Annotated in this window: 38 protein-coding genes and 2 rRNA genes (1 of these 40 running past the window's edge); 19 read left to right on the plus strand and 21 right to left on the minus strand. The window is 73.8% G+C overall.

Features of this window, described 5'->3' with window-relative positions; genetic code table 11:
• Positions 1 to 74, plus strand: a 23S ribosomal RNA gene (locus B086_RS0105880); the annotation flags it as partial.
• 84 nt (positions 75 to 158) lie between these two features.
• Positions 159 to 275: ribosomal RNA gene (gene rrf, locus B086_RS0105885) — 5S ribosomal RNA — on the plus strand.
• 113 nt (positions 276 to 388) lie between these two features.
• On the opposite strand, the gene B086_RS0105890 is transcribed toward rrf, so the two are convergent.
• From B086_RS0105890 to B086_RS0105910, 5 genes are read right to left on the minus strand one after another with little or no spacing between them, the layout of a single operon-like run.
• Positions 389 to 1,699 carry a DUF58 domain-containing protein gene (locus B086_RS0105890; protein ID WP_018565478.1) on the minus strand — a complete coding sequence of 437 codons (1,311 nt, stop codon included), beginning with the start codon at positions 1,697 to 1,699 and terminating at the stop codon, positions 389 to 391.
• Entirely contained in the window at positions 1,699 to 2,688 is a 990-nt protein-coding gene (locus B086_RS0105895) for an AAA family ATPase (protein ID WP_018565479.1), read from the minus strand. Before B086_RS0105895 ends, B086_RS0105890 begins: the two co-directional genes overlap by 1 nt.
• Positions 2,688 to 3,890 (minus strand): DUF4350 domain-containing protein, encoded by a 1,203-nt coding sequence (locus B086_RS0105900; protein ID WP_018565480.1) that lies wholly within the window; start codon positions 3,888 to 3,890, stop codon positions 2,688 to 2,690. Before B086_RS0105900 ends, B086_RS0105895 begins: the two co-directional genes overlap by 1 nt.
• Positions 3,887 to 4,678, minus strand: coding sequence for a DUF4129 domain-containing protein (locus tag B086_RS0105905; RefSeq protein WP_018565481.1), 792 nt, complete (start codon positions 4,676 to 4,678; stop codon positions 3,887 to 3,889). The genes B086_RS0105900 and B086_RS0105905 overlap by 4 nt, the downstream gene beginning before the upstream one ends.
• Before the next feature lie 4 nt (positions 4,679 to 4,682).
• Complete coding sequence (locus B086_RS0105910) at positions 4,683 to 6,107, minus strand: glycerophosphoryl diester phosphodiesterase membrane domain-containing protein (RefSeq protein WP_018565482.1); 1,425 nt, start codon at positions 6,105 to 6,107, stop codon at positions 4,683 to 4,685.
• 140 nt (positions 6,108 to 6,247) lie between these two features.
• Here B086_RS0105910 and mtnA point away from each other — a divergent pair, with 140 nt between their 5' ends.
• The 7 genes from mtnA (at position 6,248) to B086_RS0105945 (ending at position 15,218) form a co-directional block, all read left to right on the plus strand.
• A complete protein-coding gene (mtnA, locus tag B086_RS0105915) occupies positions 6,248 to 7,402 on the plus strand; it encodes an S-methyl-5-thioribose-1-phosphate isomerase (protein WP_018565483.1) in 1,155 nt (384 codons plus the stop codon).
• Positions 7,403 to 7,546: 144 nt separating this feature from the next.
• Positions 7,547 to 8,236, plus strand: a complete 690-nt coding sequence (mtrA, locus tag B086_RS0105920; RefSeq protein ID WP_009188938.1) for a two-component system response regulator MtrA — start codon at positions 7,547 to 7,549, stop codon at positions 8,234 to 8,236.
• A gap of 1 nt (position 8,237) precedes the next feature.
• Positions 8,238 to 10,352, plus strand: a complete 2,115-nt coding sequence (gene mtrB / locus B086_RS0105925; protein ID WP_018565485.1) for an MtrAB system histidine kinase MtrB — start codon at positions 8,238 to 8,240, stop codon at positions 10,350 to 10,352.
• Positions 10,342 to 12,183 (plus strand): LpqB family beta-propeller domain-containing protein, encoded by a 1,842-nt coding sequence (locus B086_RS0105930; RefSeq protein ID WP_018565486.1) that lies wholly within the window; start codon positions 10,342 to 10,344, stop codon positions 12,181 to 12,183. Before mtrB ends, B086_RS0105930 begins: the two co-directional genes overlap by 11 nt.
• Positions 12,184 to 12,393: 210 nt before the next feature.
• Positions 12,394 to 13,293, plus strand: coding sequence for a ComF family protein (locus B086_RS39255; RefSeq protein ID WP_078530995.1), 900 nt, complete (start codon positions 12,394 to 12,396; stop codon positions 13,291 to 13,293).
• Between the two features lie 256 nt (positions 13,294 to 13,549).
• Complete coding sequence (gene hpf / locus B086_RS0105940) at positions 13,550 to 14,242, plus strand: ribosome hibernation-promoting factor, HPF/YfiA family (RefSeq protein WP_018565488.1); 693 nt, start codon at positions 13,550 to 13,552, stop codon at positions 14,240 to 14,242.
• A 229-nt stretch (positions 14,243 to 14,471) separates the two neighbouring features.
• Complete coding sequence (locus B086_RS0105945; RefSeq protein WP_018565489.1) at positions 14,472 to 15,218, plus strand: response regulator; 747 nt, start codon at positions 14,472 to 14,474, stop codon at positions 15,216 to 15,218.
• Positions 15,219 to 15,350: 132 nt separating this feature from the next.
• Here the strand turns inward: B086_RS0105945 and B086_RS0105950 are convergent, their stop codons facing one another.
• Both B086_RS0105950 and B086_RS0105955 read right to left on the minus strand, forming a co-directional pair.
• Positions 15,351 to 16,538 (minus strand): winged helix-turn-helix domain-containing protein, encoded by a 1,188-nt coding sequence (locus B086_RS0105950; protein ID WP_018565490.1) that lies wholly within the window; start codon positions 16,536 to 16,538, stop codon positions 15,351 to 15,353.
• Positions 16,539 to 16,586: 48 nt separating this feature from the next.
• Positions 16,587 to 17,177 (minus strand): GNAT family N-acetyltransferase, encoded by a 591-nt coding sequence (locus B086_RS0105955; RefSeq protein ID WP_026252145.1) that lies wholly within the window; start codon positions 17,175 to 17,177, stop codon positions 16,587 to 16,589.
• 273 nt (positions 17,178 to 17,450) lie between these two features.
• Here B086_RS0105955 and secA point away from each other — a divergent pair, with 273 nt between their 5' ends.
• Positions 17,451 to 20,267: a preprotein translocase subunit SecA gene (secA, locus tag B086_RS0105960; RefSeq protein WP_018565492.1), complete on the plus strand. Its 2,817-nt coding sequence runs from the start codon at positions 17,451 to 17,453 to the stop codon at positions 20,265 to 20,267.
• Between the two features lie 425 nt (positions 20,268 to 20,692).
• Here secA and B086_RS0105965 read toward each other — a convergent pair whose 3' ends face one another.
• On the minus strand, positions 20,693 to 21,382 hold the full coding sequence (locus tag B086_RS0105965; RefSeq protein ID WP_018565493.1) for an Rv3235 family protein: 690 nt from the start codon (positions 21,380 to 21,382) through the stop codon (positions 20,693 to 20,695).
• Positions 21,383 to 21,763: 381 nt separating this feature from the next.
• On the opposite strand from B086_RS0105965, the gene B086_RS0105970 reads away from it, so the two are divergent.
• The 4 genes from B086_RS0105970 to B086_RS0105985 all read left to right on the plus strand — a co-directional run bounded on the left by B086_RS0105970 (position 21,764) and on the right by B086_RS0105985 (position 30,264).
• A complete protein-coding gene (locus B086_RS0105970) occupies positions 21,764 to 22,267 on the plus strand; it encodes a DUF6912 family protein (protein WP_018565494.1) in 504 nt (167 codons plus the stop codon).
• 132 nt (positions 22,268 to 22,399) lie between these two features.
• Positions 22,400 to 23,068 (plus strand): HAD family hydrolase, encoded by a 669-nt coding sequence (locus B086_RS0105975; protein ID WP_018565495.1) that lies wholly within the window; start codon positions 22,400 to 22,402, stop codon positions 23,066 to 23,068.
• Between the two features lie 507 nt (positions 23,069 to 23,575).
• Positions 23,576 to 28,510: an NAD-glutamate dehydrogenase gene (locus tag B086_RS0105980; protein WP_026252146.1), complete on the plus strand. Its 4,935-nt coding sequence runs from the start codon at positions 23,576 to 23,578 to the stop codon at positions 28,508 to 28,510.
• A gap of 236 nt (positions 28,511 to 28,746) precedes the next feature.
• Positions 28,747 to 30,264: a hypothetical protein gene (locus B086_RS0105985; RefSeq protein WP_234029262.1), complete on the plus strand. Its 1,518-nt coding sequence runs from the start codon at positions 28,747 to 28,749 to the stop codon at positions 30,262 to 30,264.
• 51 nt (positions 30,265 to 30,315) lie between these two features.
• Here the strand turns inward: B086_RS0105985 and B086_RS0105990 are convergent, their stop codons facing one another.
• Together B086_RS0105990 and B086_RS0105995 are read right to left on the minus strand one after the other, a co-directional pair.
• Positions 30,316 to 31,101, minus strand: coding sequence for an ABC transporter ATP-binding protein (locus B086_RS0105990; protein WP_018565498.1), 786 nt, complete (start codon positions 31,099 to 31,101; stop codon positions 30,316 to 30,318).
• Complete coding sequence (locus B086_RS0105995; RefSeq protein ID WP_018565499.1) at positions 31,094 to 32,008, minus strand: ABC transporter permease; 915 nt, start codon at positions 32,006 to 32,008, stop codon at positions 31,094 to 31,096. Before B086_RS0105995 ends, B086_RS0105990 begins: the two co-directional genes overlap by 8 nt.
• Before the next feature lie 182 nt (positions 32,009 to 32,190).
• Between B086_RS0105995 and B086_RS0106000 the strand changes: the two genes are divergently transcribed.
• Positions 32,191 to 32,817 carry a TetR/AcrR family transcriptional regulator gene (locus tag B086_RS0106000; RefSeq protein WP_078510188.1) on the plus strand — a complete coding sequence of 209 codons (627 nt, stop codon included), beginning with the start codon at positions 32,191 to 32,193 and terminating at the stop codon, positions 32,815 to 32,817.
• Between the two features lie 210 nt (positions 32,818 to 33,027).
• On the opposite strand, the gene galE is transcribed toward B086_RS0106000, so the two are convergent.
• From galE to B086_RS0106020, 4 genes are all read right to left on the minus strand, one after another.
• On the minus strand, positions 33,028 to 34,008 hold the full coding sequence (galE, locus tag B086_RS0106005; protein ID WP_018565501.1) for a UDP-glucose 4-epimerase GalE: 981 nt from the start codon (positions 34,006 to 34,008) through the stop codon (positions 33,028 to 33,030).
• Positions 34,009 to 34,070: 62 nt separating this feature from the next.
• Positions 34,071 to 35,681 carry a glycosyltransferase family 2 protein gene (locus B086_RS0106010; RefSeq protein ID WP_026252147.1) on the minus strand — a complete coding sequence of 537 codons (1,611 nt, stop codon included), beginning with the start codon at positions 35,679 to 35,681 and terminating at the stop codon, positions 34,071 to 34,073.
• A 43-nt stretch (positions 35,682 to 35,724) separates the two neighbouring features.
• Positions 35,725 to 37,011 (minus strand): glycosyltransferase 87 family protein, encoded by a 1,287-nt coding sequence (locus tag B086_RS0106015; RefSeq protein WP_018565503.1) that lies wholly within the window; start codon positions 37,009 to 37,011, stop codon positions 35,725 to 35,727.
• A 147-nt stretch (positions 37,012 to 37,158) separates the two neighbouring features.
• On the minus strand, positions 37,159 to 37,686 hold the full coding sequence (locus B086_RS0106020) for a MarR family winged helix-turn-helix transcriptional regulator (RefSeq protein WP_018565504.1): 528 nt from the start codon (positions 37,684 to 37,686) through the stop codon (positions 37,159 to 37,161).
• A gap of 134 nt (positions 37,687 to 37,820) precedes the next feature.
• Here B086_RS0106020 and B086_RS0106025 point away from each other — a divergent pair, with 134 nt between their 5' ends.
• Entirely contained in the window at positions 37,821 to 38,234 is a 414-nt protein-coding gene (locus B086_RS0106025; RefSeq protein ID WP_018565505.1) for an organic hydroperoxide resistance protein, read from the plus strand.
• 30 nt (positions 38,235 to 38,264) lie between these two features.
• Here B086_RS0106025 and B086_RS0106030 read toward each other — a convergent pair whose 3' ends face one another.
• From B086_RS0106030 to B086_RS0106065, 7 genes are all read right to left on the minus strand, one after another.
• On the minus strand, positions 38,265 to 40,532 hold the full coding sequence (locus B086_RS0106030) for a bifunctional glycosyltransferase/CDP-glycerol:glycerophosphate glycerophosphotransferase (RefSeq protein ID WP_018565506.1): 2,268 nt from the start codon (positions 40,530 to 40,532) through the stop codon (positions 38,265 to 38,267).
• Positions 40,533 to 40,540: 8 nt separating this feature from the next.
• Positions 40,541 to 42,784 carry a bifunctional glycosyltransferase family 2 protein/CDP-glycerol:glycerophosphate glycerophosphotransferase gene (locus B086_RS0106035; protein ID WP_018565507.1) on the minus strand — a complete coding sequence of 748 codons (2,244 nt, stop codon included), beginning with the start codon at positions 42,782 to 42,784 and terminating at the stop codon, positions 40,541 to 40,543.
• Between the two features lie 33 nt (positions 42,785 to 42,817).
• Positions 42,818 to 45,127 carry a bifunctional glycosyltransferase/CDP-glycerol:glycerophosphate glycerophosphotransferase gene (locus tag B086_RS0106040; RefSeq protein WP_018565508.1) on the minus strand — a complete coding sequence of 770 codons (2,310 nt, stop codon included), beginning with the start codon at positions 45,125 to 45,127 and terminating at the stop codon, positions 42,818 to 42,820.
• Between the two features lie 166 nt (positions 45,128 to 45,293).
• Positions 45,294 to 46,205, minus strand: a complete 912-nt coding sequence (locus B086_RS0106045; RefSeq protein ID WP_018565509.1) for a carbohydrate ABC transporter permease — start codon at positions 46,203 to 46,205, stop codon at positions 45,294 to 45,296.
• A gap of 88 nt (positions 46,206 to 46,293) precedes the next feature.
• On the minus strand, positions 46,294 to 47,574 hold the full coding sequence (locus B086_RS0106050; protein ID WP_026252148.1) for a carbohydrate ABC transporter permease: 1,281 nt from the start codon (positions 47,572 to 47,574) through the stop codon (positions 46,294 to 46,296).
• Between the two features lie 82 nt (positions 47,575 to 47,656).
• Positions 47,657 to 49,138, minus strand: coding sequence for an ABC transporter substrate-binding protein (locus B086_RS0106055; RefSeq protein WP_018565511.1), 1,482 nt, complete (start codon positions 49,136 to 49,138; stop codon positions 47,657 to 47,659).
• Between the two features lie 210 nt (positions 49,139 to 49,348).
• Positions 49,349 to 52,909 carry an FHA domain-containing protein gene (locus tag B086_RS0106065; protein WP_026252149.1) on the minus strand — a complete coding sequence of 1,187 codons (3,561 nt, stop codon included), beginning with the start codon at positions 52,907 to 52,909 and terminating at the stop codon, positions 49,349 to 49,351.
• Positions 52,910 to 53,411: 502 nt separating this feature from the next.
• Between B086_RS0106065 and B086_RS0106070 the strand changes: the two genes are divergently transcribed.
• From B086_RS0106070 to prfB, 3 genes are all read left to right on the plus strand, one after another.
• Positions 53,412 to 55,181 (plus strand): serine/threonine-protein kinase, encoded by a 1,770-nt coding sequence (locus B086_RS0106070; protein WP_018565514.1) that lies wholly within the window; start codon positions 53,412 to 53,414, stop codon positions 55,179 to 55,181.
• Between the two features lie 141 nt (positions 55,182 to 55,322).
• Entirely contained in the window at positions 55,323 to 56,567 is a 1,245-nt protein-coding gene (locus B086_RS0106075) for a serine/threonine-protein kinase (RefSeq protein ID WP_018565515.1), read from the plus strand.
• Between the two features lie 126 nt (positions 56,568 to 56,693).
• Positions 56,694 to 57,671, plus strand: partial view of a peptide chain release factor 2 gene (prfB, locus tag B086_RS0106080; RefSeq protein ID WP_018565516.1) — the 5' portion only. Its footprint extends 138 nt past the window's final position; 978 of the gene's 1,116 nt are visible here — the first part of the coding sequence; the start codon lies at positions 56,694 to 56,696; its stop codon lies beyond the right edge, outside the window.

The following is a 57,671-nucleotide window of genomic DNA, read 5'->3' on the forward strand; positions in this document are numbered from 1 at the left end:
GGTTGATAGGCCGGATCTGGAAGCACGGTAACGTGTGGAGGTGACCGGTACTAATAGGCCGAGGGCTTGTCCTCAGTTGCTCGCGTCCACTGTGTTGGTTCTGAAACCACGAACAACCCCATGTGCCACACATGGTGCGGTTGATTGTTTCATAGTGTTTCGGTGGTCATAGCGTGAGGGAAACGCCCGGTTACATTCCGAACCCGGAAGCTAAGCCTTACAGCGCCGATGGTACTGCAGGGGGGACCCTGTGGGAGAGTAGGACACCGCCGAACAAATTTTAGGGAAAACCCCGCACCTCACGGTGCGGGGTTTTTCTGCGTTCAGGGGCTTTTCAGGGTGTTCTTTCCGTCCCCTTTCCGTTTCTGGAGCGGAAAGGGTCCGTGTTTCAGAGCCGGCCCGCTGCTTTCAATGCCAGGTAGGCGTCCGCGAGTGCGGGAGCCAGGTTGTCCGGAGTCGCGTCGACGACGGTGACTCCCTGACGGCGCAGTTGTTCCGCGGTGCGCTGGCGTTCGCCCTGGGCCTGGGCCGCCGCAGCGGCTTCGTACACCGCGTCCGTGCTGCCTCGGGCGGCGGCCATGCGGGCCACGTACGGATCCGCGACCGAGGCGACCAGTACGGTGTGCCGTTGTGTGAGCTGAGGGAGGACTGGGAGCAGCCCCTCTTCCACGGGGGCCGGGTCCAGGCTGGTGAGCAGGACGAGCAGGGAGCGGCGGGGCGCCGTGCGCAGTGCGGTCGCCGCGAGGCCCCGGGCGTCCGTCTCGACGAGTTCGGCTTCCAGCGTCGCCATGGCGTTGACCAGGGACGGGAGGAGCATTCCCGCGGCGCGGCCCTGGACGAGGGCCCGTACCCGGCGGTCGTAGGCGAGGAGGTCGACGCGGTCCCCGGCCCGGGAGGCGAGGGCGGCCAGGAGCAGGGCGGCGTCCATGGCGGCGTCCAGGCGGGGCGCGTCCGCGACCCGGCCGGCCGAGGTGCGGCCCGTGTCGAGGACGAGCAGGATGTGGCGGTCGCGTTCGGGGCGCCAGGTGCGGACGGCGACCGCGGACTGGCGGGCGGTGGCGCGCCAGTCGATGGAGCGGGTGTCGTCGCCGGGCACGTAGTCGCGCAGGCTGTCGAACTCGGTGCCCTCTCCGCGGGTGAGGACGCTGGTACGGCCGTCGAGTTCGCGGAGCCGGGCCAGTTTGGACGGCAGGTGCTTGCGGCTGGTGAACGGGGGCAGGACCCGTACCGTCCAGGGGACCTGGTGGGTGCCCTGGCGGGAGAAGAGGCCGAGCGGGCCGTAGGAGCGGACGGTGACACGGTCGGCCCGGCGGTCGCCGCGGCGGGTGGGGCGCAGCCGCGTCGTCAGCCGGCGGCGTTCACCGGCGGGGACGGTCAGGCGGTGGCGTGAGGCGTCGGTCTCCGTGCCGGGCTGCCAGCTGCTGGGCGGCCAGGCGTCGCGGATCCGGGCCCGCAGGGGGCGGCCGGACGGGTTGGTGACGGTGAGCGTGACATCGGCGGTGTCGCCCAGGCGTACGGAGGTGTCGCCGGAGCGGCTCAGGCCGAGGCGGCGTACGGGCGCGGCCAGGGCGTAGTCGCAGGCGCAGGCGACGGCCAGGGGCGCGTTGACGGCGAGGACGCCGGTCCAGCCGGCGTCCAAGAGGCCGACGGGGACGGAACCGAGGGCCGCGAGGAGTGCGGCGCGTCCGGTGAGGGCCATCAGCGGGGGACCGGGACGTGGGTGAGGACCGCGGTGATCACCGAGTCGGCGGTGACACCCTCCATCTCCGCTTCCGGGCGCAGCTGTACGCGGTGGCGCAGGGTGGGCAGGGCGAGGGCTTTGACGTCGTCGGGGATGACGTAGTCGCTGCCGGTCAGCCAGGCCCAGGCACGTGCGGTGGACAGCAGGGCGGTGGCGCCGCGCGGGGAGACGCCAAGGGAGAGGGACGGGGATGCGCGGGTGGCGCGGCAGATGTCGACGACGTAGGCGGCGATCTCGGGGGAGACGGTGGTCGCGGCGATCGCGGTGCGGGCGGCTTGCAGGTCGGCGGGGCCCGCCACGGGGCGTACGCCGGCGCTGTGCAGGTCACGCGGGTCGAAGCCGGCGGCGTGCCGGGTGAGGACGTCGATCTCGTCGTCCCGGGAGGGCAGGGGGATGGTCAGCTTGAGGAGGAAGCGGTCCAGCTGGGCCTCGGGCAGCGGGTAGGTGCCCTCGTACTCGACCGGGTTCTGGGTGGCGATGACCAGGAAGGGGTCGGGGAGCGGGCGCGGTGTGCCGTCGACGGTGACCTGGCGTTCCTCCATGGCCTCCAGCAGCGAGGACTGGGTCTTCGGCGGGGTGCGGTTGATCTCGTCGGCGAGGAGGAGGTTCGTGAAGACCGGGCCGGGCTGGAAGGAGAACCGGGTGGTGCGCGCGTCGTAGACGAGGGAGCCGGTGACGTCGCTGGGCATCAGGTCGGGGGTGAACTGGACGCGTTTGGTGTCGAGTTCGAGTGCGGCGGCGAGGGTGCGCACGAGGAGGGTCTTGGCGACTCCGGGGACGCCTTCGAGCAGGACGTGGCCGCGGCAGAGCAGGGCGACGACGAGACCGGTCACGGCGGGGTCCTGGCCGACCACGGCCTTGGCGATCTCGGCCCGCAGGGCCTCCAGGGAGGACCGGGCGGCGGTCGCGTCCCCGGTGTGCCCGGCGTTGTCAGTGGTCGGGTCCATCATGGACGGCGTACCTCTCTTTCGAGGGCGTCGAGTCGGTCGGCGAGGGAGACGAGGGCCGCGTCGTCGCCGGGCGGCGGGCCGAAGAGCAGGTCGTGCAGGGGCTGTGCGCCGCCGTCCAGGCGGGCGGACAGGGCGGGGAGGAGTGCCTCGGGCGTGTGCGCCTGGGAGGTGGGGATGCCGACGAGGGGAGCGAGGCGGGTGCGGGTGGCGGAGCGAAGAGCGGCGGCGGCGCGGTCGCGGGCGTTCACCTTGCGGTAGAGGCGGGCGCGGCCCTCGGTGGTTTCGGAGGCGCGGATCGCGACGGGGAGTTTCTCGGGCACGAGGGGGCCGAAGCGGAGTGCCCGCCACAGGGCCGCCAGTGCGGCGGCGATGAAGAGCTGGAGGGTGCCCCAGAGCCAGCCGGAGGGCAGCAGGTCGAAGAAGCCGCGCTCGCCGCTGTCGGGGGCGGAGGCGTCGTCGAGCGAGGGGAGGTACCAGACGAGATGAGGGCGCGAGCCGAGGAGTTGGAGGGCGAGCGAGGCGTTGCCCTGCTGGTCGAGGCGGTTGTTGAAGAGGATGTCGGGCGCGCCGAGGACGACGGTGTCGCCGTGCGCGGCCTGCGGGATGCGCAGCAGGGTGGGCAGGCCGTCGCTCGGGTAGCAGGAGTCGGCGCGCACGGTGGTCGAGTAGCGGATGCCGTCGCCGAGTTCGGCGGGTCCGGCGCGGCGGGCGGCGGGCAGGGTGCAGCCGGGTGCGAGCACGGTGTCGAAGCCGGGTGCGGTGTCGACGGTGACGCCGGGGGCCAGGCGGTCGAGGGAGGGAGTGCCGGGGGCGACGAGGACGGTGCGTCCGCCGGTGCCGGCGGTGGCGGCGCGCAGCCGGGACTGCTGGTCGTGCGTCAGCAGGTCGGGGACGGCGACGAGCAGGGTGGTGTCGGGTCCTGCCGCGGCGCGTGCCGCGTCGAGGCCGGTGACGACGCGGCTGCTGACGTGCCGGTCGGTGAGGAGAGCGGCGACGGCGCGGCTGCCGTGCGGGTCGGCGGAGCGCGGGTCGAGGCGGCCGTGCCGGTCCCCGGAGCGCAGTGCGGCCAGGACGAGGCCCGCGGCGAGCAGGATCAGCAGCGCGAGCAGGATGCCGCGCGCGCGGGTCCAGGTCTGCCGGGCGGTGGGCGAGGTCGAGGTGGCCGGGGGCGGGGCCGTGGTGGTTGCCTCGGTGGTCATCCGGCGGCTCCCCGGTGGGTGGTGCCGGTCGTGCTCGTCGTGCTCGCGGTCAGCTGGGGCCGGGTGTGCTCCAGGTCGCGGTCGAGTGCGGCGATGTGGCGGTACGTCTGCTCGGTGGCGCGGCGGCCGCCGTATGTGACGCCGTCGAAGTCGCGGGCGGCGGTGTGCAGCCGGTCGGCGTGGGCGGGCAGGGTGCGGCCCGCTTCGGCCGCGGCCTCGTCGGCGGTGCGGCCGGGGCGGGTGTCGAGGAGGGCGCGTTCCTCCAGGGAGCGGACGAGGGCGCGCATGCGTTCCTGGACGGCGGGGTTCCAGTGGCCCTGGGCGGCGTGTGCCTCGGCGGCGGCGCGGTGTTCGGCGGCGCTGCGGGGGCGGTCGTCGAACAGGGCGGGGGCGGAGGCGGGTTCGCGGTGCGGTGTGCCCAGGCGCCACCACAGGGCGCCCAGTACGGCGAGGACGGCAAGGACGATCACGACGAGTCCGGCCGTGCCGCCGGGGGTGGCCGTCGAGGCGGAGTCGAAGAGTCTGCCGACCCAGTCCCAGAAGTGGTCGAGTGCGCGTTGGAACAGGCCGGGGTCGTTCTCGTGGTACACGCGCTTGGACAGTTCGCGGCGGGCGGCCTCCCGCGCGGGGTCGCGCGGGAGGGTCACCGGTGGTGTGCCGTCGGGGTCCGGCTGGGCCAGGGCGAATGTGTGCCCGATGCGCGGCAGGGACCGCAGGATCCCGTCGGCGTGGTCCGCCGCGCGCGCGGGCGCGGTCGGCGCTGTGAGAACTCCCCCCGGCAGGCTCACGGCATCAGCTTCCGGAGGCGGCTGCGTCGGTGCCGTGGCCCTGGACGCCTGCGGCGCGGGCCAGTTCCAGGTCGAGGGCTTCGCGGCGGATGCGCTGGTCGACGTAGAGGAGCACGGTGACACCGGCCGTGATCGGAAGTTTGATCATGGAGCCGATCACCGAGCCGATGCCGGTGATGACCAGGTACGTCCAGCTGAGCTGGGTGCTGCCGTCCAGGAGGCCGGAGAACCCGCCGTCGCTGAAGGCGGAGGCGATCAGGCTGAAGGGGATGACGATGATCGCCGAGATGATGCCGACGATCAGCGCGGTCAGGAGCTGGATGCCGAAGATCCGCCACCAGGAGCCGTTGACCAGCTTGACGGAGCGGCTCATCGCCTTCTTGATGCCCTGCTTCTCCAGCATCAGCGCGGCCGGGGCGAGGGAGAAGCGGACCGCGAGCCAGATGGCGACCACACCGGCGCCCAGTGCGCCGAGGACGGCGATCGCGGTGCCTCCGACAGGGGACCCGGTCGCGGCGACGATGAGGCCGGGCACCATGCCCATGGCGAAGACGCCGAGGCAGATGACCAGCAGCACGAGGAGCAGACCGAGCAGCCTGGGCAGCTGGGGAGCGGCGTCGCGCCAGGCCTCGCGCAGGGTGACGGACCTGCCGAGCACCGCGCGGCTGGTGACCGTGGTGAGCAGGCCGGTGGCGAGGACGATACCGACGACGCCTACCAGGAAGATGATGCCGGAGCCGAGGAGGCTGTCGCCCGTGGCCCGGAGCACTTCGCGGGGCGTGGCGTCCGGGTCCTTGAGCGCGTCGTTGTCGATGACGTTGTTCAGCGCCAGGCGCTGTACCAGGATGACGACGATCTCGGTGACGACCGCGATGGCCAGCGCGATGCCGAGCACGGCCCGCCAGTGGGCGCGCATCGTGGACACGGCGCCGTCGAGGATCTCGCCCAGGCCGAGCGGGCGCAGCGGGATCACACCGGGCTTGGCCGCGGGCGGCGGCCCGCCCCAGCCGGCGCCCCAGGCGCCGTATCCGCCGGGACCGGGACCGTGGCCGCCGGGTCCGTAGCCACCTGGGCCGCCGTAGCCTCCGGGGCCTCCGGGGGCGCCGTACCCGCCGTATCCGTAGCCGCCGCCCGCGGGCGGCGGGGCGCCCCAGCCGGGGCCGGGGGGCGGCGGGGGCGGGGTCTGGCCGGGTGCCGGGGCCGCGGGACCCCCGGTGGGCGCGGACCACTGGCCGGCCGGAGGCTGCTCCTTGGACCACCTGGGGCCGGGGTTCTGCGGCTGCGCTCCGGGCTGGTCCGCGGGCCGCTCGGGCTGGGCCGGCGAGGACGGGTCGGGGCGGCCGGCGGGGTCGGCAGGGCCGGACGCGCCGGGTTCCTGCCCGTCGGACGGGGCGGATCCGGGCGAGGCCCAGCCCGGAGTGTCGTTCATCGTCGCTCCTTCACGGTGCCCGTCCGCGGTCGCGGCGGCAGGTGGGGTGCCATCGTGCCATGGGGCGGTGTCAGGGTGATCTGCCGCGGTGGCCGCTGTACGCCTTCCATTGTCCGCGGGATACGGGGAACACTGACGGCATGGCTGATCAGTACGCGCAGGCTCGCGAGGACAACCGGCCGCCGGGGATTCCCGCCCTTCGCTGGGAGGAGCCGCCCGAGGGCCCCGTCCTGGTCCTCCTGGACCAGACGAGGCTGCCCGCCCAGGAGGTCGAGCTGGTGTGCACGGACGCGCCCGCGCTGGTGGAGGCGATCCGGTCGCTCGCCGTGCGCGGGGCGCCGCTGCTGGGCATCGCCGGGGCGTACGGCGTCGCGCTCGCCGCCGCGCGCGGCTTCGACGTGGACGACGCCGCCGACGCGCTCGCGGGAGCGCGGCCGACCGCGGTGAACCTCTCGGTGGGGGTGCACCGGGCGCGGTCGGCCTATCACACCGCGCTGGCCGAGACCGGTGATCCGCTGCTGGCCGCTCCGGCGGCGCTGGCCGCGGCGCGGCAGCTGCACCGGGAGGACGCGCGGGCCAGCGCGCGCATGGCCGAGCACGGGCTCGCGCTGCTGGACGAGCTGCTGCCGGCCGGTGGGCACCGGATCCTCACGCACTGCAACACCGGGGCGCTGGTGTCGGGCGGGGAGGGCACGGCGTTCGCGGTGGCGCTGGCGGCGCACCGGGCGGGGCGGCTGCGCCGGCTGTGGGTGGACGAGACCCGGCCGCTGCTCCAGGGGGCGCGTCTGACGGCGTACGAGGCGGCGCGCAACGGTCTGGCGTACACGCTGCTCGCCGACAACGCGGCCGGTTCGCTGTTCGCCGCGGGTGAGGTGGACGCGGTGCTGATCGGCGCGGACCGCATCGCGGCGGACGGCTCGGTGGCCAACAAGGTGGGCAGCTATCCGCTGGCGGTGCTCGCCCGCTACCACCACGTGCCGTTCATCGTGGTCGCCCCGGTGACGACGGTGGACGAGCGGACTCCGGACGGGGCGTCCATCGAGGTGGAGCAGCGTCCGGGGCACGAGGTGACGGAGCTGGCGGCACCGCAGGCCCCGGGGACGGGCGCCGGTGGCGGCATCCCGGTCGCGCCGCTCGGTACGCAGGCGTACAACCCGGCGTTCGACGTGACCCCGCCGGAGCTGGTGACCGCGATCGTCACCGAACAGGGCGCCCTGTCGCCGGTGACGGCCGAGGGACTGGCCGAGCTGTGCGCGCGCTCGCGACGGGCGGCGGAGGAACACGGGAGAGGGTAGGCGGCGGGGCGGAGGAGGACACCGGCCGGGGCTCGTGCGGTGCCCGTTCCCGGGACGCGGGCAGACAGTGACGGCTCCGTACGACTATCGTCACAGGCCAGTGAGCTGTCTCACCTGGATCTTCGCCACCGTTACGAGAATGGGATGATGTCGTTTATGAAGGGACGAGTCCTTGTCGTCGACGACGACACCGCACTGGCCGAGATGCTCGGGATCGTGCTGCGTGGTGAGGGTTTCGAGCCGTCGTTCGTGGCTGACGGCGACAAGGCGCTGGCCGCTTTCCGGGAGGCCAAGCCCGATCTGGTGCTGCTCGACCTGATGCTGCCCGGCCGGGACGGCATCGAGGTCTGCCGCCTGATCAGGGCCGAGTCCGGCGTGCCGATCGTGATGCTGACCGCCAAGAGCGACACCGTCGATGTCGTCGTGGGCCTGGAGTCCGGGGCCGACGACTACATCGTCAAGCCGTTCAAGCCGAAGGAGCTGGTCGCCCGGATCCGGGCGCGGCTGCGCCGTTCGGAGGAGCCCGCTCCCGAGCAGCTCGCCATCGGTGACCTGGTCATCGATGTGGCCGGGCACTCCGTGAAGCGGGACGGGCAGTCGATCGCGCTGACCCCGCTGGAGTTCGACCTGCTGGTCGCGCTCGCCCGCAAGCCGTGGCAGGTGTTCACCCGCGAGGTGCTCCTGGAGCAGGTGTGGGGCTACCGCCACGCGGCGGACACCCGCCTGGTGAACGTGCATGTCCAGCGGCTGCGTTCCAAGGTCGAGAAGGACCCGGAGAAGCCGGAGATCGTGGTGACCGTCCGTGGTGTCGGCTACAAGGCCGGACCGAGCTGACATGTCCGGGGACAGTGCCGCTTCGGCGCCCGGACGGACCGGGACCCGCGCGGAGCGGCCTGTCGGCCGGAAGGGCGCGGGTTCCCGCTGGCGACGCCTCCTGGAGGGCGGGCTGCTGCACGGCGGTGTGCAGGGCAGCCCGGTGCTGCGGCTGCTGATGCGCTGGGTGCGCAGGCCGCTGCTGCCCGTCATGCGCCTGTGGCGGCGCAACATCCAGCTCAAGGTCGTCGCCACCACCCTGCTGATGTCGCTGGGTGTCGTGCTGCTGCTGGGCTTCGTCGTCATCGGCCAGGTCCGCAACGGTCTGCTCGACGCCAAGGTCAAGGCGTCGCAGAGCCAGGCGACGGGCGGGTTCGCGGTCGCCAAGCAGCGGGCCGACGAGGCCGCGAGCGGCGCCGGGGACGATGCCGCCGGCACACCCGCTGACGGGCACGCCTCGCAGAACGTCATCTCCTGGATGAGTGAACTGGTCTCCTCGCTCTCCAGCGGCGGCCAGGGCGCCTTCGACGTGGTGACGCTGCCCGCGGGCGAGGAGAGCGTCGGCGGGCGCGGTCCGCGCGCCTCCGGCCAGGTGGATCCGACCGTGAGCGTCCCGGAGGACCTGCGCGCCCGGATCAACGGCAGCATGACCGCCGCACAGAGCTACACGCGCATCGTCTACAAGGACGCCGACAAGGTGCCCCAGCCCGCCCTGGTCATCGGCAAGCAGGTCAACGACCCCAACGGCGACCCGTACCAGCTGTACTACCTCTTCCCGCTCACCCAGGAGGAGAAGTCGCTCGGCCTGGTCAAGGGGACGCTGGCCACGGCCGGGCTCTTCGTCGTCGTCCTGCTCGGCGCGATCGCCTGGCTCGTGGTGCGCCAGGTGGTGACGCCGGTGCGCATGGCCGCCGGGATCGCCGAGCGGCTGTCGGCCGGGCGGCTCCAGGAGCGGATGAAGGTCACCGGCGAGGACGACATCGCCCGTCTGGGCGAGGCGTTCAACAAGATGGCGCAGAACCTCCAGCTGAAGATCAACCAGCTGGAGGACCTGTCCCGGATGCAGCGCCGGTTCGTCTCCGACGTCTCGCACGAACTGCGGACACCGCTGACGACCGTACGGATGGCCGCCGACGTCATCCATGAGGCGCGCGAGGACTTCGACCCGGTCACGGCGCGGTCGGCGGAGCTGCTGCTCGACCAGGTGGACCGGTTCGAGTCGCTGCTCGCCGACCTGCTGGAGATCAGCCGCTTCGACGCGGGCGCCGCGGCCCTGGAGGCGGAACCGGTCGACCTGCGCGAGGTCGTGCGGCGCGTGGTCAGCGGCGCCGAGCCGCTCGCGGACCGCAAGGGCACCTGCATACGCGTCACCGGCGACCAGCAGCCCGTCGTCGCCGAGGTCGACGCCCGGCGGGTGGAGCGCGTCCTGCGCAATCTGGTCGTCAACGCCGTCGAGCACGGCGAGGGGCGGGACGTCGTCGTCCGGCTGGGCGCCGCGGGCGGCGCGGTCGCCGTCGCGGTGCGCGACTACGGCGTCGGGCTCAAGCCGGGTGAGGCGACCCGCGTCTTCAGCCGCTTCTGGCGCGCCGACCCGGCACGCGCGCGTACCACCGGCGGTACGGGTCTGGGGCTGTCGATCGCCCTGGAGGACGCCCGGCTGCACGGCGGCTGGCTCCAGGCGTGGGGCGAGCCGGGCGGCGGTTCGCAGTTCCGGCTGACGCTGCCCAGGACGGCCGACGAGCCGCTGCGGGGTTCGCCGATACCGCTGGAGCCCAAGGACGCGCGGCGCAACAGCGGCCGCGACGCGGCCGGTGCGGGCCGCGCCGCGAAGCGGGCCACCGTGCCCGCCCAGCCGACCGCGGAGCGCTGCGCGGGACAGAGCCGGGACCCGATAGCGGCCCGGTCGCCCGTGGCGGCCCCCACCGCCGATCCGACCGCGCTGCCGGGCAACGGCGCGCGCGTGGTGCCGCGGCCCGCCTCGGGCACACGGCGGCAGGACACCACCGCGTCGGCGCCGGAGGCGGGGACGTCCGCCGTGGAGAGGCCGGCCGAGGAACGTGCGGGCGGGGTCGCGAGCCCGGAGGGCGCCGGGCCCGGGGCCGCGAAGGAGCAGGGGGAGGCATTTCGTGGGCGCTGACCGCGAGGGGGGCGCGCGGCGTCGGCGGATGCGTGCGCTGGTGTGCGCCGCCTGGGGGGTCGTCCTGCTCGCGGGGTGCGCCTCGATGCCCGACAACGGCGACCTGCGGGACGTGGAGTCCACGCCGCGCCAGGACACCGAGGTACGGGTGTTCGCCATGCCTCCCAGGGACAACGCACCGCCGTCCGAGATCGTGCAGGGCTTCCTTGAGGCGCTGACCAGCGACGACCCGCAGTACGCGACGGCCCGGCAGTATCTGACGACGACGGCCGCGCGGCAGTGGCGGCCCGAGACGTCCACGACCGTGCTCGCCGACGGATGGGACATCGAGGTCGACCGGGCCACGGCGCACGAGGACACCGGTGACTACGCGTTCACGCTCACCGGCAGCAAGGTGGCCCGGGTGGACGAGCAGCAGTCGTACGCGCCGCTGGACGGCCGCTACAGCCAGTCGGTGCACCTGACGCGCGACAGGAAGTCCGGGCAGTGGCGCATCGACACGCCGCCGCAGGGGGTCCTCATGGGCCGCTCGGACTTCCAGCGCAACTACATGCCCGTCAACAAGTACTACTTCGCCTCGAACACGCCGGGCGGCGTCCGGCGACCGGCCACGGCCGTCGCCGATCCCGTGTACGTACGGCAGCGCGTCGACGCCATGACCCAGGTGGTCCGCTCGGTGCTCACCGGCCCGACCCGCTGGCTGGACCGGGTGGTCAGGTCGAGCTTCCCGACCGGGACGGCGCTGCGCAAGGACGTCACCGGGCTGGCACCCGACGACCAGAACCGGCTGACCGTGCCGCTGAACGCCAAGGCGTCCGGGGTCGGCAGCGAACGCTGCTGGGAGATGGCCGCGCAGGTGCTGTACACGGTGCAGAACCTCACGCCGACCGTGGAGACGGTGGCGTTGCAGCGCGCCGACGGGAGCACGCTGTGCACGCTCGGCGCGGACCGGGCCCGCACTGTGGCCACCCGCGGGCCGGTGAAGCGGCCCGAGTACCTGTACTTCCTCGACGACAAGCGCCGGCTGGTGCGGATCCCCGGCGCCAGCTCCGGGACGACGGTCGAACCGGTGCCGGGCGCCCTGGGCGAGGGCGTCCAGCGGCTCGGCTCGGCGGCGGTGGCATGGGACGAGCGCAGCGCCGCCGGGGTCAGCAACGACCGCAGGGAACTGTTCGTCGGGCCGCTGGAGCAGGGCGGCGCGCTCGGTACGCCGGTGCTGCGGAGCAACGGCAAGACGGAGGACGACCGGCTGACACCGCCGAGCTGGGACGCGCGCGGCGACCTGTGGGTGGCCGACCGCGATCCGGCCCGGCCGCGGCTGATGGTGCTGGAGCAGGGCACCGGCCAGCCGGTCGAGGTGGCCGTCCCCGGTCTCGACGGACGCATCGACGCGGTGCGGGTCGCCGCCGACGGTGTGCGCATCGCCCTGCTCGTGGAGCACAAGGACCACACCAAGTCCCTGCTCATCGGGCGGATCGAACGGGACGCCAAGGCCGATGGGCGGTCCGCGGTCGCGGTGCTCGAACTGCGGTCGGCGGCCCCCGACATGGAGGACGTCACCGCCATGTCCTGGGCGGGCGACAGCCGCCTCGTGGTCGCCGGACGCGAGCAGGGCGGTGTGCAGACCATGCGGTACGTGCAGGTCGACGGCTCCACGCCGGACGTCCCCGCGCCCGCCGCGCTCACCGGGGTGCGCTCCATCGCCGCGTCCGAGGACGAGCGGCTGCCGCTGGTGGCCTACTCGGAGGCGGACGGGCTGGTGCGGATGTCGTCCGTGGCGCAGTGGCAGAAGGTGGTCAAGGAGGGGGCGGAGCCCGTCTATCCCGGGTGAGTCTCGGCTTCGAGGGGGTCTCGGCTTCGGGGTGAGTACGGCTTTCCTCCGGCCTCCGGGCCCCGACCTCGGCCCCGGTCCCTTCTTGGGCCGGGGCCTTCACTCGTGCGGGTGAAGCCCTGCCCGGCGTCGTAGGGGTTGTCCACAGGGCGTCGCGCCCCGTTGTCCACAGGGGTGGCCGACGCGGCGCCGCCTCGGCACAGTGGATGTATGCGCAGGTGGTGGCGGGACCTCACCGACCTGGTACTGCCGACCGAGTGCGGAGGCTGCGGCAGGCCGCGCACGGTGCTCTGCCCCCGGTGCCGTGCGGCTCTCGGCCGGGCCGCGCCGGGCCGGGTGCGGCCGGACCCGGCGCCGCGCGGTCTGCCGCCCGTGCACGCGGCCGCTCCGTACGCGGACGAGGTCAGGGCGGCTCTCCTCGCCCACAAGGAAAGGGGAGCGCTGTCCCTGGCCGGACCACCGGGTGCGGCGCTGGCGGGCGCCGTGCGGTCCGGGCTGCGCGCGGCCGGGAGCCGGGACCCGGTCCGGGGCGGCATCAGACCGGTGCTGCTGGTGCCGGTGCCCTCCGCGCGGGGCGCCGTGCGGGCCCGGGGGCACGATCCGGTGCGGCGGATCGCGCTGGCGGCCGCCGGTGAGCTGCGCCGTTCGGGACTGCCGGCCCGGACGCTCACCGTGCTGCGGCAGCGGCGCGCCGTGGCCGACCAGTCGGCGCTCGGCTCCCGGCAGCGGCAGGCGAACCTCGCCGGTGCGCTGCGGACGGTCCCGGGCGGTGGCCCGCTGCTCCTGGAAGGGTCCGTCGTGCTGGTCGACGACCTGATGACGACGGGTGCCTCGCTGACGGAGGCGGCGCGCGCGGTGAGGTCGGCCGTGTACACGGCGCGGGTCCGGGAAGGGATGGAGGAACGGAAGCCGGTAACACGGCGGAAGGAGGGGAACCCGTTGTACGGCACATCCGAATTGGCGGATGCCGGCGGAAGCGGTGACGTGATCTGCGCGGCCGTCGTCGCCGCTCCACCGGATTCCTTCGAAATAGACGGAACTGACAGCGGAGACGCATCGTTGCAGGTAATGACAGGGTCAATTCACCTGGATGGAGGTACACCGCGGTAGAGGGTGACGCCATCCCACCCGGCGAGATATGTTCGGGGTGTGAGGGAAAGGCGCAGGCCGTTCCCGTCATATCCGAATGCCGTGCCGCGAGTTTGCGCTTTTTCGCAATCTCCCCGTATCGGCAGGGTGGAGATCTCGCCCGCGGGGAAGGGGAGGTGGACGTCACCGAGTCCGAGGTTCCGGACCTGACCGGAACCGGGTGCGAAAGGGAGATGCTCCGCCGTCGAAGCGGAGCGATCCGGGAACGGAGTTCTGCGTGGACATCGTCGTCAAGGGCCGCAAGACAGAGGTGCCCGACCGGTTCCGCAAGCACGTGGCCGAGAAGCTGAACCTGGAGAAGATCCAGAAGCTCGACGGCAAGGTGATCAGCCTCGACGTCGAGGTGTCCAAGGAGCCCAACCCCCGGCAGGCCGACCGTTGCGACCGAGTGGAGATCACGCTCCGCTCCCGCGGTCCGGTGGTCCGGGCGGAGGCGGCGGCCAGCGACCCGTACGCGGCACTCGACCTCGCGGCGGAGAAGCTGCACGCGCTGCTGCGCAAGCAGCACGACAAGCGTTTCTCCCGGCGCGGTGCGCGGCGGATCCCGGCGTCCGAGGTCCCCGACCGCGTGCCGGGCGTGGCCGCGCTCAACGGCAGCGGGCAGACCGCCGCCGAGGAGGCCGCTGACCACGTGCCGACGAAGAGGGTGGGCTCGCTGGAGGTGCAGGGCGACGGCCCGCTCGTGGTCCGCGAGAAGACCCACCTCGCCGCTCCGATGACCCTCGACCAGGCTCTCTACGAGATGGAGCTGGTCGGGCACGACTTCTACCTGTTCGTCGACTCGGAGACCAAGGAACCGAGCGTGGTCTACCGGCGGCACGCCTACGACTACGGCGTGATCCACCTCAGGACGGACACGATGGTGGCGGTGGAGAACTCGCCCGAGGCGGGCGGCATGCTGGGCGGCTGACCACCCGCCCCGTCCCGCTCCGGCGGACACAGCCGGGCCGGTGCCCCCGGAGTGCGCGTGTGCGCCCCCGGGGGCACCGACGTGCGACCCCCTCGCGCCTCGCTCGGTCACCGCGGGGGGCGCCGAGCATGGAATCATGGCCGCAACGGCCCAACGGCTGGGCCGTTGCCTCGGGTTGGCCAGCCACGGCACCCCACACCGGGCCACAGCCTCAGGGGGAGGAACAACGATGACGGACAGCTTCGGACCGATGCGGGACGAGGACGCCGACCGCGGCGCCGTCGGCATGGGTCCGGACACGGGCCCGTCCCGTGCGGAGCCGATCAGGGTCCTGGTGGTCGACGACCACGCCCTCTTCCGCCGTGGCCTGGAGATCGTGCTCGCCGCCGAGGAGGACATCCAGGTCGTCGGCGAGGCGGGCGACGGCGCCGAGGCCGTGGACAAGGCCGCCGACCTGCTGCCCGACATCGTCCTGATGGACGTGCGGATGCCCCGGCGCGGCGGGATCGAGGCGTGCACCTCCATCAAGGAGGTCGCCCCCAGCGCGAAGATCATCATGCTGACGATCAGCGACGAGGAGGCCGACCTCTACGACGCGATCAAGGCGGGCGCGACCGGATATCTCCTCAAGGAGATCTCCACGGACGAGGTGTCCACCGCGATCCGCGCGGTGGCCGACGGGCAGTCGCAGATCAGCCCGTCCATGGCGTCCAAGCTGCTCACCGAGTTCAAGTCGATGATCCAGCGCACCGACGAGCGCCGTCTCGTGCCCGCTCCCCGGCTGACCGACCGGGAGCTCGAGGTCCTCAAGCTGGTGGCGACGGGAATGAACAACCGGGACATCGCCAAGGAGTTGTTCATCTCCGAGAACACCGTGAAGAACCACGTCCGCAACATCCTGGAGAAGCTCCAGCTGCACTCCCGGATGGAAGCGGTGGTGTACGCGATGCGGGAGAAGATCCTGGAGATCCGCTGAGCCGCCCCGCTGCCTCTCCCCGCCGCGCTGCCTCTCCCGGCCCCGCTGTCTCCCCGCCCCGGTCGTCCCGCCCGCCCGCCGCCTGCCGCCCCGTCCGGCACCGCTGTCGGCCGCCTCTCTCTGTGCAAGCGGTCAGTGCAGGGCCGCGGCCAGCGCCCGGCTCACCTCCTGGGTGAGGGGTTCGCGCAGCTCCGGGGCGTCCACCCGCTCCACGCGCACGTCCGTGATGCCCACCCAGCCCGCCGCCTCGACCAGCGCCTGGGCCACCGCGGGGACCACCTTGGGGCCGTCCAGGGTGACCTGCCTGGCCACCAGCGTGCGGCCCTCGCGGGCCGGGTCGACACGCCCGACCAGCCGGCCGCCCGCCAGCACCGGCATCGCGAAGTAGCCGTGCACCCGCTTGGGCTTGGGGACGTACGCCTCCAAGCGGTGGGTGAAGCCGAAGATCCGCTCGGTGCGCGCCCGGTCCCAGATCAGCGAGTCGAACGGGGACAGCAGAGTGGTGCGGTGCCGGCCGCGCGGCGGGGTCGCCAGGGCCTCCGGGTCCGCCCAGGCGGCCCTGCCCCAGCCCTCGACCGTGACCGGGACCAGCCCCGAGTCCGCGATCACCGCGTCGACCTGGTCGCCCTTGAGCCGGTGGTAGTCGGCGATGTCCGCGCGCGTGCCCACGCCCAGGGACCGGCCGGCCAGCCCGACCAGGCGGCGCAGGCACTCGGTGTCGTCCAGCTCGTCGTGGAGCAGGTCGGCGGGGACGGCGCGCTCGGCCAGGTCGTACACCCGCTTCCAGCCGCGGCGCTCGACGCAGACCACCTCCCCGTACATCAGGGCGCGCTCGACGGCGACCTTGGTCCCCGACCAGTCCCACCAGTCACTGGTCCGCTTGGCGCCGCCCAACTCGGTCGCCGTCAGCGGGCCTTCGGTGGTCAGCTGCTTGATCACCTGGTCGTAGGTGCCGCCGGGCAGCCGGTGGTTCCAGTGCGGGCGGCCCCGGTAGGCGCGGCGGCGGAAGGCGAAGTGCGGCCACTCCTCGATGGGCAGGACGCACGCGGCGTGCGACCAGTACTCGAAGGCGTGGGTGCCGGTCCAGTAGGCCTGCTCCACGGTGGTGCGGCCCACCGCGCCGAGCCGGGCGTAGGGGATCAGCTCGTGGGAACGGGCGAGCACCGAGATGGTGTCCAGCTGGACCGCGCCGAGATGGCGCAGCACGCCCCGCACACCGGACCTCCGGTCGGGGGCGCCGAGGAGGCCCTGGGCGCGCAGGGCGATACGGCGGGCTTCGTCGGCCGACAGATCGGCGATGGGGCGCGGGACGCTCGTCATGGACCGCACGATAGGGCCTGCCACTGACAGCCCGCCCCGGCCTGGGCGTCATCCGCCGGAGGACCGGGCAGGGGCGGGTACATAGGGAGCCGTCGCGGGCAGCCCCAGGTCGGAGGGGAGCAGGGAGCCCACCCAGCAGTCCCGCCGTACGCCCTTGTTGTCGAGCGCCGCGCGCAGGGTGCCCTCGACGGTGAAACCGGTCCGCTCGGCGACCGCGCGGGAGGCGGTGTTGCCGACCTCGGCGCGCCACTCCAGGCGGTCCACGGCCAGGTGCGCGAAGGCCCAGCGGGCGGTGGCGCGGACCGCCTCGGACACATAGCCGTTGCCGCGGTGCTCCCTGGTGCCCCAGAAGCCGACCTCGGCCGTGCCCGGGGCGCGCCGGGTGATGCCGAGCATGCCCACCAGGCCGTCGCCGGGCGCGGGCAGGAAGAGTCCGAAGGTGAACATCGAGTCGTCCGCCCAGCCGTCGGGCGCGATCCGCTCGGTGAAGCCGCGCGCGTCCTCGTACTGATAGGGGGAGGGGACCGTGGTCCAGCGCTGGATGTCCGGGTCGAGCGCGGCGGCGTACACCGCGTCGGTGTCCTTGGACCCGACGGTGCGCAGGACGAGACGGGCGGTGGTCAGGATGACGGGTTCCATCGGCCGATTCTGCTCGCGGGCCGCGGAGGGCGCCATCGCGTTTCCCGCTCGGTGAGCGGGCGGTCACGGTTCGCGCACATCCCGGGGCGGGCGCGGCACCATCCGCGGCTCCCGTCCGTTGTTCCCTGTGGAGGCGGCGCGGGGCACAGTGGAGGAGTGCCCTCGCGGCAGGCCCTCCCGGCTGGGCCGGGTCCTCGCATACGATGGCCGTTGCTCAGCCAAGCCAATGGAAACCGACCGTCCCAGGCCCGACCGGCAAGGAGACCAACCCCCGTGTCCGTCCTCTCGAAGATCATGCGTGCAGGCGAAGGCAAGATCCTGCGCAAGCTGCACCGCATCGCGGGCCAGGTCAACTCCATCGAAGAGGACTTCGTCGACCTCTCCGACGCCGAGCTGCGGGCCCTCACCGATGAGTACAAGCAGCGGTACGCCGACGGCGAGAGCCTGGAGGACCTGCTGCCCGAGGCGTTCGCCACCGTACGCGAGGCGGCCAAGCGCGTCCTGGGCCAGCGGCACTACGACGTGCAGCTGATGGGCGGCGCCGCCCTGCACATGGGGTATGTCGCCGAGATGAAGACCGGTGAGGGCAAGACGCTCGTCGGCACCCTGCCCGCCTATCTGAACGCCCTGTCCGGCGACGGCGTCCACATCGTCACGGTCAACGACTACCTGGCCGAGCGCGACTCCGAGATGATGGGCCGCGTCCACAAGTTCCTCGGCCTGGACGTGGGCTGCATCCTCGCCAACATGACGCCGGCCCAGCGCCGCGAGCAGTACGGCTGCGACATCACCTACGGCACGAACAACGAGTTCGGCTTCGACTACCTGCGCGACAACATGGCCTGGGCGAAGGACGAACTGGTCCAGCGCGGCCACAACTTCGCCATCGTCGACGAGGTCGACTCCATCCTGGTCGACGAGGCCCGTACGCCGCTGATCATCTCCGGCCCGGCCGACCAGGCCACCAAGTGGTACGGCGACTTCGCCAAGCTCGTCACGCGCCTGAAGAAGGGCGAGGCGGGCAACCCGCTCAAGGGCGTCGAGGAGACCGGCGACTACGACGTCGACGAGAAGAAGCGCACCGTCGCCATCCACGAGTCCGGTGTCTCCAAGGTCGAGGACTGGCTGGGCATCGACAACCTCTACGAGTCGGTGAACACCCCGCTCGTCGGTTATCTGAACAACGCCATCAAGGCGAAGGAACTGTTCAAGAAGGACAAGGACTACGTCGTCATCGACGGCGAGGTCATGATCGTCGACGAGCACACCGGTCGTATCCTCGCCGGCCGCCGCTACAACGAGGGCATGCACCAGGCGATCGAGGCGAAGGAAGGGGTGGACATCAAGGACGAGAACCAGACCCTCGCCACGATCACCCTCCAGAACTTCTTCCGCCTCTACAACAAGCTCTCCGGCATGACCGGTACGGCGATGACCGAGGCCGCCGAGTTCCACCAGATCTACAAGCTCGGCGTGGTCCCGATCCCGACCAACCGGCCGATGGTCCGCAAGGACCAGTCCGACCTGATCTACCGCACCGAGGTCGCCAAGTTCGAGGCGGTCGTCGACGACATCGCGGAGAAGCACGAGAAGGGCCAGCCGATCCTGGTCGGCACCACCTCGGTCGAGAAGTCCGAGTACCTCTCGCAGCAGCTCAGCAAGCGCGGCGTGCAGCACGAGGTGCTCAACGCCAAGCACCACGAGCGGGAGGCGTCCATCGTCGCCCAGGCCGGCCGCAAGGGTGCCGTCACCGTGGCCACCAACATGGCCGGCCGCGGTACGGACATCAAGCTCGGCGGCAACCCCGAGGACCTCGCCGAGGCGGAGCTGCGCCAGCGCGGCCTCGACCCCGAGGAGCACATCGAGGAGTGGGCCGCCGCGCTGCCCGCCGCCCTGGAGAAGGCCGAGCAGGCCGTCAAGGCGGAGAAGGACGAGGTCGAGAGGCTCGGCGGCCTCTATGTGCTGGGCACTGAGCGGCACGAGTCGCGCCGTATCGACAACCAGCTGCGCGGTCGTTCCGGCCGTCAGGGCGACCCGGGCGAGTCCCGCTTCTACCTCTCCCTGGGCGACGACCTGATGCGTCTGTTCAAGGCACAGATGGTCGAGCGCGTGATGTCCATGGCGAATGTCCCCGACGACGTTCCCATCGAGAACAAGATGGTCACCCGCGCGATCGCCTCCGCCCAGTCGCAGGTCGAGCAGCAGAACTTCGAGACCCGTAAGAACGTCCTGAAGTACGACGAGGTCCTCAACCGGCAGCGCGAGGTCATCTACGGCGAGCGCCGCCGCGTCCTGGAGGGCGAGGACCTGCACGAGCAGGTGCAGCACTTCATGGACGACACCATCGACGCCTATGTGCAGGCGGAGACCGCCGAGGGCTTCCCGGAGGACTGGGACCTGGACCGGCTGTGGGGCGCGTTCAAGCAGCTCTACCCGGTGAAGATCACCGTCGAGGAGCTGGAGGAGGCGGCCGGTGACCGTGCGGGCCTGACGGCCGAGTTCATCGGCGACTCCATCAAGGACGACATCCACGAGCAGTACGAGACGCGCGAGACGCAGCTCGGCTCCGAGATCATGCGTGAGCTGGAGCGCCGCGTGGTCCTGTCGGTCCTGGACCGCAAGTGGCGCGAGCACCTCTACGAGATGGACTACCTCCAGGAGGGCATCGGCCTGCGCGCGATGGCGCAGAAGGACCCGCTGGTCGAGTACCAGCGCGAGGGCTTCGACATGTTCTCCGCGATGATGGACGGCATCAAGGAGGAGTCCGTCGGCTACCTGTTCAACCTGGAGGTCCAGGTCGAGCAGCAGGTCGAGGAGGTCCCCGTCGAGGACGCGGCGCCGTCCCTGGAGAAGGCGCCGCAGGACGCGGTGCCCGCGCAGGCGGGCGCGCGCCCGGAGATCCGCGCGAAGGGGCTGGACGCGCCGCAGCGGCGTGACCTCCACTTCTCCGCGCCGACCGTGGACGGGGAAGGTGGTGTCGTCGAGGGCGAGTTCGCCAGCGACGACGAGCCGGTCCGCTCCGAGTCGGACGGTCTCACGCGCGCGGAGCGCCGCAAGCAGGCGAAGGGCGGCCGTCGCCGCAAGAAGTGACAGCGGCTCCCTGTCTCCGGGGAGCGGCATCCGACCGAAGGGCCGGGCACGGTTCGGTGCCCGGCCCTTCGGCGTGCGCCCGGCGGCGGGCTGGTCCGCTTGGCCCACCTGACCCGCCCTCGGAAACCGGCTGAGGTCCGGCCCGTACGGCCCGCAGAGGTCGGTGGGTCGCCCGGTGGCCGCCTGCCCGCCCTCACCCGCCCGGCGGTGTGCCGGTGGACGGGGCCTCAGGCGGGCCTGTGAGCGGCTGTGGGCTGGGCCGGGGGACTCGGAGGGCTTTGGGGAGGACTCGGGGCATCCTCGGGCTCTCCGGGCCGTCTCAGGGCTCTGGTGGGCTCATCCGCCCCTGCTGTGCCCCTTGCTGTGCCCCGTCGGGGCCTCCGGCCCGCTGCCGTTCCGGGGCCGCCCCCGCTTCTCGGGCTCTGTCACTCCTCCCGTGGGCGTGGGCGTGGGCCGCGGGGGAGGGCCAGTTCCACGGCGGTGCAGCGCCAGCGGCGGTCCCGGCCGCGTTCGAGGCGGAAGGCCAGGGCGCGCAGTTGGGGACCGGCGCCGATGCGGGCGAAGACCTCCAGGGCGCCGGGCCGGGGCTCGAAGTAGCCGATGTCGCGGACGACGGGATGGGCGCCGCGGGCCCGCAGGGGGCCGTGTTCGGCGAGGCGGACGAGTTCGTCGTAGGCCTGGCCGGCGGTGTGCCGGAGCATCCAGTGGACGGGGCGCAGGCCGCTCAGTACGGCCAGGAGCCGGTCGGCGAAGAGGTCGGTGGTGGCGGGAGCGGCCGCGAGGGCCGACGCGGCGGCGCGCTCCCGTTCCCGGGCGCCCCCGCTGTCCCCGGGAAGCCCGGCAAGCCCGGGTGCGGCCGGTGGGCGGGCGTCGGCGGTCCTGTGGTGCGGGGTGGTCCGGCGCGTGGCCGGTGCGGTGGGCGGGCGGTTGTCGGCGGGACCGGTGCGGGCGGGGCCGGTGCCCCGGGGCGAGCCCGGCGGGCGGCCGTCGCTCGCGGTGCGTGCCGGGCTGCCGCCCGGTGTGCGCGGCGGGGTGCCGCCGGGGCGGCGGGCGTCGCGGCGGCCGGGCGGGCGGGTGCCGGGGCGGCGCTGCGCCCTGGTCATGACCTTGTTCATGCGTCCCCGTTCTCGGTGTGCTCTGGCTGTGCGCCGTGGAACGCGGGCCGCCGGTCGGTGCGAACCCGCTGTACCGAGCAGTAACTTCCTGCTGGGGACCTTGTACGGGACCCGCCGCGAGGGAGCAAGGAAGGTTCCGCACGGGTCGACGGTGTGCCGGTTTCACCTGTCCGGGTGAACTTGGGCGGACGGGCCCCCGTAACGGCGCGGCGGAACAGGGGTGCACCGGGTGAAGCGCGGGGCGCGCGGTGGACGTCCCGGAGGGTGCGGCCGGGGACACGAAAGGGGGCCTCCGCACGTATCCTGAAGGCCGTCCGGGTGGCCCTCCCGCGGTCTCCCGGCGCCCTGCGGACCTTCATCCCACCGAGAAAGCGGCCGGCCATGCGCGTCTACGTCCCCCTGACCCTCCCCGGGCTCGCCGCGGCCCACACGGCCGGGGAGCTGGGACCGGAACCGCTCGTCGCCTACGCCGTGACCCCCGCGCTGCGCGAGTGGTACGTCTCCGACGACCTGGAGGAGCTGGAGTACGCCGCGCTGAACCGGGCCGCACTGGCCTCGCTGCGGCTGCTGGCCATGGACCCGCAGGCGCCGCGCCGCCGGGTCGTGGTGGCCGTGGACGTCCCCGACCGCGCGGCGAGCGCCGACCCCGACCGGGGCCTGGACCCCGCCGCGGTCGGCGAGGTCACGGTGACCGGGACCGTACCGCTGGCCAAGGCGGCGGCGGTGCACGTCGACGCGGACGACGCGGTGGCGGACGTGACCGCGGCGGCCGGCGCCCTGGGCGCGGCGGACACCGGCGACGACGACGCGCAGTTCGTCGTCGACGGCGCCGAGGACCACGAGCTGCTCTGGTACGCCACGCAGGAGATCCCGAACCTGATCTGAGCCGGGCGGACCGCACCGACCGTGGGGGCCGCACCGACCGGGTGGACCGCACCGACCGGGTGGACCGCGCGGACCAGGCGGTCCGTCCCCGCCCCGTGCCCGTTGTCAGTGGCGGCGGGTACGTTCTTCGGTATGGGGATGCAGTCGGGAGCGCACATCGTCTGGGACTGGAACGGCACGCTGTTCCACGACAACGACGCGATCATCGGGGCGACGAACGCGGCCTTCGCCGAGCTGGGCCTGGAGCCGATCACGCTGGAGCGCTACCGTGCGCTGTACTGCGTGCCGGTGCCGAAGTTCTACGAGCGGCTGATGGGGCGGCTGCCCACGGACGCCGAGTGGCAGGTCATGGACGACACCTTCCACCGGCACTACACCGAGCACCGGGCCCGCTGCCGGCTGGCCGACGGCGCGGTGGAGCTGCTCACGGGCTGGGCGTCGGCCGGGCACAGCCAGTCGATCCTCAGCATGTACGGGCACGAGGACCTGGTCCCGCTGGTGCGGGGCTTCGGGATAGAGACGCACTTCATACGCGTGGCGGGCCGGACCGGGCCCTCCGGCGGCAGCAAGGCCGAGCACATGGTGCGGCACCTGGGCGCGCTCGCCGAGGATGTCGACCCGGCGCGCACGGTGGTGATCGGCGACGCGGCCGACGACGCGCTGGCCGCGCGGCACGCGGGGGCGCGGGCGGTGCTGTACACGGGCGGGTCGCACAGCCGGGCCAGTCTGGAGGGCGTCGGCGTCCCGGTGGTGGACACCCTCCGGGAGGCGGTCACCGAGGCGCAGCGCCTCGCCGCCTGAGGGCGCCCGGCGGCGCCGGAAGGTGGCCGGGCGCCGGGCGGCGGCGGCACGCACCTCCCGCCCCGTCTGTCCCTGTGCAGAACGTCAAAGTTCCACCCCCGGTTTTGTACACATACGGCTCATGACGGGGCACCCGTGAAGAGCGATAGCCTGGTGGCGTGATCAGCGCGATAGTTCGCGGGGGCGCGCTCGCCTCCGCTCTGCGCCCGGAGTGCACGGACCACATCCGTGACCGGGCGGCGGTCGCTGGTCCTCGCGGGTCGGCCGGGGCCTTCGTGTACCCCCGCGCCTCCAGGACGCCGGGCCGATGCCCGGCCGCGGCGCGGGCGAGAGCAGCGTCACACTCCACGGACGCGTCGAAGTTGGCCGATAACCCCCCGCTCTTCTCACCTCTCGGCATAGCGTCGGAAAGGTCCGGACACCCCGGACCGCGACGTCACGCCGGAAGGGCCGAGACCGTACTTCCTTCAACGTCACGCAACGGCGCGCGACAGGAGCCAGAGGACAATGCAGACCAAGCTGGACGAAGCCAAGGCCGAGTTGCTCGAAAGGGCCGTTCGGGTAGCTGAGAACAGTCCGGCCGGGGGGCACCTCCCGGCCGGGATGACGGGCGAGGGCACCCCGGACCGGGACTGTGTGCTCGCCTTCCTCCAGCGCTACTACCTGCACACCGCACCCGAGGACCTCGCGGACCGCGACCCGGTCGACGTCTTCGGAGCCGCTTTCTCGCACTACCGGCTGGCCGAGAACCGCCCGCAGGGGACGGCCAACGTCCGGGTGCACACCCCGACCGTCGAGGAGAACGGCTGGACGTGCAGCCACTCCGTGGTCGAGGTCGTCACCGACGACATGCCCTTCCTCGTCGACTCGGTCACCAACGAGCTGACCCGCCAGGGCCGCGGCATCCACGTCGTCGTCCACCCGCAGGTCGTCGTCCGCCGCGACGTGACCGGCAAGCTGCTGGAGGTACTGCCCGCCGCGCCTGCCGGTGAGCCGCTGCCGCACGACGCGCACATCGAGTCCTGGATCCACGTCGAGATCGACCGCGAGACCGACCGGTCCGACCTCAAGCAGATCACCGCCGATCTGCTGCGGGTCCTGTCCGACGTCCGCGAGGCCGTCGAGGACTGGGAGAAGATGCGCGACGCGGCCATCCGCATCGCCGAGGGCCTGCCCGACGAGCCGGTCCCCGCCGACCTGCCCGGACAGCAGGTCGAGGAGGCCCGCGAGCTGCTGCGCTGGCTCTCCGCCGACCACTTCACCTTCCTCGGCTACCGCGAGTACGAGCTGCACGGCGACGACTCCCTGGCCGCGGTGCCCGGCACCGGTCTGGGCATACTGCGATCGGACCCGCCGCACGCGGGCGAGGACAGCCACCCGGTCAGCCCGTCCTTCGAGCGGCTGCCCGCCGACGCCCGCGCCAAGGCCCGCGAGCACAAGCTGCTCGTGCTGACCAAGGCCAACAGCCGGGCCACCGTCCACCGGCCGTCCTACCTGGACTACATCGGCGTCAAGAAGTTCGACGCGAACGGCGAGGTGATCGGGGAGCGCCGCTTCCTGGGCCTGTTCTCGTCCGCCGCGTACACCGAGTCGGTGCGCCGGGTGCCGGTGATCCGCCGCAAGGTGGAGGAGGTCCTCGACCTCGCCGGCTTCTCGCCCAACAGCCACGACGGCCGCGACCTCACCCAGATCCTGGAGACCTACCCGCGCGACGAGCTGTTCCAGACGCCGGTCGCCGAGCTCCAGACGATCGCCACCTCCGTGCTCTACCTCCAGGAGCGCCGCCGGCTGCGGCTGTACCTGCGCCAGGACGAGTACGGCCGCTACTACTCGGCGCTGGTCTACCTCCCGCGCGACCGCTACACCACCGGCGTGCGCCTGCGGATCATCGACATCCTGAAGGAGGAGCTGGGCGGCACCAGCGTCGACTTCACGGCCTGGAACACCGAGTCGATCCTGTCCCGGCTGCACTTCGTGGTCCGCGTCCCGCAGGGCACCGAGCTGCCCGAGCTGTCCGACGCCGACAAGGAGCGCATCGAGGCCCGGCTGGTGGAGGCCGCCCGCTCCTGGGCCGACGCCTTCGCCGAGGCGCTCACCGCCGAGCTGGGCGAGGAGCGCGCCGCCGAGCTGCTGCGCCACTACGCCGCCGCCTTCCCCGAGGGCTACAAGGCCGACCACAGCCCGCGCGCCGCCGTCGCCGACCTGGTCAACCTGGAGCAGCTCGACGACGACAAGACGTTCGCGCTCAGCCTGTACGAGCCGGTCGGCGCCGCCCCCGAGGAGCGCCGTTTCAAGATCTACCAGAAGGGCGGCTCGGTCTCCCTCTCGCAGGTGCTGCCGGTGCTCAGCCGGCTCGGCGTGGAGGTCACCGACGAGCGGCCCTACGAGCTGCGCTGCGCGGACCGCACGACGGCCTGGATCTACGACTTCGGCCTGCGCATGCCCAAGGCACCCGCGGGCGGCGGCGACTACCTCGCCGACGACGCCCGCGAGCGCTTCCAGGACGCCTTCGCCGCCGCCTGGACCGGCAAGGCGGAGAACGACGGGTTCAACGCGCTGGTGCTGAGCGCCGGACTGGGCTGGCGCCAGGCCATGGTGCTGCGCGCCTACGCGAAGTACCTGCGCCAGGCGGGCTCCACCTTCAGCCAGGACTACATGGAGGACACCCTCCGCAACAACGTCCACACCACCCGGCTGCTGGTCTCCCTGTTCGAGGCGCGGATGGCGCCCGAGCGGCAGCGCGCGGGCCACGAGCTGGTCGACGCCCTGCTCGAAGAGCTGGACGCGGCCCTGGACCAGGTGGCCTCCCTCGACGAGGACCGCATCCTGCGCTCCTTCCTCACCGTCATCAAGGCGACCCTGCGCACCAACTTCTTCCAGGAGAGCGCGGCCGGCCGCCCGCACGACTACGTCTCCATGAAGTTCGACCCGCGGGCCATCCCGGACCTGCCCGCGCCGCGCCCGGCGTACGAGATCTGGGTGTACTCGCCGCGGGTGGAGGGCGTGCACCTGCGCTTCGGCAAGGTCGCCCGCGGCGGTCTGCGCTGGTCCGACCGGCGCGAGGACTTCCGCACCGAGATCCTGGGCCTGGTCAAGGCGCAGATGGTGAAGAACACCGTGATCGTGCCGGTCGGCGCCAAGGGCGGCTTCGTCGCCAAGCAGCTCCCGGACCCGTCCGTGGACCGGGACGCCTGGCTGGCCGAGGGCATCGCCAGCTACCGCATGTTCATCTCGGCGCTGCTCGACATCACCGACAACATGGTGGCGGGCGAGGTCGTGCCCCCGCGCGACGTGGTCCGCCACGACGGCGACGACACCTATCTGGTGGTCGCGGCCGACAAGGGCACGGCGACGTTCTCGGACATCGCCAACGAGGTCGCCGAGTCCTACGACTTCTGGCTCGGCGACGCCTTCGCCTCCGGCGGCTCCGCGGGCTACGACCACAAGGGCATGGGCATCACCGCCCGCGGTGCCTGGGAGTCGGTCAAGCGGCACTTCCGCGAGCTGGACGTCGACACCCAGTCGCAGGACTTCACGGTCGTCGGCATCGGCGACATGTCCGGTGACGTGTTCGGCAACGGCATGCTGCTCAGCGAGCACATCCGCCTGGTCGCCGCCTTCGACCACCGGCACATCTTCATCGACCCGAACCCGGACGCGGCCACCGGCTACGCCGAGCGGCGCCGCCTGTTCGACCTGCCGCGCTCCAGCTGGGCCGACTACGACACCGCGCTGGTGTCGGCGGGCGGCGGGATCTTCCCGCGCACGCTGAAGTCCATCCCGGTCAACGCGCACATCCGCGAGGCGCTGGGCATCGAGGACGGCGTCACCAAGATGACCCCGGCCGACCTGATGCGGGCCATCCTCCAGGCCCCGGTGGACCTGCTGTGGAACGGCGGCATCGGCACGTACGTCAAGGCGTCCACCGAGTCCAACACGGACGTCGGCGACAAGGCCAACGACGCCATCCGCGTCGACGGCCGCGACCTGCGGGTCCGGGTCGTCGGCGAGGGCGGCAACCTGGGCTGCACCCAGCTCGGCCGGATCGAGTTCGCGCAGACCGGCGGCCGGGTCAACACCGACGCCATCGACAACAGCGCGGGCGTGGACACCTCCGACCACGAGGTGAACATCAAGGTCCTGCTCAACGGGCTGGTCACCGACGGCGACATGACCGTCAAGCAGCGCAACAAGCTGCTGGCGGAGATGACCGACGAGGTCGGCGCGCTGGTGCTGCGCAACAACTACGCGCAGAACACGGCGATCGCCAACGCCCTCGCCCAGTCCAAGGACATGGTCCACGCCCAGCAGCGCTTCATGAAGCACCTGGTGCGCGAGGGCCATCTGGACCGGGCGCTGGAGTTCCTGCCCACCGACCGCCAGATCCGCGAGCGGCTGGCCGCGGGACACGGCCTGACCGGTCCGGAGACGGCCGTCCTGCTGGCGTACACGAAGATCACGGTCGCCGAGGAGCTGCTGCACACCTCGCTGCCCGACGACCCGTATCTGCGCGGGCTGCTGCACACCTACTTCCCGACCCAGCTGCGCGAGCGGTTCGAGGAGCAGATCGACCACCACCCGCTGAACCGCGAGATCACCACGACCGTCCTGGTCAACGACACGGTCAACACCGGTGGTACGACGTATCTGCACCGGCTGCGCGAGGAGACCGGGGCGTCGCTGGAGGAGATCGTCCGGGCGCAGACCGTGGCCCGCGCGATCTTCCGCTCGGCACCGGTGTGGGACGCGGTCGAGGCGCTGGACAACAGGGTCGAGGCCGAGGTGCAGACCCGTATCCGGCTGCACTCGCGCCGCCTGGTCGAGCGCGGCACCCGCTGGCTGCTGAACAACCGGCCGCAGCCGCTCCAGCTCGGCGAGACGGTGGAGTTCTTCGCCGACCGGGTCGAGCAGGTGTGGGCGCAGCTGCCCAAGCTGCTCAAGGGCGCGGACCAGGAGTGGTACCAGCAGGTCTACGACGAGCTGTCCGCGGCCGGTGTCCCGGACGAACTGGCCGGGCGGGTGGCCGGGTTCTCCTCCGCCTTCCCGGCGCTCGACATCGTCTCGGTGGCCGACCGCATGGGCCGGGACCCGATGGACGTCGCCGAGGTGTACTACGACCTGGCCGACCGGCTCGCCATCACCCAGCTGATGGACCGCATCATCGAGCTGCCGCGCGACGACCGCTGGCAGTCCATGGCCCGTGCGGCGATCCGCGAGGACCTGTACGCGGCGCACGCGGCGCTGACGGCGGACGTCCTGGCCGTGGGCGACGCCACCGCCACGCCGGAGCAGCGGTTCGAGGTGTGGGAGGAGAAGAACGCGCCGATCCTCTCCCGGGCCCGCACCACCCTGGAGGAGATCCGCGGTTCGGACGCGTTCGACCTGGCCAACCTCTCGGTGGCCATGCGGACGATGCGGACCCTGCTGCGCACCCACTCGTAGCGCGCACCGCCGTAGTACGAGGGCGCCCCGGGCCGCATGGCCCGGGGCGCCCTCGCGTCGTCCGCCCGTCCGCCCCGGCCTCCCCGCCCGCCCCGTTCCGCCGGGCGGAAACGCCGTACGGCGCCCGGTACCCTTTCCGGCTAATCGGGATCATTCGGTTAAAGTTGCGCGCGTGATGGTGAAACGCGTCCGGTACACCGCCTCCGCCGCCCACCGCGCCCCGGTCCTTGCCCGCGATGCGCGCCGCGCCGCCTGAGGCGCGTTCCGCCGGACGAGCGGCGTCCCTGCCGACGGCCGTCCGCGTGAAACGTTCCGCCGCGCCCCGGGCCGCCGTCGCGCTGCTCCTCGTCCTGCTGCTCCTGGTGATCGTCCGGCTGCCCTGGGCCGGTGACCTCGGCATGCACGCGGCCACCGTCGAACGCCTGCGGCACGGTCTGCTGCACCCCGGCAACCCGCTCGTCGCCGCCGACACCCCGAGCCCCTACTACTCGCCGTGGATGCTGCTGCTCGGCTGTGTCGCACGGGCCGGCGGCTGGTCGGTCTTCATCGTGCTGCGGCTGGCCGCGCTCGCCGGACTCGCGCTCCTGGTCACCGGCGTACGCCGGTACGTACGGACCCTGAGCCCGCATCCGGCCGCGCCCGCCCTGGCCGCGCTGAGCCTGGTGCTGCTCTGGGGCACCGTGCTCATCAACTGGAGCGGCTTCCTCTCCCTGAACTCGCTGGCGCTGACGGTCTCCTACCCCAGCGTGTTCGCCCTCGGGCTCTCCTTCCACCTGTGGGCGTGGCTCAGCCGGACGCTGCGCGCGCCGGCCGGCTGGGAGGTGTGGCTGGGCACCGGCGTGCTGTGGGCGGTGATCCTGCTCTGCCACCAGTTCACCGGAGTGGTCGCCACGCTGGGCGCGCTGGCCACGGTCGTTGCCGCCCGGCCGCCGCGCGTGTGGTGGCCGCGGATCGCCGCGGCGGCCGGGCTGGGCCTGCTGGTGCTGTGGCTGTGGCCGTACTACGACTTCTTCGCGCTGTTCTCGGCCGGTGACGGGCTGGCGAGCGTGCACCGCGCCCTCTACACGGACTTCGCCGGCCGGTACTGGCTGGCGCTGCTCGGGGTGGCGGCGCTGGTGCTGCGGTACCGGCGCGACCGGCGGGACCCGCTGGTGATCTTCTGCGCGCTGGGCGCGCTGGTGTGCGCGGCGGGCTTCGTCAGCGGCCACTACTCCTGGGGCCGGGCACTGCCCGCCGCGCTGGTCCCGGCGCAGCTCGCCATCGCCCTGGAGGTGTTCGGCGGCGGCCGGCGCGCGGTGCGCCTGCGCTGGGCCTGGGCGCTGGCCGCCGCGCTCGCCGTGGGCGCCTGGACGCAGGCGGGGGTGGCCGGGTACGTCGTGGGGCGGGACGCGCTGCCCCCCGTGCTCGCCGCGCGCTACACGCCGCCCTGGACCGGATACCACTGGATCACCCCGCATGTGCGGTACGGCGATGTGGTGATGGCCCGTGACTTCCCGTCCCGGCTGGTGCCCGCCTACGGCGCCTACACCGTGGCGCCCGGCTACCCGGAGTTCTTCCTGCCGGACGCGGCCCGGCGGGAGCGGGCCGCCGAGCGCTACTTCGCGCGCGGCACACCGCGCGGCGCCCGCCGGGACATCCTGCGGACGTACCGCGTGCGCTGGGTCCTCGACGGCCGCCGCCCGCAGCGGGATCCCGGCCTGCGCCCGGTGGCCGGCGGACCGGGCGGGCAGGTGCTGTACGCGGTGACGCGGTAGGCCCGAGCGGGGGCCGGCGGGTGGGGAGGACCGGCGGTCGCAGGCGGCCGGCTACTTCCGGGTGAAGGTCTCGTACGCCTTCAGGACCTCGTCCGTGGGGCCGTCCATGCGCAGCTCGCCGCGTTCGAGCCACAGGACGCGCTCGCAGGTGTCGCGGATCGAGTTGTTGTTGTGGCTGACCAGGAAGACCGTGCCCGCGTGCTTGCGCAGTTCGCGGATGCGTTCCTCGGAGCGCATCTGGAACTTGCGGTCGCCGGTGGCCAGCGCCTCGTCGATGAGCAGCACGTCGTGGTCCTTGGCGGCGGCGATGGAGAAGCGCAGCCGGGCGGCCATGCCGGAGGAGTAGGTGCGCATGGGCAGCGTGATGAAGTCGCCCTTCTCGTTGATGCCGGAGAAGTCGACGATCTCCTGGTAGCGCTCCCTGATCTGCTCGCGGGACATGCCCATGGCGAGGCCGCCGAGATGCACGTTGCGCTCGCCGGTCAGGTCGTTCATCAGGGCCGCGTTCACCCCGAGCAGGGAGGGCTGGCCGTCGGTGTAGATCTTGCCGCTCTCCACCGGGAGCAGCCCGGCGACCGCCTTGAGCAGGGTGGACTTGCCGGAGCCGTTGGTGCCGATGAGGCCGATCGCCTCGCCCTTGTAGGCGATGAACGACACCTTCTTCACCGCGTGCACCCGGCGCACGCCCGCCGCCTTCTCCCCCTTCCCGGGCCGCAGGATGCGGTTGAGCGCGGCGGTCGCGGTGCCGCGTCCGGCGCCCGTGCCGTGCACCCGGTAGACGATGTCGACCCGGTCGGCGATGACGGTGGGGATGTTGCCGCTGCTGTGCTCAGCCACGTCCGTACCTCTCCTCGGCCTTCCAGAAGTAGACGAAGCCGCCGACACCGGCGAGCAGCGCCCAGCCCAGCGCGTACGCCCACACGTGGTGCGGGAGCTGGTGGGCCTTGAAGCTGTCGATGAGCGCGAAGCGCATCAGGTCGATGTAGACGGCGGCCGGGTTGATCTCCAGCAGCGTCTTGACGACGTGCGGCATGCTGCTGTGCTTGAGGGTCGCGTCGATGCTCCACATGACCCCGGAGACGTACATCCAGGTGCGCAGCAGGAACGGCATCAGCTGGGCGATGTCCGGGGTCTTGGCGCCCATCCGGGCCACGACCATCGACACGCCCGCGTTGAAGACGAACTGGAGCACCAGCACCGGGACGGCCAGCGCCCAGGAGGCGGCGGGCATCACACCGAAGCAGAGCAGGATCACCACGAGCGCGGCCATCGAGAACAGCAGCTGCTGGAGCTGCTGGAGCGCGAAGGAGATGGGCAGCGCGGCGCGCGGGAAGTGCAGGGCCCGCACCAGGCCGAGGTTGCCGGAGATCGCCCGGGTGCCCGCCATGATCGAGCTCTGCGTGAACGTCCAGATGAACACGCCGGTGACCAGGAACGGGATGTAGTCGGACACGCCCCGGCTGGTGCCGAGCAGGACGCCGAAGATGAAGTAGTAGACCGCCGCGTTCAGCAGGGGGGTGGCGACCTGCCAGACCTGGCCGAGCTTCGCCTGGCTGTACTGGGCGGTGAGCTTGGCGGTGGCGAACGCCGTGATGAAGTGCCGCCGTGCCCACAGCTCGCGCAGATACGCCGACAGGGTGGGGCGGGCGCCGCTGACGGACAGGCCGTGATGGGCGGCGAGCGCCGCCGGATCGTCCTCGGCGGCGGCCGGGGCGGGGGGCGGTGTGTGGAGGACCTGGCTCACATCCGCTGCTTTCGGTCGGGGGGAGGGGGCGCGGGGGCGGGACGCTTGTCCGCCGCCCGTTTCCTTACGGTTCTCTTCACGTTCTCTTACGTCGGAACGGGACCGTATCGTCGCAACGTGAGCGTAGGCCCAAGTGACGTCGCGACGCAACCGTTTCGTCGTCACGCCCTATGCTGGAGGCCATGACGACGAACCCCGGCGAACCCGAGACGCGCCCGCGCCGCCGCACGCCCGCCGGGGCGGCCGTCCTGCGGGAGGACGTCACGGAGGCGATCCGGGCGGCCGTCTTCGGTGAACTGGCGGCCGTCGGCTACGCGCGCATGTCCATCGAGGGCATCGCCCGGCGCGCGGGCGTCGGCAAGACCGCCGTGTACCGCCGCTGGCGCTCCAAGCTGCACCTGGTGCTCGACGTCGTCTCGGCGCTCGCCGTCCAGGGCCTGCCCGCTCCCGACACCGGATCCCTGGAGACGGACCTGCGCCTGCTCTACGAGGTGACCTCCCGCGCCCTGCGCCATCCGGTGGCCTCGCAGATCCTGCCCGACCTCCAGGCGGAGGCGGCCCGCAATCCCGATCTCGCCGAGGCCGTGCAGAAGGCCCTGCGCGACGGTCAGGAGGGCGTCGCCAGCAGCATCCTCGCGGCGGCGGCGGAGCGCGGCGAGATCCGCGCCGGTCTCGACCGCGACCTGGCCCTCGACCTGATCTCCGGGCCGTTGTACTGGCGCGCGGTCGTCATCCGTGCCCCCAAGCTCCCCAAGGGCTATCTGGCCGCGCTGGCACGCGGCACCGCGGCGGCGCTCAAGGCGCTGTAAGGCGCTGTAAGGCGGAGCGGGCCGCCCACCGGGCCCGGACGGGGCACGGGCGGCCCGGGTGCCCGCGGTGTCCGCCGACCCGGCCGGGCAGCGGCATGTGCGGCGGCCTCGCGGAAGGCAAGGGGCTCCCCGGCGGCCGGTGCGGCGGCCGGGGAGCCCCGGTGACCGGCGTCCGCCCCGCGGGGTCCGGGCGGGCCGTCGCCGCTGCTCTCAGGCGCGGGCCGCCTCGGGGTGGTGGTGGACCCAGCCCGCCCAGGCGGAGGTGATCATGTCCTGGACGTCATGGCGGGCCTTCCAGCCGAGCGCGGCGGCGGCGCGGTCGGCGGAGGCGACGACGCGGGCCGGGTCGCCGGGGCGGCGCGGGGTGACCGCCGGGGCGCGGTGGCGGCCGGTCACGGCGCCGATCGTGTCGATCATCTCGCGCACCGAGACCCCCTCGCCGCGTCCGATGTTCAGGGTCAGGTCGCGGCCGGGGGCGGCGCGCAGCGCGCGGGCCGTGGCGACATGCGCCTCGGCGAGGTCCACCACATGGATGTAGTCGCGCACGCAGGTGCCGTCGGGAGTGGGGTAGTCGTCGCCGAAGATCCGCGGCGCCTCGCCCTCCGTCAGCCTTTCGAGGACCATGGGCACGAGGTTGTAGACGCCGGTGTCCGCCAGTTCGGGACAGGCCGCGCCCGCCACGTTGAAATAGCGCAGGGAGGCCGTGGCCAGCCCGGTCGCCCGGCCCGTCGCGCGCACCAGCCACTCGCCGGCCAGCTTGGTCTCCCCGTACGGCGACAGGGGCGCGCACGGAGTCTCCTCGGTGACCAGGTCCACGTCCGGCATGCCGTAGACGGCCGCGGAGGAGGAGAGGACGAAGGCGTCCACCGAGGCCGCCGTCACGGCCTCCAGCAGGACGCGCAGGCCCTCCACGTTCTCCCGGTAGTAGTGCAGGGGCAGCTCCACGGACTCGCCGACCTGCTTCTTGGCCGCCAGGTGGACGACGCCGGTGATCCGGTGCTCGGCCAGGGTCCGCGCCAGCCGCTCGCCGTCCAGGGTGGAGCCGACGACGAGCGGGACGCCGTCCGGGATGCGGTCGCCGAGCCCCGTGGAGAGGTCGTCGTAGACCACGGTCTGCTCGCCCGCCTCGGTCATCGCGCGGACGACATGGGCGCCGATGTAGCCGGCGCCTCCGGTGATCAGCCAGGTCATGGTGGGCGTCTCCTCGTCAGTTGGCCCGGGTGGTGCGGTGGTGCGGTGGGACGGCCGGGGCGTTATCCGGTGCCCCGGCGGAGCAGTCGGCGGAGTCTGCCGCGCAGCACGGACGTGGCTCCGCGCCAGCCGGTGGCCAGGCGCAGGGCCAGCGCGCCGGAGTGCGTGGCGTAGGGCTGGACCAGCAGGGCGCCGAACCGCAGGCTCGGCACGACGCTGCGGCGCAGCATGCCGGTGCCCGCCCAGGCGTGTCCGGTCACCGCGCGGCTGGTGCCGTCGGCGAAGTGCACCCGCAGGTGCAGGTCCCAGGTCCCGGCGCCCAGGGCCGCCAGGTCCACGACCGTCTCGGCCCGCCAGGTGTCACCGGTGGGCCGGAGCGGGACCGTGGCGCGCTGGGCCGCGTGGCCCGCCTCGCGGTGGCGCCACTCGGCCTCCAGCGTGCGGGGACCGGTGGCCGCGACCCTGCCGTACATCTCGTGCAGGCGCAGCCGCAGGACGGTGGTGCGCGTGCTCGGGCGCAGCGCCGCGTCCACCGCGAGCGGCAGCCGGTGCGCGTCCCGGGTCAGATACGGCTCCAGGGTGACCTGGGGCAGGTCCCGGGACCAGACGGGGACGCCGCCCTCGCCGCGCGCGTAGGGCGGGCACAGCCGGGCGGGGCGGGCGGCCAGCTCCTTGAGCCGGGGCAGGTCGCGCGGCTCGGGGGAGGCCAGGATCACCCGGGCCAGCAGCCGGCCGGGCGCGGTCGGCTCGGACGCCCAGTCGGCGGCGTCGTAGCCGCGCAGGTAGGCGCGGGTGTGCGTCCACCAGGCGCGGCGGTACTCGGGATCGCGCAGGCTCAGCTCGCGCGCGTACATGCGCAGCTCATGGTCGAGGAACTTGGCGCGGGCCGCCCGCGCCAGCTCCTTCTGCCCGGCGTTCAGCAGGATGTCGTACGCCTGCTCGCTCGCCTCGGTACGGGCCCGCCAGTTCTCGATGCGGGCCCGGTCCAGGGAGATCGACAGCCGTTCGGCGGAGCGGCGCACGTGCCAGAGGTAGACCCGGTCCGGGACGAGGGCCATGCGCGGCGCGGCGGCCAGCATCCGCGCGGTGAAGACGAAGTCCTCGTAGGGGAAGCGGCCCTCGGGGAAACGGATGGCGTGCTCGCGCAGGAAGTCGGTGCGGTACAGCTTGTTGACGCACAGCGTGTCGTGCACGAGCGCGGGCAGCTGCGCGGGGTGGCCGAGGACCGCGCTGTGCGCGTACAGCGCGCTCTGCCAGGGCACGTCGTGCCCGGAGGGCAGCTCGCGGCGTACGCACAGGCCGGCCGCGACCTGGGCGTCCTCCGCCTCGGCGGCGGTGAGCAGCGCATGCGTCGCGCCGGGCGGCAGGACGTCGTCGCTGTCGAGGAACATCAGGTACGGGGAGGTCGCCGCGTCGATGCCGGTGTTGCGTGGGCTGCCGCAGCCGCCGCTGTTGGTCCTGCGCCTGATCACCCGCACTCTGGGCTCCTCGGCGGCGAGGCCGAGGAGGAGTTCGTGGGTGCCGTCCGTCGAGCAGTCGTCGACGGCGATGACCTCGCGGACCGCGGGCCCCTGCGCGAGTGCGGAACGCACCGCCTGCGCTATGCGGGCGACGTCGTTGTAACCGATGACGACGATGCTGACGGGCGGGTTCTGGCGGGAATGCGGGTGCATGGAGTCCACGGGCGCGATCGTAGGTGCGGTCGGTTGTCCCCCGTTAAGAGGGACTCAGGGTCCCCTGCGGAAGACGGTGCGGGTCCTGCTCGGGTTGTCTGCGGGGTACCTCCGCCTTCGTCGAGCGCCACAGCCGGACGAACGAGACTACCGTGGCCGCCGCCAGCAGGCCGTTGCGGGCCAGTATCAGCGCGCATCCGGCCCAGGTGGAGGCCTCCACCTGGCCGTAGAGCGCGGGATAGGCGACCGCGCTGACCAGGCAGGCCGGGGCGAGCAGGGCGGCGACAGGGCGCTGGGTCGTGTGCCGTGAGGTGAGACACACCGCGGCGAGTCCGAGCAGCCAGACCATGTACTGCGGGCTGATCACCCGGCTGGTCACGGTGAACAGCAGGGTGGCGCTCAGCGCGGCGTCGCAGGGGGTGTCCGGGGTCCGGCGCCGGGCGCGCAGGCGCCAGAGCAGCAGCGTCGCGAGGGCCGCGGCGGACAGCGCCAGGAAGACATGGGCCACGGTGCTGACGTACGGCCCGGTGAACTCCAGCGAGCCGTAGCGGTAGCGGACGACGCCCGGCCAGCCGGCGTGGGTCGCCAGGGCGAGCAGGGTGCCGCCGAACGACTCGATCTGCACCCCGCGCCCGCCCTGCCCGCGCAGGAAGGCCAGCGGGTTGCGGAACACCGCGGCGAGCACCAGCGCGGCGAGCGCGCCGGTCCCGGCCGCCCAGGTCCACGCCGAGCGGGTCGTACGGCCCCGGGGGGTGCCCAGCAGCACCAGCGCGGGCCACACCTTCATCAGCGCGCCCAGCGCGGCCAGCGCCCCGCAGGCGCGCGGGGAGCGGCGCAGGGCCAGCAGGGCGAGCACGGCGAAGGCGGTGACCTGGAGGTCGTAGCGGGCGAGCGGGACGTGCAGCAGCAGCGGCAGGCCCAGCGTCCAGCAGCAGGCGCCGCGCAGGCTGCCGCCCGGCCGGGTGCCCGCGTGGGCCAGGGCCGCCGCGATCACCGCGTCCGCGGCCAGGGCGAGCGCCACGAACGCCTGGAAGTACGTCAGCCACGGCAGCAGCGCGGGGGAGAGCAGGACCGGTGCGGCGCCCGGCGGGTACTGCCAGAGCGGGTCGTGCGCGGGGAAGGCGCCGTGCGCCAGCACCAGGTACCAGTGGTGGTACAGCTTCCACACCTCGCGCGCCACGGCGCCGCCGCCCAGCGGGGGCAGCGTGTCGTGGGCGAGCAGCGTCAGCGTCGCCGCGCGGGTGAGGAGCCAGGCGGCCGCCAGGGCGAGGAGGCGGTGTCGCGTCGAGGTGCGGGCCGATGGCCGCGGCACGCTCCGGAAGGCACTCATCACCGCGGATCGTAGACCGCGCCGATGCCCTGTCCGTGCCGGTACACGGCCGCAGACGGGTAAGAAGGCGGTAGATGTGGTGACGCGGGTGTTCCACGGGGAGAGTCGGGAGTGTGGCCTGCCCGCCCGTCCGCCGGGGGCAGCGGCTCAGCCGCAGTGCGCGGTGCCCGCCGGGTCCGTCGCGTCGGCCGCGGGCCCGGACAGGCCCGGCGCCGCCGAGTCCAGGGCGTCGGTGAGCCGGGCGAGGCGGACGTGCAGGTCCTCGATCTCGTCCGGGCCGAGGCCGGTGGCCGCCATGATCCGGGGCGGTACGAGCGCCGCGCGCCCGCGCAGCGCCGTGCCCTCGGCGGTGAGCCGGACCCGGACCGAGCGCTCGTCGTGGGCGCTGCGCTCCCGGGTCACCAGACCGGCCGCCTCCAGCCGCTTGAGCAGCGGGGAGAGGGTCCCGGAGTCGAGGCGCAGCCGCTCGCCGAGCTGTTTGACGGGAATCTCGTCGCGCTCCCACAGCACCAGCATCACCAGGTACTGCGGATAGGTCAGGCCCAGGTCCTTCAGGAGCGAGCGGTAGACGCCGGTGAAGGCGCGCGAGGCGGCGTGCAGCGCGAAGCAGATCTGGTGGTCCAGGCGCAGCCACTCCTCGTCGGGGGCGGGGGTCCGCGGTACCTCGGTCGTCATGTGCCTCAGGGTACCCGAGGTACCTCGCGCATCATTCAGTTGTGCACAACTTAATTGTGTGCTCTACTCGTGGCGCGGCAACCGCAGGAACCGCGGAACCGCGCACCGATGTCTTCCGAGAGGGCTGGATCGTCATGGAAACGCTCTACACCGCCGTCGCCACCGCCACCCACGGCCGCGAGGGCCGCGCCTACAGCTCCGACGGCAAGCTGGACGTGCAGCTCGCCGCGCCCGTGGAACTGGGCGGCGACGGACAGGGCACCAACCCGGAGCAGATGTTCGCCGCCGGATACGCGGCCTGCTTCGCCGGTGCCCTCGCCCTGGTCGGCCGCCGGGCCAAGGTGGACGTGAGCGACGCGGCGGTCACCGGCGAGGTCGCCTTCGGCAAGAAGGGCGAGGGCTTCGCGCTCGCCGTCACCCTGCGCATCGAGCTGCCCGAGAGCGTGGACGAGGCCACCGGCCGCGAGCTGGTCGAGCAGGCCCACCAGGTGTGCCCCTACTCCAACGCCACCCGCGGCAACATCCCGGTCGACCTCGTCATCGAGTGACCCGGGCGCGGGCACACCGGCCGTGTCCGCTCAGGACGGTGCGAGCCGGTCGTGCCCGGACGCCTGCGCGGGCACCTGGGCGCCGCCGCCCGGTGCCGTCCGCGCGGCGGCCGGGGCGGGCGCGGGCGGCGTCCAGTCCCGCTCGCCCAGCAGCAGCGTGCGCACCACCCGCTCCGCCGCCCAGCCGTCGTCGAACTCGCAGAACCGTGCCCGGAACGCCGCCCGCAGCCGCGCCGACTCCGCGTCCCGCCAGGTCCCCGACGCCAGCAGCCACGCCAGCTCGCGGTAGGAGCGCGCCACATGGCCCGGCGGCTCGGCCCGCACGTCGAAGTACACGCCCCGGCTCGCCGTGTACGCGTCGAAGTCATCGGCGTGCACCACGATCGGCCGGTCCAGGTTGGCGTAGTCGAACATCAGGGCGGAGTAGTCGGTGACGAGCACATCGGCGGCGAGCAGCACGTCCTCCGCGTACGGCTCGTCCGTCGCGTCCACCAGCACCCCGCGCCGGTGCAGCTCGGCCAGGCCGAGGCCGCGCGCCGGACCGGCCGCGAGCGACGGGTGCAGCCGGACCACGAGGGTGTGCCCCTCGCCCAGGTCGGCGGCGAGCCGGGCGGGATCGAACCGCTCGACGTGCCCGCCGCGCCGGTACTCGCGGCGGGTCGGCGCGTACAGCACCACGGTGTGGTCCGCCGGGACGCCGAGCCGGGCGCGCACCGCCGCCCCGGCGTCCGGCGCCGCGCCCACCAGGACGTCGTTGCGCGGGCTGCCGGTGCGCGCGGAGCCGAAGCGGCACGGGTAGGCGCGCTCCCACACCAGCTCGGAGTGGCGGTTGGCGACCAGGCTGTGGTCCCAGCGGTCGGCCCGGCGCAGCATGCCCGGGACGTCCACGCCGTGCCGGGCGCCGGGCTTGCCCAGCAGATCGGCCCCCATGTACTTCAGCGGCGTCCCCTGGTGCGTCTGGATGTGCACGCTGCCGGGCCGCTTGCCGGGGACGTCGGGCCAGTTGACGTTGTTGACGAAGTACGCGGCGCGCGCGGCGAGCTGCCGGAAGCGCGGGCCGCCGGGCACGACGTACTCGGTGCCGGGCGGCAGCAGCCCGGCGAGTTGGGCCCGCTCGGGGTCGCGCACCACCCACACCCCGCGCAGCTGCGGGGCGATCTCCCGGGCCCTGCGGTACACCGCGGCCGGGTCGCCGAGCACCCCGCGGTGCGAGAAGGCCGAGTACAGGACCAGGTCCTCGGCCTGCGGCCGGCGGGCGTGCAGCGCGCCCCAGCCGTCCTTGGCCCGGCGCGCCGCGGCCCGGCGGACCTGCCGTGCCCGGCGGCCCGCCTCGCGCCGCGCCCGCGCGGCCTGCCGCCGCAGCGCGTACGCCGCGTACCCGCCCTCCAGGACCCGCAGTCCGTCGGGCACGGGCGCCCCGGCGGGCCGGTGCGCGGCGAACAGCTCGGCCGTGCGGCGGAAGAACTCCGCCCTGTCGGCCGGGGGCACCCGGTCCGGCTTGGCCAGGATGTCGAGGCAGTGCTCGCCCGCCTTGCGGTGCAGATACGGCCGCCAGGACGCGAGGTCGGGCCGGTCGTCCAGATACGCGAAGACCCGCTCGTACTGGTCGTGGATGTCGAAGTGCTTGCGGCTGGTGGTGGACAGGATGCTGCCCTGCCGGCGCTGGCGGTAGTTCAGGCAGATCCGGTCCAGCGCGGCGATCCGGTCCGCGGTGAGCAGCACCGGGAACGTCCAGGGCGTGTCCTCGTAGTAGCCCGGCGGGAAGGCGAAGCCGTGCTTGCCGACGAAGTCGCGCCGGTACAGCTTGTTCCACACCACCATCAGCAGATCGAGGATCTCCGGGCGCTCGGCCGCGGTGAAGGTCCCCGCGCCGCCCGCCTCGGCCAGCACCCGTGCCAGGGCGTTGCGGCGCGCCCCGCCCCACCAGTAGGTGCGCGCGTAGTCGAAGACCAGCACGTCCGGGTCGTCGGTCTCGGCCAGCCGGTCCGCCATGGCGCGCAGCGCGCCCGGGGTGAGCGTGTCGTCGCTGTCGAGGAAGAAGAGGAAGTCGCCGGTGGCCCGCTCCGCCCCCGCGTTGCGGGCGCGGCCCAGACCGGCGTTCTCCGGCAGGTGCAGCACGCGCACGCGCGCGTCGCGCGCCGCGTACTCGTCGAGGATCGCGCCGGAGCCGTCCGGGGAGCAGTCGTCGACGGCGATCACCTCGACGTCCCGGAAGGACTGCCCGAGGACCGAGTCGAGGCACTCGCGCAGGAAGCCCTGCACCTGGAAGCAGGGGACGATGATGCTGAAGCGGGGCACTGCTGTCGTCAGCTCCTCACGAACGGGGCGGCGGACCTCGGGAAGGGCACGGCGGCCGGGGCCGGGGTGCGCGCGGCGAGCGGGACCACGGGCGGCAGCGCCTCCTCCGGCTCGCCGAGGAACACCCGGCGCACCACCCGCTCGGCGGCCCGCCCGTCGTCGAAGGCGCAGAACCGCTCCCGGAACGCCGCCCGCAGCGCCGCCGACCGGGGCCCGGCGAACGCGCCGTCGCGAAAGAGGCCGGCCAGCTCGCCGGGGGTGCGCGCCACCGGCCCCGGCGGGGTCTCCAGCAGGTCGAAGCAGACGCCCCGCGTCTCGCGGTACACCTCCCAGTCGTCGGCGTACACGACGACCGGGCGGTCCAGGACGGCGTAGTCGAACATGATCGACGAGTAGTCGGTGACCAGCGCGTCGGCGGCCAGGCACACCTCCTCCGTGGAGCGGTGCCCGGTCACGTCGATGACCCGGCCGCTGCCCGCGCGCCCGCCCCGGTCGTAGAAGTAGTGGGCGCGCAGCAGGACGACGACGTCGTCACCCGCCGCCGCGCAGAACTCCTCCAGGTCCAGGCCGGGTTCGAAGCCGGTGCGGTGGTCGCGGTGGGTGGGGGCGTACAGCACGGCCGTCGCGTCCTCGGGCACGCCCAGCGCGCGCCGGACCGCGGCCACCTCCCGCGCACCGGCCGTCAGCAGCAGGTCGTTGCGCGGATAGCCGTACTCCAGCGTCTCGTACGCGCCCGGGAAGGCCCGCTCCCACACCTCGGTGGAGTGCCGGTTGGCGGACAGGTTGTGGTCCCAGCGGTCCACCCGGCGCAGCAGCCGGGTGAAGCTGCCCGACTGCGCCGCGACCACCGGGTACACCGACTGGTCGCAGCCCATCGTCTTCAGCGGGGTGCCGTGCTGGGTCTGGAGGTGCACGCTGCCGGGCCGTTTGACGACGGCGTCCGCGAAGTTGGCGTTGTTCACCAGGTACTTGGCGCGGGCCAGCACCTTCCAGTACCGCGGGCTGCCGATCACCGCGTGGTCGACGTCCTCGGGCAGGGTGTGCTCCTGGCCCGCCTCGACCAGGAACACCCCCCGCAGATGCGGGGCGAGTTCGCGGGCCCTGGCGTGCAGCGCGGCCGGATTGCAGGCGTAGCCGCGCCCCCAGTAGGCGCAGTACACGACGAGGCGCTCGTCGAGCGGCCGGTGCAGGTGCCAGCGGTAGCCGAGGCGGGCGCGCACCCGGCGCAGGGCAGCGGCGGCCGTACGGCCCGCCCGCGCGGACCGTGCGGCGGGCCCGGCGGCGGCGCCCAGCGCGCGCAGCGCCGGGTACGCGCCGGTGGCGAGCAGCCGGTGCGCCGCGCCCGCGCCGCCCGCGGGCGGCCGGAACCCGGCCGGGCGGTGCGCGCGGTACAGCGCGCGGGCGGCGCGCGAAAACGCCCGGCGGCGCCCGGCGGGCAGCCGCTCCGGATGCCGGGCCGTCTCCACGACCAGCTCCATGACGTGCGCGAACAGCGGCGCGTACCGCTCGGCGGGCAGGCCCGCCTCCGTGGCCCGGACGAGCACCCGCTCCGACTGGTCGAGGAGGTCGAAGTGGTGCTCGCCCGGGAGTCCGAGCCGGCTGCCCCGGCGGCGCAGCAGATGCCGTACGACGCTCTCGCGCAGCACCGCGACCCGCTCGGCGGCGAGCACCGCGCGCACGCCCCAGCCGAGGTCGGTGTGGTGGCCGCAGGAGAAGGCGAGGCCGTGGGCGCTCACGAAGGCCCGGCGGTGGACCGCGCTCCACGCGGGCAGTCCCGCACCGGTCAGCCGGGGGGCGTCGGCGGGCGCGAAGACGCCGTCGGGCAGCGATCCGCCGGTGTCCCCGGCCGGGGGCACCCGCTCGGCCGTCCCCTCCCACCAGGGCGTCCGCTCGTGCGCGCAGTACAGCACGTCGACGTCGCCGGTCTCGGCCAGCCGCCCGGCCAGCGCGGTCAGCGCGCCCGGCGCGAGCATGTCGTCGCCGTCCAGGAAGAGCAGATAGGCGCCGGTCGCCGCGGCCGTGCCCGCGTTGCGCGCGCCGCCCAGACCGGCGGACGGGGGCGAGTGCACGGGCCGCACCCGCGAGTCCCGGCGGGCGTGGTCGGCGGCCACGTCCGCGGCCGGGGCACCGGGCCCGTCGCAGACCGGGATCAGCTCGAAGTCGCCGTAGGACTGGGCGAGGACGGAGTCCAGCGCCAGGGACAGCCTGCCCGCCACGCCGTGGGACGGGACGATGATGCTGAAGCGGGGCATCCTGCTCTCTCTCCAGTGGCTCGCGGGGACGGCTCAGTGGCTCTCGTGGACGGTCTGGGGGCCCGCGGGCGGGGGCACGGTGGCCAGCCGGGACCTGGCCCGGACGGCCGCGGCCCGCGACGGCACCGGACGGCGCCCGGCGAGCGGCACGACGGGCGGCAGACCGGCCGCCTCGTCCCGCTGCCCGAGCACCACATGGCGCACCACCCGCTCGGCGGCGCGCCCGTCGTCCAGCGGGCAGAACCGCTCCCGGAAGGCGGCCCGCAGCCGCGCGGAGCGGGAGCCGTGCCAGTGGCCGCCGGTGAGGATGTCGACGAGTTCGTCGGCGGTGCGGGCGACCGCGCCGGGCGGCTCGGCGCGCACGTCGAAGTAGGTGCCGCGGGCCGCCTCGTACGCCGCCCAGTCGTCGGCCAGCAGCACGATCGGGCGGTCGAGCACGGCGTAGTCGAACATGATCGACGAGTAGTCCGTGAGCAGGGCGTCGGAGGCCAGGCACAGTTCCTCGACGCTCGGGTGCCCGCTGACGTCGACGACCCGGCCGCCCGCCGCCGGGGCCCGGTGCGCGGACGGGGCCGGGCCGCCGGTGAGCGGGGCCTCGGCCAGGTAGTGGGCGCGGGCCAGGACGACGAAGCGGGGGCCCAGCCGGTGCGCGAAGCGCTCCAGGTCCAGCGCGGGCCGCTGGGTGCGGCGGTAGTCGCGGTGGGTCGGCGCGTACAGCAGCGCCACCACGTCGTCCGGGATGCCCAGGGACGCGCGCAGCGCCGCCACGTCCGCCGAGGTCGCCCGCAGGAAGACGTCGTCGCGCGGGCAGCCGTACTCCAGCGTGGTGTACCGGCCGGGGTAGACACGCTCCCAGGTCAGCGTGGTGTGCCGGTTGCCGGAGACGACGTAGTCCCACTTGTCGACGCCACGCAGCAGCTCGGCGAAGTCCATGCCGCGGGCCGCCGCCGGGTGCTCCTGGAGGTCCAGGCCCATGTGCTTGAGCGGGGTGCCGTGCTGGGTCTGCACGAACACCTGGCCGCGCCGCTTGACCAGGCGGCGGTCGAAGTTGACGTTGTTGACCAGGTACTTGGAGCGGGCCAGCGCCGTCCAGTAGGCGGCCGTGCCGGGGGTGATCCGACGGGTGCCGGGCGGGGTGCGGCCGTGGTGGCCGGGCCGGGCGATCCACGCGGTGCGGATGTGCGGCGCCAGCGCGCGGAACGCCGCCTCCAGCGCCCCCGGACTGCACCCGTGCCCGCGCCCCCAGTACGCGGCGAACACCGCCCGGTCGGCGCGCACCGGCAGGCACAGCTGGATCCGGTAGTGCGCCTGGAGCAGGGCGGCGCGCAGCGCCCGCAGGCACCGCAGGCCGCCTCGGGCCACCCGGCGGCGCAGGGTCATCGCCAGCCGCAGCCCGCGGAAGACGCGGTGCAGGCCGAGCCGGACCAGGGCGTGCCGCAGCCGGGTCCGCGGGGCGAGGCGGGCCCCCGGGCAGCGGTGGCGGCGGTAGTACGTCCGGGCCAGGCGCAGGAACTCGGCGCGGCTGCCGCGCGGCAGCCGGCCGGGGCGGGTGAACACGGTCGTGAGGTGGTCGACCATGCGCCGGAACAGCACCGGCCGCCAGGCGGCCAGTTCGGGACGCCGGTCCAGGAAGGCGAAGACCCGGTCGTACTGCGCGAACACATCGAAGTGGCGGCGGCTCGTGGTGCCCAGGATGCTGCCCCGGCGCCGCTGCCGGTAGTGCACGCAGACCCGGTCCAGCGTCGCGATCGACCCGGCCGCCAGCAGCGCCGGGTACGTCCAGGGCGTGTCCTCGTAGTAGCCGTCCGGGAAGGCGAGTTCCTCGCGGCGCACGAAGTCGCGCCGGTACGCCTTGTTCCAGGCCACCATCAGCACCCGCAGCAGGTCGGGGCGGTCGGCCAGCCGGAAGGGTGCCGGGCCCTCCTGGCACAGCAGGCCGCCGGCCGGGTCGGGCTCGGGCCGGCCGGTCCAGTCGGTGCGGGCGAAGCCGTAGACCAGGACGTCGGGTTCGCCGGTCTCCTTGAGCCGGGCGGCGATCGCCCACAGCGCCTCGGGGGTGAGGGTGTCGTCGCTGTCCAGGAAGAGCAGGTACTCGCCGGTGGCGCGGGCCATGCCCGCGTTGCGGGCGGCGCCCAGGCCCTGGTTCTCCTCCAGGTGGATCGCGCGCACGCGCGGGTCGCGGGCGGCGAACTCGTCGATGATCTCCCCGCAGGCGTCCGGCGAGCAGTCGTCCACGGCGATCAGTTCGAGGTCCATGAAGGACTGGGAGAGCACGGACTCCAGGCACGCGTGCAGATACGCCTGGACCCGGTACGCGGGGACGATGACACTGAACCTGGGCAACGGGACATCCAAGGGTCGCGCGGGCGGTCGGTGCTGCCGTGCCCGGAAACGGCCGATGGAGTGAATTGGTTACGGTTCGGTACGGCATATGGGGGACCGCGGATGAACGGGCGGGGGCGGACCGGTGCCGGTCCGCCCCCTGTGCCGTACGCGGCCGCCCGCGCGGCTACTTGACCGCGCCCGCCATCACGCCGGACACGAACTGCCGCTGGAAGGCGAAGAACACGGCCAGCGGAATCACCATCGAGATGAACGCGCCCGGCGCCAGCACGTCGACGTTGTTGCCGAACTGGCGCACCTGGGTCTGGAGGGCCACCGTGATCGGCTGGGTGCCGGACTTGGTGAACACCAGCGCGACCAGCATGTCGTTCCACACCCACAGGAACTGGAAGATGCCCAGGCTCGCGATGGCCGGGCCGCCCAGCGGCAGCACGACCCGGGCGAACAGCCGCAGTTCACCGGCGCCGTCGAGGCGGGCCGCCTCCAGCAGTTCGCGCGGGATCTCCGCGAAGAAGTTCCGCAGCAGGAACACCGCGAACGGCAGTCCGAAGCCGGTGTGGAACAGGATCACCCCGAAGATGGTGCCGAACAGGCCGATCTTCCCGAAGAGTTCGGCGATCGGGATGAGCGCCACCTGCACCGGCACGACCAGCAGGCCGACCACGGCCAGGAACCACCAGTCGCGGCCCGGGAACTCCATCCAGGCGAACGCGTAACCGGCCAGCGAGCCGACCACGACCACCAGGACCGTCGCCGGGACGGTGATCAGGGCGGTGTTGAGCAGGGAATGGGTGATGTCGCCGTTCTCCAGCAGCTTCCGGTAGCTGCCGAAGGTCAGCTGGGAGGGCCGGGTGAACACGGTCCACCAGCCGCTCGCGCTCATGTCCTCGGGGGAGCGCAGCGAGGACAGCAGCAGCCCGATCGTGGGGACCAGCCAGAACAGGCCCACCAGGATCAGGACCACCCGCACCACGCTCCCGCCCGCGATCTCCGCGAGCCGGGAGCCGAGCGGGCGGCGGGCCCGCGCGGGCGGCGCGGCGGGCACCGCCCGCGCCGGAGTGACCGCCTCGGCCGTCATCGCCGCACCTCCCGCCGCAGCCGCCTCATGTTGCTGTGTCCCTCCGGGGGGCGACCCCCGGACCCCCGGCAGAACGCCTGGCGCGCCCTCATCGCCGCACCTCCCGCCGCAGCCGCCGCATGTTGAACACCATCACCGGGATCACCAGGAGCAGCAGGAACACCGAGATCGCGCTGGCCACACCGGGGCGGCCCTCGGAGAAGCCCTTGCGGTACAGCTCCAGGGCCAGCACGTTGGCGTCGTCCTGCGAGGAGCCGGGCGCGATGATGAAGACCAGGTCGAAGATCTTCAGTACGTTGATCATCAGAGTCACCGCGACGACCGCGAGCACCGGCGCCAGCAGCGGCACGGTGATCCGGCGGAACACCTGCCACTCGTTGGCCCCGTCCACCCGGGCGGCCTCCAGCAGCTCCCGCGGCACGCCCGCGAGCCCCGCCGCGATCAGCACCATGGCGAACCCGGCCCACATCCACACGTACGCGCCGATGATGGCCGGGGTGACCAGCGACGGGCCCAGCCAGTCCACGCCGTTGTACGGGGCCTTGAAGTTGTCGGCGGGCAGCCGCAGCAGGGCGCCGTCGGCGGACGCGGGCAGCGTGAAGGTGCCGTCGGCGGCGGCCTTCGTGCGGGCCACCACCGCACCGTCCTTGACCGCCTCGATCCGCATGCCGTCGTAGCCCAGTTCGGACGGGTCGACCGCGCCGGGCCGGCCGACGCCCTTGCCGCGGGTGAAGTCCTGCCAGGCGGTGCCGGTGATCTTCCCCGGGTCGGCCGTCGCCTCGGTGGCCCGCTTCGCGCCGTCCGGCATCTGGTCGGGGGCGACCCCGACCAGCGGCAGCGCCACCGGCCGTCCGGTGTGCACCGGCTGCGCGGTGAGGAAGCCGCCGTGGTCGGGCCTGAGCGGCGAGTCGCGGCCCGGGTGGGCCTTCGGGAACGCCGAGGACCGCGCGAACGTGTCGTGGACGCCGACCCACACCGCGTTGGCGACGCCCTTGTCCGGGTCCTGGTCGTACACCAGCCGGAAGATGATCCCGGCCGCGAGCATCGAGATGGCCATCGGCATGAAGACGACCAGCTTGAACGCCGTGCCCCAGCGCACCCGTTCGGTCAGCACCGCGAAGACCAGCCCGAGCGCGGTGGCCACCGCCGGGGCGGCCACCAACCAGATGATGTTGTTCTTCAGCGCGGTGCGGATGCCGTCGTCGGTGAACAGGGCCTTGTAGTTGTCGAACCCGGCGAAGGAGTCGCCCGAGGAGTCGTAGAAGCTGCGGACGAGCGAGTACCCGATCGGGTAGACCACGAGCGCGCCGAGCAGTACCAGGGCGGGCAGCAGGAACAGCACCGCCACGGTCCTGCGGGTGCCGGTCACGCTCTTGCGCTTCGGCGGAGGGGCGGAGGGGGGCGCGGTGCTCCCGGCGACCCCCTCGGCGGCGGCCGGCGTCATCGCCGGATCAGCTCCCGCCGCCGTACGCCGCCGCCGCGTCCTTCTCCAGCTTCGCCTGCGCGCCCGCGACGTCCGACGGGTTCTTCAGGAAGTCCTGGAGGTCCTTCCACTCGCCCTTGCCGGGCGTGCCGCCGAACGCCTGCGGGGCCTGGTCGGACATGTCGAAGCGGAAGTCGTCGCCCGACGCGACCAGCGCCTTGGCGATCTTGCGCTGCACGTCGTTCGGGTACGCCGACTCCGGCACGTTCCTGTTCGGCGAGAGATAGCCGCCGAGCTTCGCCTGGACGGTCGCCGCGTCCGACGAGGCCAGGAAGGTGACCAGGGCCTGCGCCGCCTTCGAGTCCTTGAAGATCACCGCCGCGTCGCCGCCGGAGACCACCGGCGCGCTCGCGCCCACGGCCGGGAACGGGAACACCTTGGCGTCCGTGCCCACCTTCGCCTTGGTCTCGCCGATGTTGACCTGCGCGAAGTCGCCCTCGTAGACCATGGCGGCCTTCGGCTGGTCGCCACCGGTGAAGGTCTGGGTGACCGACGCCGGGAACTCCACCTGGAGCGCGCCGCTCGGGCCGCCCGCGACATAGTCCTTCCTGGACCAGATCTGCGCGAGCGTGGTGAGGGCCTGCCGCACGGACGGATCCGTCCATTTGATCCTGTGCTGGGCGAGCTGGTCGTACTTCTCCGGGCCCGCCTGGGACAGATAGACGTTCTCGAACCAGTCGGTGAGGGTCCACCCGTCGGCGCCGCCCACGGAGAACGGCGTCACCCCGGAGTCGTAGACCGTCTGCGCGGTGGCCAGCAGGTCCTTCCAGGTCTTGGGCTCGCCCGCCCCCGCGTTCTCGAAGACCTTGGCGTTGTACCAGATCAGCGACTTGTTGGCGGCCTTGTAGTAGGCGGCGTACTGCTTGCCGTCGACCTTGCCGATGTCCTGCCAGCCCTGCGAGTAGTTCTTGGCGAGCTGCGCCTGGGCCCCGGCGCCGAGCGGCTTGGCCCACTTCTTCTCCACGGCCTGCCGGACGGCGCCCGGCTGCGGGAGCAGCGCCACGTCCGGCGGCTGGCCACCGGCGATCTTCGAACCGAGGAAGTTGATGATCGGGTCCTGCGCGGGGACGAAGGTGACCTTGGCGCCGGTGCGCCGGGTGAACTCCGCGAGGACCTTCTTGAAGTTGGCCTGCTCGGCGCCGGTCCAGACGGCGGCGACCTCCAGGGAGGCGCCGTCCAGCCGGGGCAGGGTGACGGTGGCGCCGCTCCCGCCGTCCCCGCCGCCCGCGCTGCTGCCGGGGCTCGCGTCGGCCTTCTTGTCGTCGTCCGAACCGCCGCACGCGGTCAGGGAGAGCGCCAGCGCCCCGGCGACGGCGACCGCCGCGAGCCTGGCGGAGGAGCGGGTGGTGCGGCCGGTGCGGGTGGGTCGACTGGTGCGGCTGGTTCGGGTGTTTCGGGTGATGGACCTGGCGGACCGTACGGTCCGGATGGTGCCGCTCGTGCTGCGCATCACTGCCCCGTTCTTCGTCCTCGTCGAACGTCCGAGCACTGTCCCGTGGTGCACTGTCCTACGCCGGGGCCCGCGGGTCGGCAAGAGCGCCCGCGACGTCGACGCCCCGATCGTGACCAGGTCGTGACGGCGCGTCAGGACGGTTCGAGAGGGGATCGCACGCGGCTCGCCGGGGCGACGAGCCGCACCGGAGCGGCGCTCGCGATTCCCTCAGATCAGGGACGGCACCCGGGCCGCCGACACCTCCCGCGCCGCCCGCTCCAGCGCGCTCGCCAGCAGGGCCAGATCGGTCGGGCCGTTGCCCAGTTCCCGCACCGAGCGGCGGGTGGGCGGATCGCCCATGCGGTCCCAGTCCAGCGGCACCACCGTGGGGCGCTGGGTCGCGGTGCGCGGGATACGGCCCGTCACCCGGCCGCCCTGGAAGGGCGTCGTCCGCCCGTCGGCGGTGGTCAGCCGCCCCCGCCCCGGCGCCGGGCTGCCCGCGGCCTCCGGGCCGGGCGCGCCCGCCGGGGCGCTCCCGCGGCCGGACACCGGCGGCTCCAGCAGGACGCGCAGCGTGGCGCGGCGGACCGGCTCGGTCCGCTCCGTCCGGCCGCCCGGCGCGGTGGCCGCCACCAGGTGCACGCCCAGCCGCTCGCCCTCCCGGGCCACCGCCTCCAGCGCGCGGACCACCGAACCGGCGGCGGGCCGGCCGGGCGAACCGAGCGCCGGGGAGACCAGGGCGTCCAGATCGTCGACGACCACCACCAGCCGGGGCAGCGGCGGCGCCGCCTCGGCCCGCGCCCGCGCCGCGGCGGGCCGCAGCCGCAGGGTGGAGCTGGGCGGGGTGTCGAGATCGGCCGCTCCCGCCCCGGCGCCCGCCGGGGTGCCCGGGGACGCGGTGCGCTGGGCGACGACCCGGCCGCTTCCCGTCCGCCGCCCGTGCCAGGCGGCGAAGTCGGATATCCCCAGCAGCTCCGCCCGCCGCTTCAGCTCGGCGCTCAGCGACTGCGCGAACTCCCGCATGCGCACCGGGTCGTTGGCCGTGAGGTGGGTGGTCACGTGCGGGACGTCCGTGCACACCCGCAGGCCCTCGGCGGGTCCGCCGGTGCCGGTGCCGTCGCGGCCGTCCACCAGCACCACGCCGAGCCGGTCGGGGCGCTCGGCGGCGGCCAGCGAGGCCACGACCGAGCGCAGCAGCTCCGTACGGCCGCTGCCCGCCGGTCCCTCGACGAGCAGATGCGGCCCGTCGGCCACCAGGTCGGCGCAGACCGGCCCGCGCGGACCGGCCCCGAGTATCGCGCAGGCCCGGCCGCCCACGGCCCCGCTGTCGTCGGCTGCGTCCGCCCAGCGGGCCTGGAGGGACGCCGGGGTGGCACGGGCCAGCCCCAGCTCGTCCAGCAGGCGGGCCGACAGCGGCAGCGGGGCCGACACCCGCGCGGGCCGGTTCCCCTCCGCTCCCTCCGGCCCGTCCACCGGCCGCAGCGGCGCCAGCGCCCGCGCGAACCGCTCGGCCCAGGCCGGGGAGACGGCGTCGAGCACGGCCACGGTGCCCGGGGCCACCGGCCCGCGCGCCCGGCCGTCCGCGCGCGCCACCCGCATCAGGTGCAGCGCCGTCGCCACGTCACCGCTGAGCAGGGCGACGGCTCCGCACTCCCGGAACACCGGCGACACCGCGCACGCCGCCTCGTACGTCTCCGTCACCGGCGAGGCGGGCGAGGCGGCCTCCGCCTCCGCGAGGCAGACCACATGGATCCCGGCCCGGGGGCCCTCCTGCGCCAGCCGGACCAGCGCGTCGCGCACCGTGGCGCCGCCGGGGTCGCCGTCCACGACGACCACCGTGTACGGCCCGGTGTGACCGGCGCCTGCACCGGATGCCTCCTCGTCCCGCGCCCAGGAGGGACGGCGGGCGGGCGGGACGGCGGCGGGGGCGGCCTCCGGGGGGTACGGCGCGGGGGGCGCGGCTCCGTCGGCGGGCGGTGCCTGGCCGGTGGCCGGGTGGTCTGCCGGGTGGGCGGCCGCGGCGGTGGCCGGGTGGGTGGCGGGGTCCGGGGTTCCGTCCGCCGCCCGGTCCGGGGTCCGGGTGTCCGTCAGGTGGTCCTCCAGGCGGCGCAGGAGCTCGCCGGTGCGGGCCGCCGCCTGCTCGCGGTCGTAGGCCAGCAGGAGCCGGCAGTCCTGGCCGTGGCCGGGGCGCACCTGGGGGAGCCAGCCGAGCCAGGACCACTCCGCCGCGCGCTCCTGCGACGGGCGGGCCCGGTCCGTGCTGAGCAGCACGATCTCCAGCGTGCCGGGGGAGTGCAGCGCGGCGAGCTGGGCCAGCACCGCGCGGGCCAGCCCGGACAGGCGGGCACGCGGCCCGGCCAGGCCCAGCGCCCCCACCTCGCGCAGGTCCGCGGTCACCGGCACCGCGGGCAGCAGCCGCCCCGAGCCGTCGGGGGCCGGCCGGTCGGCCGTGCCCAGGCGCACCGTGAGCGCCTCCGGGTGGCCGGGGCCGCGCTCCCACAGCCGGGGGCCGGGGCCCAGCGCGGTCAGCAGCAGCGCCGCCGGGTCCGGCCAGGTCTCCGGCAGCCGGGCGGCCGTCCCCGTCTCGGGCAGGGCCGGGCCGGGCGCGTCGGCCACTCCGTCGTCGTACGCCTGGTACGCCTCGTGTGCCGGGTACGCCTCGTCGCGGGCCGCCGTCGGTTCGCCGCGCCCGCCGGTCAGCCGCCGCGCCCAGGCGCCCAGCCCGCCGCGCCTGCGCAGCCCCTGGGGCACGTCGGTCCCCCGGAGGGGCGTGCCCTTGCGGCCGCTCCCGCCGAGGCCGCTGTCCGGGAGGCCGCCGTCCGGATCGCCGGTCCGGTCCGCCGGATCGCCGTACTCCGCCTGATCGCCGTACTCCGGGTGGGTGCCCGGGTGAGCGGTGGCTCCGAAGCGTCCCGCGTGGGTGTCCCCGCCGCGGCTCTCGATCCGCGGCGCGCCGCCCTGCGCGGGCACCACGGTGGGGTCGAAGGGGGTGGGCGCCGGGGCGGCCCAGGCGGCGGCGCCGGTGCCGGAGGTGGTCACCGCGCCCGCGGGCCCACCGGCCTCCGGGCGGTCCGCGGCGCCGTCCCCGGCTCGGGCGGGCGCCACGCGCGCGTGGCCCTCGCCGTCCGGGGCCGTCTCCAGGCGGTCGGCGGGGCCCGCGGACGGCGTCAGCCGCAGGACCGACTCGCCGACGCGCAGCAGCGCGCCCGGAACGAAGCGGACCGGGCGCGGGTCCACGGGCCGGCCGTCCAGCACGGTGCCGTTGGTGGAGCCGAGGTCGGCGACCGAGACCCGGCCGTCGGAGGCGAGGGTGACCGCGCAGTGCACGCGGGACACGTCGGGGTCGTCGAGCGGGACGTCCGCGTCGGCGGAGCGGCCGACCGTGATCTGACCGCCGTGCAGCAGATGGACACCGCCCGCGTCCGGACCGGCGACCACATGCAGCCGGGCCGGGGCCTCGTCCAGCTCGGGGTGCGGCTCGGGCTGGGCGGGGGCGCCCACGGACAGCACCGCGCCGTCCAGCAGCGGGGGCTCGCCGAGCGTGCAGCGCTGGGCGTCCAGCCGGTCCGCGCCCGCGTACAGCACCACCGGTCCGGCTCCCGGCTCCCGGGCGCCGCGCCCGTCCGCCGCGCCGCCGTCCCCGGCGACGGCGGCGGCCAGGGCGGACGCCACCGCGGCGAGGGCTGTGCCCGCGGGGGCCGTGACCAGCACGTCTCGGCTCGCGGCGCGCCCTGGGGCCATGGGGGAGGGCGGGCCCAGCGGGTCTACGACGGTCAGCCGGATCTGCATCGCCGTCAGCGGTCCCTTCTGCGCGGGCGCCCGCGAACGGGGGAGGGACGATGCCGCTCCGCGGCCCCCCAACCGCGGACATTCCCCCCACCGCCGCACGGGCACGTCGGCCAGTACTGGGGGCATCCTCGCACCTGCCACTGACACCGCGCCCGCCGCCCACCGCGAAGTGATCTTGAATGGTCGGCTCTGCCCCCAAAAGTGCCTGGCCGATGCCCCGCGGCCGACCGTTTGAGATCGGTCACGTCCGCTTTCCGGCAACCTGAGGGTCCCGATCGGACGTCTTGCCTTCGAATGACGACATCGGACGGCGGGACCGGACGGCGGGATCGGACGACGGGCCCGGACGACGGCATCGGACAGGTCACCGGCGGTGCCGCCGGACGGCACCGCGGCGGAGCCGGGCACCGGGTTCTCCGACAGGCCGGTGCCGGGCAGGACGGCACTACAGTGTGTCGGAACGTAGGCAAGCGACGTAGGCAAGCGACAGGGAGCGCATGACGTGCGGCCGGTAGGCAGCAAGTACCTCCTGGAGGAACCGCTCGGACGCGGCGCCACCGGGACCGTCTGGCGAGCCCGCCAGCACCAGAGGGCGGGAGCCGAGGCGGCCGTGCCCGGCCAGCCCGGCGAGACCGTCGCGATCAAGGTCCTCAAGGAAGAGCTGGCGAGCGACGCCGACATCGTGATGCGCTTCCTCAGAGAGCGCTCGGTGCTGCTCCGGCTCACCCACCCGAACATCGTGCGGGTGCGCGATCTGGTCGTCGAGGGCGATCTGCTGGCGCTCGTCATGGACCTCGTCGACGGCCCGGACCTGCACCGCTACCTGCGCGAGAACGGCCCGCTCACCCCGGTCGCCGCCGCGCTGCTCACCGCCCAGATCGCCGACGCGCTCGCCGCGAGCCACGCCGACGGCGTGGTCCACCGGGACCTGAAACCGGCCAACGTGCTGCTCAAGCAGGACGACGGCCGGATGCACCCGATGCTGACCGACTTCGGCATCGCCCGGCTGGCCGACTCGCCCGGACTGACCCGCACCCACGAGTTCGTCGGCACACCCGCCTACGTCGCGCCCGAGTCCGCCGAGGGCCGCCCGCAGACCTCCGCCGTGGACATCTACGGCGCCGGCATCCTGCTGTACGAGCTGATCACCGGGCGCCCGCCGTTCTCCGGCGGCTCCGCCCTCGAAGTCCTGCACCAGCACCTGAGCGCCGAGCCGCGCCGCCCCTCCACCGTGCCCGACCCGCTGTGGACGGTCATCGAGCGCTGCCTGCGCAAGAACCCGGACGAGCGGCCGAGCGCGGAGAGCCTGGCGCGCGCCCTGCGCGTGGTCGCCGAGGGCGTCGGCGTACACGCGAACGCCGCGCAGATCGCCGCCGCCGACGGCGTCGGCGCGCTCCTCGCCCCCGATCCCGCGCCCGCCACCGTGCCCGCGCCGGACGGCGTGCCCGGCGCCGCCGACCCCACGACGGTGCTGCCGCAGGGCGCGGCGGGTGCACCGCCGGCGTACGACCCGAACGGCGCGACCAGCGTCCTGCCGCACACCGGCGGCCCGCAGGGCCCGGACGGCGTGCCCGGCGCGGCCGACCCGACCACCGTGCTGCCGCAGGGCGCGGCGGGCCCCACCCGCGTGATGCCGCCCGTGCCGCCCGGTCAGCAGGGACAACACGGTCAGCAGGGCCAGCAGGGTCAGCAGCCGGAGGAGCCGCACCCCTGGCAGTCCCAGCTGCGCGCGGCCCGCGACCGCAACGACCAGACGCAGGTCCAGTACCTCGACCCGACCGAGGACCCGCTGCGCCGCCGCCCCCAGCGGCAGGTCGCCCGGCCGCAGCAGCAGCCGCAGCGGCAGCGCCCCCAGGGCCCGCCGCAGTCGCAGCAGCCCGGCTACGGCTATCCGCAGCAGCCCGGCCAGGGATATCCGCAGGGGCAGCAGCAGCCCCGGTACGCGACCCCGCAGCCGCAGCAGTACGCCCCGGCCCCGCAGCACCAGCCCCGCGAGCCCCAGCGGTACGCGCCGCCCGCCCCCGAGCCGCAGCGGCCCGCGCGGGAGCCGAGGGAGCCGCGCCGGCGTGGCGCGAACCCGATGAAGATCCCCGGGCTCGGCTGCCTGAAGGGCTGCCTGTTCACGGTCGTCATCCTGTTCGTCGCGGGCTGGCTGGTGTGGGAGCTGAGCCCTCTCCAGAGCTGGATCGGGACCGGCAAGGGCTACTGGGCGCAGCTGGGCGACTGGTTCGACACGGCGACCGGCTGGGTCAAGGACCTCGGCGGCAGCTGACCGGCGCTCGGCGCCCGGCGGCCGCCGTCGACGCGAGTTCATGGATTTGTCGACACCCGGCGGGTGATTTCGGCCGCCGCGGTGAAGGCCGCCCCGCCGGACGCGTAGTTTTGTCGGCAACACGCGTCTGTAGGAGCAGTCTTGGCACGGAAGATCGGCAGCCGGTACACCGCGCACCAGATCCTGGGGCGGGGCAGCGCCGGGACGGTGTGGCTGGGCGAGGGACCGGACGGGCCCGTCGCCGTGAAGCTCCTGCGCGAGGACCTCGCGTCCGACCAGGAGCTGGTGGGCCGCTTCGTGCAGGAGCGCACGGCCCTGCTGGGCCTCGAACACCCGAACGTGGTCTGTGTGCGCGACCTGGTGGTCGACGGCAACGACCTGGCCCTCGTGATGGACCTGGTCCGCGGCACCGACCTGCGCACCCGGCTGGAGCGCGAGCGGCGGCTGGCGCCCGAGGCGGCGGTGGCGATCGTGGCCGACGTCGCCGACGGGCTGGCCGCCGCGCACGCCGCCGGGGTCGTGCACCGGGACGTCAAGCCGGAGAACGTCCTGCTGGATATGCAGGGCCCGCTCGGTCCCGGCGGCGCCCACCCGGCGCTGCTGACGGACTTCGGTGTGGCCAAGCTCATCGACTCGCCCAAGCGCACCCGCGCCACCAGGATCATCGGCACGCCGGACTACCTGGCCCCGGAGATCGTGGAGGGGCTGCCGCCGCGCGCGGCGGTGGACATCTACGCCCTGGCCACGGTCCTCTACGAGCTGCTGGCCGGCTTCACCCCGTTCGGCGGCGGCCACCCCGGCGCGGTGCTGCGCCGCCATGTCACCGAGACCGTGGTCCCGCTGCCCGGCATCCCCGACGAGCTGTGGCAGCTCATCGTGCAGTGTCTGGCGAAGGGGCCCGCCTCCCGGCTGCGCGCCTCCGAGCTGGCGGCCCGGCTGCGCGAGCTGCTGCCGCTGCTCGCGGGCATGCCGCCCCTGGAGGTGGACGAACCGGACGCCGACGCCGCCGGTGACGGCGCGGACGAGGCGCCCGAGGAGACGGCGGCACCGGCCGGGGACCGGGCCCGCCGCCGGGGCGCGGTCCCGCTGGTGCCCGGCGCGCAGCCGGACTCCAACCGTGACACCCACACCTCGATGCGGGTGCCCGCGCCGGACGAGCTGGCCGGCGGCGCCCGCGGCACCGCCCGCGCGCCCCGGGCGCCGGGCGCGCCCCGCCCCGGCTCGGCCCGCCACCGCACGGCCGCCCGGCGCCGCCGGATCACGCTCAGCGTGGCCGGTCTGGTGCTGGCGGGCGCGGTGGGCGCGGGCGCCTGGTGGGCGTCCTCGGGCGACGGCGCGGACGGCCCGGCCCGGGACACGGAGCACTCGGCGCCCGCCGCGCCCTGACCCCGCGGGCCCCCGGCCGCTCCCCGCCCCGGCCCCGCGGCCCCGCCGCCCCCCGCGCCCCGCCCCCGCGGCCACCCCCGCCCCGGCCCGGCGCTGGCCGCCCGGCGGAGCCGTTACGCTGGAGGCGTGGCAGTCGTCGACGTATCCGAAGAGCTCAAGTCCCTCTCCTCGACCATGGAGTCGATCGAGGCCGTTCTGGACCTCGACAGGATGAGGGCAGACATCGCCGTGCTCGAGGAGCAGGCGGCAGTGCCCTCCCTGTGGGACAACCCGGACGAGGCGCAGAAGATCACCAGCAAGCTCTCCCACCTCCAGGCCGAGGTCAGGAAGGCGGAGGGGCTGCGCGGACGGATCGACGATCTCGCTGTGCTGTTCGAGATGGCCGAGGAGGAGGACGACCCGGACACCCGCGCCGAGGCCGAGTCCGAGCTGGCCTCCGTGCGCAAGGCGCTGGACGAGATGGAGGTCCGCACCCTCCTGTCCGGCGAGTACGACGCCCGTGAGGCCCTGGTCAACATCCGGGCCGAGGCCGGTGGCGTGGACGCCGCCGACTTCGCCGAGAAGCTCCAGCGCATGTACCTGCGCTGGGCCGAGCAGCACGGCTACAAGACCGAGATCTACGAGACGTCGTACGCCGAAGAGGCCGGCATCAAGTCGACCACCTTCGCCGTGCAGGTGCCCTACGCCTACGGCACCCTCTCGGTGGAGCAGGGCACGCACCGCCTGGTGCGCATCTCGCCCTACGACAACCAGGGCCGTCGGCAGACCTCCTTCGCGGGCGTCGAGATCCTCCCCGTGGTGGAGCAGACCGACCACGTCGAGATCGACGAGTCCGAGCTGCGCGTGGACGTCTACCGCTCCTCCGGCCCCGGCGGCCAGGGCGTGAACACCACCGACTCCGCCGTCCGCCTCACCCACCTGCCCACCGGCATCGTGGTCTCCTGCCAGAACGAGCGCTCGCAGATCCAGAACAAGGCCACGGCGATGAACGTCCTCCAGGCCAAGCTGCTGGAGCGGCGCCGCCAGGAGGAGCAGGCCAAGATGGACGCGCTCAAGGGCGACGGCGGCAACTCCTGGGGCAACCAGATGCGTTCGTACGTCCTG

The organism is Streptomyces sp. PsTaAH-124, assembly GCF_000373685.1.
Classification (GTDB): Bacteria; Actinomycetota; Actinomycetes; order Streptomycetales; family Streptomycetaceae; genus Streptomyces; species Streptomyces andamanensis.

Coding starts and splice junctions, on each gene's coding strand:
- B086_RS0105985 (WP_234029262.1), top strand. CDS start 28,747: ATGCGCGCCGCGCCGCCTGAGGCGCGTTCCGCCGGACGAGCGGCGTCC.
- mtnA (WP_018565483.1), top strand. CDS start 6,248: ATGGCTGATCAGTACGCGCAGGCTCGCGAGGACAACCGGCCGCCGGGG.
- B086_RS0105900 (WP_018565480.1), bottom strand. CDS start 3,890: ATGACCACCGAGGCAACCACCACGGCCCCGCCCCCGGCCACCTCGACC.
- B086_RS0106015 (WP_018565503.1), bottom strand. CDS start 37,011: ATGAGTGCCTTCCGGAGCGTGCCGCGGCCATCGGCCCGCACCTCGACG.
- B086_RS0105975 (WP_018565495.1), top strand. CDS start 22,400: ATGGGGATGCAGTCGGGAGCGCACATCGTCTGGGACTGGAACGGCACG.
- B086_RS0106020 (WP_018565504.1), bottom strand. CDS start 37,686: ATGACGACCGAGGTACCGCGGACCCCCGCCCCCGACGAGGAGTGGCTG.
- B086_RS0105980 (WP_026252146.1), top strand. CDS start 23,576: ATGCAGACCAAGCTGGACGAAGCCAAGGCCGAGTTGCTCGAAAGGGCC.
- B086_RS0106010 (WP_026252147.1), bottom strand. CDS start 35,681: ATGCACCCGCATTCCCGCCAGAACCCGCCCGTCAGCATCGTCGTCATC.
- galE (WP_018565501.1), bottom strand. CDS start 34,008: ATGACCTGGCTGATCACCGGAGGCGCCGGCTACATCGGCGCCCATGTC.
- B086_RS0105955 (WP_026252145.1), bottom strand. CDS start 17,177: ATGGAACCCGTCATCCTGACCACCGCCCGTCTCGTCCTGCGCACCGTC.
- B086_RS0105945 (WP_018565489.1), top strand. CDS start 14,472: ATGACGGACAGCTTCGGACCGATGCGGGACGAGGACGCCGACCGCGGC.
- B086_RS0105895 (WP_018565479.1), bottom strand. CDS start 2,688: ATGGACCCGACCACTGACAACGCCGGGCACACCGGGGACGCGACCGCC.
- B086_RS0106000 (WP_078510188.1), top strand. CDS start 32,191: ATGACGACGAACCCCGGCGAACCCGAGACGCGCCCGCGCCGCCGCACG.
- B086_RS0106045 (WP_018565509.1), bottom strand. CDS start 46,205: ATGACGGCCGAGGCGGTCACTCCGGCGCGGGCGGTGCCCGCCGCGCCG.
- B086_RS0106035 (WP_018565507.1), bottom strand. CDS start 42,784: ATGCCCCGCTTCAGCATCATCGTCCCGTCCCACGGCGTGGCGGGCAGG.
- B086_RS0105950 (WP_018565490.1), bottom strand. CDS start 16,538: ATGACGAGCGTCCCGCGCCCCATCGCCGATCTGTCGGCCGACGAAGCC.
- B086_RS39255 (WP_078530995.1), top strand. CDS start 12,394: ATGCGCAGGTGGTGGCGGGACCTCACCGACCTGGTACTGCCGACCGAG.
- B086_RS0105965 (WP_018565493.1), bottom strand. CDS start 21,382: ATGAACAAGGTCATGACCAGGGCGCAGCGCCGCCCCGGCACCCGCCCG.
- B086_RS0106055 (WP_018565511.1), bottom strand. CDS start 49,138: ATGCGCAGCACGAGCGGCACCATCCGGACCGTACGGTCCGCCAGGTCC.
- B086_RS0105910 (WP_018565482.1), bottom strand. CDS start 6,107: ATGAACGACACTCCGGGCTGGGCCTCGCCCGGATCCGCCCCGTCCGAC.
- B086_RS0105890 (WP_018565478.1), bottom strand. CDS start 1,699: ATGGCCCTCACCGGACGCGCCGCACTCCTCGCGGCCCTCGGTTCCGTC.
- mtrA (WP_009188938.1), top strand. CDS start 7,547: ATGATGTCGTTTATGAAGGGACGAGTCCTTGTCGTCGACGACGACACC.
- B086_RS0105970 (WP_018565494.1), top strand. CDS start 21,764: ATGCGCGTCTACGTCCCCCTGACCCTCCCCGGGCTCGCCGCGGCCCAC.
- B086_RS0106065 (WP_026252149.1), bottom strand. CDS start 52,909: ATGCAGATCCGGCTGACCGTCGTAGACCCGCTGGGCCCGCCCTCCCCC.
- B086_RS0106025 (WP_018565505.1), top strand. CDS start 37,821: ATGGAAACGCTCTACACCGCCGTCGCCACCGCCACCCACGGCCGCGAG.
- mtrB (WP_018565485.1), top strand. CDS start 8,238: ATGTCCGGGGACAGTGCCGCTTCGGCGCCCGGACGGACCGGGACCCGC.